This window comes from Geminocystis sp. (assembly GCF_041753295.1).
Lineage (GTDB): Bacteria > Cyanobacteriota > Cyanobacteriia > Cyanobacteriales > Cyanobacteriaceae > Geminocystis.
In genome coordinates, this window is record NZ_JBGSUU010000018.1 from 1 (window position 1) to 56,144 (window position 56,144).

The window sequence follows — 56,144 nt, forward strand, 5'->3', positions numbered from 1 at the left end:
AAAGATGATTTTGCTTTCCTTTTTTAATTCCATTTTTGTGAATATGTTTAGACCCGCACTCTGGACATTGTATCATTTTTTTATTTTTGATAATTTGACCCCTTTATCTAAAAATCATACCTTAATTCAGCAACGCCAAACCGATTTTGCCTTGGAATCGCTATGACTCTGATTGGGATGAAAATGTTAATCAGAATACCGATACAAAAAATAATCAAAATTCTGAAGAAGAATAAAGAATATCCGTCAAAATGGTGAAGATCTTTGTAAGATAGATTAGTAGTTTTCAATAGCTAATGGTTACTTAATGTCTTTTGTTGGTTTACATATTCATACTGATTATAGTCTTCTCGATGGTGCTTCTCAAATTCCAGCGTTGGTTGAACGTGCTATACAACTGAATATGCCGGCCATCGCCGTTACGGATCATGGTGTGATGTATGGTGCGATACAATTAATTAAAAACTGCATGAATAAGAGCATTAAACCCATCATTGGGAATGAAATGTATGTGATTAATGCGGATATTACAGAACAGCATAAAAAAATTAGAAAATATCATCAAATTGTTTTAGCAAAAGATAAACAAGGTTATCAAAATTTAGTCAAATTAACGACTATATCTCACCTTCAGGGAATGCAGGGGAAAGGGCCATTTGGTCGTCCTTGTATTAATAAAGAGTTATTAGAAAAATATCATGAAGGTTTAATTGTTACAAGTGCCTGTTTAGGAGGAGAAATTCCCCAAGCAATTTTACAGGGAGATTATAAAAGAGCGAAAGAAGTTGCTAAGTGGTATAAAGGAGTTTTTGGGGATGATTTTTACTTAGAAATTCAAGATCATGGTTCACAAGAAGATAGAATAGTCAATACTGAAATTGTCAAAATTAGCAATAAATTAGACATAAAAATAGTTGCTACCAATGATTCTCATTTTATTTCTTGTAATGATGTAGAAGCCCATGATGCACTTTTATGTATTAATACGAAAAAGACTATTGATGAGTTAAAAAGACTGCGTTATTCAGGGACAGAATACCTTAAATCAGAAGCAGAAATGCGGTTATTATTTAGGGATCATCTTGAGGAAGAAACCATCGAAAAAGCGATTATAAATACCTTAGAAATAGCGGATAAAATTAAAGTTTATAATCTATTAGGTGAACCTCGCATTCCCAATTATGAAGTACCTGTAGGACATAATGCCGAAAGTTTTTTAGAAGAAGTTACTTGGGAAGGTTTATTAAAAAGATTAAAATGTTATCAAAGAAATGAAGTTCCCCTAGAATATCGAGAGCGTTTAGAGTATGAATTAAAGATGATGGAAAAGATGGGTTTTTGTACCTATTTTTTAGTAGTGTGGGATTATATAAAATATGCAAGAGATCATAATATTCCAGTAGGACCAGGAAGAGGTTCGGCGGCGGGATCTTTAGTCGCTTATGGGTTAGGAATTACCAATATTGATCCTGTTCATCACGGTTTATTATTTGAAAGATTTTTAAATCCTGAACGTAAATCTATGCCTGATATTGATACGGATTTTTGCATAGATAAAAGAGAAGAAATGATTAAATATGTCACAGATAAATACGGAGAAGATAAGGTTGCACAAATTATTACGTTTAACCGTTTAACTTCAAAATCAGTATTAAAAGATGTGGCTAGGGTACTTGCTATACCTTATGCGGAAGCAGATCATATGGCGAAATTAATTCCTGTCTCTAGGGGAAAACCTGCTAAGTTAAAAGTGATGATTTCTGAGGAAACACCATCTCCAGAATTTAAAGAAAAATACGAAAGTGAGCCTCATGTTAAGCGATGGTTAGAAATGGCTATGAGAATTGAAGGTACAAATAAAACATTCGGAGTTCATGCGGCTGGAGTAGTAATTTCTAGTGAAAAATTAGATGAAATTGTACCTTTACAAAAAAATAATGAAGGTTCAGTTATTACTCAATATTTTATGGAAGATTTAGAGTCTTTAGGTTTATTAAAAATGGACTTTTTAGGCTTAAAAAATCTCACGACAATTCAAAAAACGGCGGACTTAATTGAGCAAAATCAAAACATAATAATTGATGTGGATGAGTTGCCATTAGGGGAAAGAAAAGCCTTAGAAATTATCGCTAAAGGTACAAGTAAGAAGTTACCAAATGATGTAGCACAAACTCATAAACTTTTAGAAAGAGGAGATTTAGAAGGAATTTTTCAGCTAGAGTCTGACGGCATGAAAGAAATTGTTAAAGAGTTAAAACCGTCAGGAATTGAGGATATTTCTTCTATTTTAGCCTTATATCGCCCTGGACCTCTTGATGCTGGTTTAATCCCGATTTTTATTAACCGTAAACACGGTAGAGAAGCAATAAAATATGATCATCCGTTACTTGAGCCTATCTTAAAGGAAACTTACGCAGTACTTGTGTATCAAGAGCAGATTATGAAAATGGCTCAAGATTTAGCAGGTTATTCTTTGGGAGAAGCGGATTTGCTACGTCGTGCCATGGGTAAAAAAAAGGCTTCGGAGATGGAAAAACATCGAGAAATTTTTATAGATGGTTCGATGAAAAACGGTGTTAAAAAAGAAATTGCAGAGAGTTTATTTAAACAAATGGTGCAATTTGCGGAATACTGTTTAAGTGGCGATACAGAAATTTTAACAGTGGAATATGGTGCAATTCCTATTAAGAAAATAGTGGAAAAAAATCTGAATTGTCAAGTTTATAGTGTGGATAAAAATGGTTTTATTTATACTCAATTTATTGCTCAATGGCATGATAGAGGAATGCAGGAAGTGTTTGAATATGAATTAGAAGATGGTAGAATTATTAGAGCAACAAAAGATCATAAAATGATGGTAAAAGACGGTAAAATGTTACCTATAGATCAAATTTTTGAAGAAGATTTAGACTTATTTGAATCTCAATTTTAAAGGTATAAAACTCTATTCATTAATTAGTTAATTTATGTTTTTTTTCTTTTCTATGATTATTAATTTGTGCATCAAAAAAGATTAGATTTCTTTTAAATTTACTTATTACTTGTTACTTATTTTTCCTTGCCATGCTTTGACTAATCTGATTTCGTCATAAGTATAATTATCTCCTAATTTATCTTTAATTACTTTTAAGGGTTGATTGCCTAATTTATTAATAATATTAATGATAGTTTTTTGTTTATCGGGGGTAACAAATTTATCTAAATTTATGGGTTGATTTAGTTTGATTAATTCCACAAAATGACTAATAATAGTACTTACTGTTAAACCTCTTTCTTTAGCAATTTCTGTTATGGTTAAATTTTGTTGATATAGCTGTAAAGTTTTCATTTGAGTCTGATTAGGTAAAGCGACGGGTAAAATTTCTTGATGACAAAACGCTAATATTTCTCTTAAAAATTTATCCCCATATTTTTGCAATTTATATTCTGTTACTCCTGATAATTTACTTAAAATATCTATAGTTTTTGGTTGCATTTGTGCCATAACTTTTAAGGTTGAATCACCAAAAATAACGTAAGGTGCAATATTTTCTTTGTCAGCTAATGTTTTTCTTAATTTTTTTAGTCTATTCAATAATAACTCAATTTCTAAGGCTTTAGGATTAAATTCAGTTAGTCTTTTCTCAATGCTATTATTTTCTACTGCAATTTTTACTTGTCTTTTTAGCCGTAATATTTCCCAACTTTCTGTATTTAATTTTAAAATTCGATAGCTATCATTAGTCTGATTTAATAATCCTTGATAAATAAGAGATTTTCCTAAATATTCCCATTGATTAGAAGTTTTATCTTTACCGATACCGTAAGTTGATAATAAATGATGTCCATATTTATAAATTTTTTCTGCCCTTGAACCTCTTAAAATATCTATTATATGTTTAATACCAAATTTTTCATCAACACGAGCAACACAAGATAAAAACTTTTGAGCTTCAATTGTCCAATTTTCAATTTCTTTAGGATTTAAACAGTTATCACAACCATCACAATTACCTTTAAATTTTTCTCCAAAATAACCTAATTGTATAATTCGACGACAATAATTTGTTTCAGCATATTCAATGACTTTTGTTAACTGTTGATAAGCGATTTTTTGCTCTTGTAAAGTACTTTTTTGTTTAATAAAATAATCAATTTTATACTTATCATTAGGATTATATAATAAAATACATTTAGCAGGTTCACTATCTCTTCCAGCCCTTCCTGACTCTTGATAGTAACTTTCAACGTTACGAGGTAAATCATGATGAATCACAAAACGCACGTCTGGTTTATTAATTCCCATGCCAAAAGCCACCGTTGCCACCATGATTCTGACATCATCTCGAATGAAACTATTTTGATATTGCGATCGCATTTCATCACTTAAACCACCATGATAGGGTAAAGCAGAAATACCATCTTCTCGGAGACGAGAGGCTAAATCTTCAGTTGTTTTACGAGCAAAACAATAAATAATACCTGAACCATCTAAACACCGAAGAAGGTTAAAAACTTGTTGATAAGTGCGTTTTTGACGTGGTTGCACCTCATAATAAAGATTGCTACGATTAAAGCTAAAACGGTGAATAGCAGGATTTATTAAGTTAAGCTGACATATAATGTCTTTCTGCACTCTCGTGGTTGCTGTGGCGGTTAAAGCCATGAGGGGAATATCAGGAAAACGAAAACGTAATTGTCGTAATTGACGATATTCTTGACGAAAATCATGCCCCCATTCTGAAATGCAATGAGCTTCATCCATAGCAAAAAAAGAAATAGTGATAGTAGAGGCAATGGTATTTAAAAAATCTTGGAATCTTTCACTAACTAACCTTTCTGGGGCAAGATAAAGTAATTTGATTTTTCCTGATAAAATATCTTGCTCTCGGCGACGCACTTCCTGAAAATCGAGAGTACTATTAAGAAAAGTAGCCCCAATACCATTATCCTGTAAAGCAGTAACTTGATCTTGCATTAAAGAGATAAGAGGAGAAACAACGATGGCAACACCTTTTTTAAGTAAGGCTGGGAGTTGAAAACATAAGGATTTACCGCCTCCTGTGGGCATTATTATCAATAAATCTCTATTTTCTAATGCTTGAGTAATGATTTCTTCTTGTCCATCTCGAAAACTATCATAACCGAAGTATTGCTTTAATGATTGTTGTAAAGAAGCCATTAGCAATGAATAATGAACAATTAATAATTCAATAATATACTGAAATAAGGTAATTAATTATAAACTTGCAGAAAAACTTTTATTGCGTTATGATTAATAAGGTTAATAACGGGATGTAGCGCAGCTTGGTAGCGCGCCTGCTTTGGGAGCAGGATGTCGCAGGTTCAAATCCTGTCATCCCGATTTAAAATGAATACTCTAAGATGTTTTACTTAATTGAAGGATGTCTAAGTTTTAATTGCGAAAAGATGTTAATATTTTGTAACAAACAGTTATGATTTAATTTTCTTTTTACACAAAAATATGTATTATTTACCTGAACCTCCTATCGCACTTTTATTTTTTGGTTTTTTTATCGGTGTTACCTGCGGTTTAGCTTTTGAAGCGGCATTGAAACAACAAGTTAATAAATGGGGCAAACAAGGGAGAAAAGGCATAAAAGTTAATATGGCAGAAATTTCTATCTTAAAATTACCCTTTTTGGGTATTTGTGTCGGTATTTGTGTTTTTCTGGCGGCGGGATTAGAAATTTTTACCTATAATCGTGTTTTGTCCTATACTATTTCTGGTAGTTTAACTATTTTGATTGCTGCGTTAATTTGGACACAGTTGAAAAAATTAATTGTATTATTATTAGAAGGTGGTTCTCAAGCTCTTGATTTAGATGCTTTTTATTAATTAAAATAGCGAAAAAATACCCTTATATTTATTTAATTTTTTTAATTTTTTACTATATATAAAGGATAAAAACATTTAACTATTTTTGTCAAATTATCAGTAAATTAGTTACATATAATAATTTAAAAACATTGAGGATAAGTATAATATTTATTTAATACTTATCCTTCCTTTTTAAGTAGTTAAACTTCCATCATTGCTCTGGAAATTAGACTTCTAGCAATGGATTGTGTGCCTGTATGTTCAAAATAATTAGTTGACATATCAAGGAATGCAGCAACATAATCGAGTTTATCTTCAGAAAATTCGACAAAGTTACTAAGGTTTTTCATAACTTCATTTTGGGTTAAATTATGACTACTAACAAAGCCTATCATCCAACTTTTTACAGCTTCAAAACTATTACTAATAAACTGTAATTTTCCTTCAGAATTGTTGCCCGGAATCAGTTTACTAACACTAGAAAATCCAGCATTATTATTTAATTCTTGGGTAGAAAGGTTGTTTAAAGTTGATTCAACTTTCATAATAAAATCTGCACCAAAAGGCACTAAACCATCGATACAAATTAACGCCGTCATGCGCATTAATGCGTCTGATTGATATTCTCTTAATGCAGCCACAAAATCCCCGATACTATCTCCGGGTAAGCCGTTTATTTGACAAAACGCCACTAATTCTACTACTAATTTTATGGCTAAATCTATGGCTTGAGCTTTTTCGTTGTTAGGAGTTAAACGATTGAGAAAGTTAAGAAAGCCTATTTTTGAGCCTACTTTATTGGCTAACGCTGCTGCACCTAAAGCATAATCACTTTTGTCAACATTTTGATACAACCATAAAGCATTTTGATAGCCTTGAGTTTTATCATTAAACAACCATACCGCGCGATCGCCAATTTTTTGGATCATTTCTTCATCGCTTTCCCCTGTTACTTCCCGAATCATTTGTTCAAAATTTGTGGTATTTTGCCATTTCCCCGGTATTGCGAAATCGAGGGAATTTAATACCATGGTGGTAACATTATTTTTTGGCAAGTTATCGACTAATTCAAAAATTGATTTACTCATTTTTTTAGTGGTTTATAGATATTTAATAAAAGAAATATTCTAACCTTATTTTTATTAATAATTAGGTTTATTTTTAATCTTATTTTACTTTAGAAAGACTATTAAGATCAAATTTACTTAACCATTCTTTTCTTTCTTCAATGCCAAAATCATTATTACTAGATCTTATACTAACTTGATAGCGATCGCCCACTAAAACAGCCGTACTATTAGAACCTTTTTGTACGGCAGGAAAACCATTAATTTTATCTGTAGAATTTTTAAAATCGTCTTTAGCACTGGGGTTACTGATAGTATCAAAAATAGCTAATGTCGCTAAATCTTCTCCATTTTTCTTTAATTTTGCCTGAACAAAACCACCTTTTTCTTGAGTGAAAATTCTTTCATATTCGCCACTATTACTAGGAAAAAATTGATTAAAAGTTGCCCCTTTTACTGCGTTTTTATCAACGGCAGTATTTTTATTTCCTGCTGAAATACTTTCTTGTTGAGCCCCTTCAAAACGAGAAGGTGGTTGAGGAGTACAGGAGGATAAAAGTAATAGAGAGAATAAACAAAAGGAGATAATAAAACTAGAGATTTTTTTATTTTTCATCTTTAATTAAAGATAGAGATTACAAGGTTATTTTAGCTTATTTTTTTTCATTTTCTTGTTAAGATAAGTAACTAAATTAAATTAATATTTCCATGGCGAAAAATAGACTACTCAGAAAATCTTTTTGGTGGCAATGGCGAGGGGTATGGATTACAACTCCTTTAATTTCTCTAATTATTATCATTACTCGTTATTTCGGTTTATTTCAACCCTTAGAATTATTTGCTTTTGATTTATTAGTTAAAATGCGATCGCCACAAATAAGAGATAATAGAGTAGTGATTGTGGGTATAGGAGAGGAAGATGTCGAAAAAATCGGTACAGCACTAATATCTGACGGAATTTACGCAAAATTGCTCGAAAAACTGCTAAAATTTCAACCCGTCGCCATCGGATTAGACGTTTATCGAGATGTACCTATTCCTCTCGGTACTGATGAACTAACAAAAATTTTTGAAAATAATAAAAATATTATTGGCATTGAGAAGATGATAGGGGATAACAGACAATATCGAGTCAAGGCTTCACCCATCCTCAAAGCAAAAAAACAAATAGGTTTCAATGATGTTATTTTAGATCAAGATAATAAAATTCGCCGCGCTTTGTTAGCTTTATATCGAGGAAAAAATATTCAGGTGAGTTTGGGAATGTATTTAGCTTCACTTTATTTAGAGAAAAAAAATATTAATCTTGAAATAACGGAAAAAGATAAGTATTGGAAATTTAGAAATACAGTTTTTATTCCTTTTAAAAGTAACGATGGTGGTTATAGTAATGCTGATAGTGGTGGTTATCAAATTTTACTTAATTATCGAGGCAATGTTAACCATTTTGAAACCGTTAGTTTATTCGATGTTTTAGACAATAAATTACCTGAAAATTGGGGTAAAGATAAAATTATTTTAATTGGTTTTGTAGGAGAAAGTTTCCAAGATATTCACTTAACTCCTTATACAAATTCCCCCGATAAAAGAATGGCGGGAGTGGAAATTCATGCTAATATTGTTAGTCAAATTATTAGTAGTGCCATTGATGATCGATCTTTGATCAAAACATGGTCAAAAACCTATGAGAATGTCTGGATTATAACTTGGACATTTATAGGAGCAATTATAACATGGATATTTAGAAGAAAAAAGCATTTTTTACAAGAAATTATTGTCTTTATTTCCAGTCAAATTATTTTAGTTATTATTGTTTATATCGCTTTTTTAATGAGTTGGTGGATACCTTTAATTCCTCCTTTTATGGGTTTAATTAGTGCAGCAGGAAGTATTACCATATATAATGCTCGTAATGCTGGTAAAATCAGACAAACTTTTGGGCGTTATTTAAGTGCGGAAATCGTGAATACTTTACTAGAAACTCCCGAAGGAGTGAAATTAGGCGGAGAAAGACGACAGATTACTATTCTTACCTCTGATTTACGAGGTTTTACTGCGGTTAGCGAATCTTTACCTCCAGAAGAAGTGGTGAAAATCCTTAACTATTATTTGGGATTTATGGCGAATATTATCACCGAATATCAAGGCACAATTGACGAATTTATGGGAGATGGAATTTTAGTGTTATTTGGTGCACCCGTTAACCGTAAAGACGATGCAGATAGGGCGATAGCTTGTAGTTTAGCCATGCAGTTAGCCATGGAAGAAATTAATCAACAGATGAAATTATGGGGATATTCACCCTTAAAAATGGGCATTGGCATTAACACAGGAGAAGTAGTTGTGGGGAATATTGGCTCGGAAAAAAGGGCTAAATATGGTATTGTTGGTAGTGAAGTTAATCTGACTTATCGTATCGAATCTTATACAAAAGGTAGAGAGATTTTAATATCAGAAAAAACCTTAAATATTCTCAAATCAGAGGTTAATATTGCTGAGGAAAAAAGAGTTTCCCCTAAAGGAGTAAAAGAGGCTATTAATATTTATAAAATAGTGGGAATAGAAGGAAAATTTAAGTTATATTTACCTGAAAAAGAAGAAGAAATAATTAGTTTAAAAAATCATTTTCAGATTAGATATTCTCTTTTAAGTGAAAAAGATGTTACTCAAGTTTATTCCGAAGGAATTATTAAGAAAATTATAATTAAAGATATTGAAAAAGGAGCGGAAATCACCTTAAATATTGATAACTATTTATTCCCAAATCCTTTGGATAATTTAAAACTAAATTTAATAGATTTTCCTGCTTCAGAAGATATATATGGTAAAGTAGTTACTGTTGATTCTAGTAATAATTCTTTTCAAATTTATTTTACTTATTTATCTCTTTCCACAGAAAAAATTATCTTTTCTATCAACTCTTAATCAACAAAATTTTCTTCTACTATTTTAACTAGATAATCTGTCCAATAATTGACTAAATTCTCGTTTTGTGCTTCTACCATTACCCGCATTAAAGGTTCTGTACCCGATGGCCTTACTAACACTCTACCTTCATTTCCCATGGCTTCTTCAGCTTTGGTAATAGCATTTTGTAAGGGAGTACAATCTTGCCAATTAAGACGTTTTTCTCGATTTTCTACTCTGATATTCTTTAATACTTGAGGATACTGAATAAAGCTATCATTTACTAATGAAACTAAACAATCTCCTTGCTGTCTAATAAGAGAAGTTAATTGTAATGCAGTTTGAATACCATCTCCAGAAAAATGATGATGATGACAAAGAATATGCCCTGATTGTTCACCTCCTAGCATAGCACCCGTTTCCCACATAGCGGTTTGAACATATTGATCACCTACAGCAGTACGCAAAAATTTACCGCCTAATTTTTTCCATGCTAATTCAAAACCTAAATTTGCCATAACGGTACTTACTAATAGATTATCAGGTAATAAGTCTCGTTCTTTTAAATATTTACCCCATAGATAAAGAATATAGTCACCGCAAATAATACGCCCTTGGGCATCTACTGCCATAACTCTGTCTGCGTCACCATCGAAAGCAAATCCTAAATCTCCTTGATATTTTTGTACTGCTTCTTGTAATTTGTTTAGATGAGTTGAACCACAATTAACATTTATGCGATCGCCATCACCCCTAGGATGTAAAGCAATAACTTCTGCCCCTAAAGCCTGAAAGATAGATGGTGCAAGTTCTACAGACGCTCCCCAAGCTAAATCTAAAACAATACGCATCCCACTGAAATCTAAATTTGGAGGAAGAGAAGTTTTGAGAAAATGGGCATAATTTTGTACTAAATGATGGTGTTGAAGAATTTTTCCACACTTACCATCTTGATAATTAATATCACCATCAATATTTTTTCGTAGAGTATTTTCGATGGCGCTAGTTAACAATTTATCTAGTTTAGTACCTTCTGAACCAAAAAACTTAATACCGTTATCTTCTGGAGGATTATGACTAGCAGAAATCATGATGCCGCCAATGGCTTCTGTGGTTTTGGTTAAGTAAGCAACACAGGGAGTAGGACATAAACCAATATTCCATACTTCTAACCCTAAAGAAGTCAACCCCGATGTAATAGCCATTGATAACATATCGCTAGAATTACGGGAATCTTGTCCTATAATAACAACACCTTGAGCGGTTTTAAACTCCTGCCAAACACTACCTGCGGCTAACCCTACCTGTAGCGCTAAATTTGGGGTTAATAATTCTCCTACCTTTCCACGAATACCATCTGTACCGAATAGTTTTTCTGGTAAGCGATCGCTTGGTTTTGGGGTATTATAATCTAAGGAGTTTTTAGTCAAAGAAAGTACCATATTTAATTCCTCACACAAAAGTATTTTGTATCAATTAAGGAAAATGCCCTTAACATTCCCAATAATTTTACATTTAAGTGGGATTATAACTTAAAAACATAAAATAAATCTAAGGGAATAATCTAAAGGAATTAGAAATTATGAATTACTCCTGTCTTCTATCCTTGAAGAATTAGGAATTAGGAATTAGGAATTAGAAATTAATTACTCATTACTCATTACTCATTACTACTAGGGTACAAATACATTCAAAGCGTGAGGAATAACTTTGAATTTGGCTGGGGTAATAGTAGTTATTTCGCCATCGGTATTAATATTGTAAGATTTGTGGGTATAAATTTCGATCTCTTTTCCTTCAATACTTCTAACCCAGTCTAATTGATGATGATGCCCTTTTGGTAAACCCCAAATTAAGGGAAAAATCTGCCACCAGTGTTTTAATTCTATACTATATAAATCTAGTCTCTGATCATCAATAGCTGCATCTTCGGCGATCGCCATACCGCCTCCATAATACAGGCCGTTACCGATAGCAATTTGAATAGTTTTGACATTAAAAACTTCACCATCGACTTTAATAGTAGCCCGAAAACGCCTTGTAGAGCTAATAACTTGTAACGCAGTGATACCATAGGCTAAAATTCCCCAACGACGTTTCATACCACGGGATAATTTTTCGGTAATATCAACACTTAATCCCATACTAGCGACGTTAAAAAAGTATTTACCATTAACTCTTCCTAAATCAATAGACTTGAGTTTTCCTTTACCAATCACATCACAAGCCTCTTTCATAGTTAAAGGAATATTTAAAGTACGAGCGAGATCATTTGCAGTACCTAATGGTAAAATACCTAAAGGTAAATTTGTGGCTACTAAACTATCAACAATAGCATTAAGAGTACCATCACCACCGCCAACAATGACAAAATCGATTTGATGTTGATACTCTCTAACCACTATCCCTAATTCATCGGGATGTTTGACAGGCTTAATAATTAACTCTAAATCATGACTATAAAAATATTCTACCGCTAAAGGTAAGGATTTTTCTCCTTTGCGAGAATGACGATTGATTAATAATAAAGCTCTTTTACCCATAAAAATGAATCAAGAATGAAGAATTTAAAGAAAAAAATTTAGCAATTATTAAAAGTTGACAGCAATTAAACCTAAATCTATATAATGTTTTATAATAATTTTCGTATCTTCTACCGTGGCACTAAAAGAGTAAAAATGTTTAAGACTATTATCAGGTATTTTTCCTTCTAATTCTAGTTTAAAAAACTCTACTCTTTTATTCGATAAAGTTTTATTCTTACATATTTTAACAATAACTTTTTGCTCTTTTTTTGAATAATAAAGTACTTCTCCTCGAATAGAAAAATAATTTTTAGGTAAAATATCATCAATATTTTTAGGAAAATAAATACCAGTAATTTGAAAATGTAATTTATTGGTTTCAGGTATTCGATGAGGATAAACTACCCAATTTTGTACTTGATTTAAGTCAATATGATTTTTGACTGCGCTAATAGTTTTACCTAATAAAACAGAATCAAAAATTTGATTATCAGAGATGATAATAACTCCTTTTGTGAGGGTATTTTCTAATGGTTGATATTTACCTTCAACAATACCAATAGCACGATATTGCATTGGATGAGGAAGAATTCCCATAATGGGATGATCCAAGGGATAATTAGAATTAGGAGGAATATTTTGAGGATAAATAGGACGTTTAATTAAATTCACTGTGATAATCTTTCGAGGAAAAGTTTATATTGGTATATATGATACAAATTCTCAATCTTGGCGATTTAATTCATCGCTTTTTTTAAGGATATAGCAACAACAATTAACATAAGCAAAAAAATTAGGGGAAAATCATAGGGGAAATGAATACAGCAGAATTACTAATTAAATGTTTGGAAAATGAGGGAGTGGAATATATTTTTGGCTTACCCGGGGAGGAAAATTTACACATTTTAGAGGCTTTAAAAAACTCTTCTATTCAGTTTATCACTACTCGTCATGAACAGGGTGCGGCTTTTATGGCTGATGTTTATGGGCGTTTGACAGGAAAAGCAGGAGTTTGTCTTTCTACCCTAGGACCAGGTGCTACAAATTTAATGACGGGAGTTGCCGATGCTAATTTAGATGGTGCACCTCTTGTGGCTATAACAGGACAAGTTGGCACGGATAGAATGCACATTGAATCCCATCAATATCTCGATTTAGTCGCTATGTTTGCCCCCGTCACCAAGTGGAATAAACAAATTGTCCGCCCTGGCATTACCCCTGAAGTTGTGCGTAAGGCTTTTAAAGTGGCAGAAAAAGAGAAACCGGGGGCAGTACATATTGACTTACCAGAAAATATTGCAGCGATGCCTGTAGAAGGTAAACCTTTGCGTATTGATAATCGAGAGAAAATCTATGCTTCTTATCGTAGTGTAAATGCTGCATCTTTAGCCATCGCCAAAGCAAAAAACCCTTTAATATTAGCAGGAAATGGTACAATTCGAGCTCATGCCGCCGATATTCTTACAGATTTTGCTACCCGTTTAAATATTCCTGTGGCGAATACTTTTATGGGTAAAGGCGCTATTCCTTACATTCATCCTCTCTCATTATGGACTGTAGGGCTACAACAAAGAGATTTTATTACTTGTGCTTTTGAGGAAACTGATTTAATTATTGCTGTGGGTTATGATTTAATTGAGTATTCCCCTAAACGTTGGAATCCTGACGGCACAACTCCTATTATTCATATTGGCGCTAATTCTGCGGAAATTGATAGTAGTTATATTCCTACGGTGGAGGTAATTGGTGATATTGCTGATTCTTTAGACGAAATTCTCAAAAGATGCGATCGCACGGGTAAAGCAACACCTTTTGCCGTTTCCTTACGCAATGAAATTCGAGAAGATTACGAACAATATGCTCATGATGAAGGCTTCCCCGTCAAACCGCAAAAAATTGTTTATGATTTAAGGCAGGTAATGGGTAGTGAGGATATAGTAATTTCCGATGTTGGAGCTCATAAAATGTGGATGGCGAGACATTATCACTGTGAATCTCCTAATACTTGTATCATTTCCAATGGTTTTGCCGCTATGGGTATTGCAATTCCGGGAGCGTTGGCTGCTAAATTAGTTAATCCTAATAAAAAAGTAGTAGCGGTAACTGGAGATGGAGGTTTCATGATGAATTGTCAAGAATTAGAAACCGCCTTGAGAGTAAAAACCCCTTTTGTAACACTTATTTTTAATGATAACGGTTACGGTTTAATTGGATGGAAGCAAATGAATCAATTTGGCTCTACAAGCTATGTGGACTTTACTAACCCTGATTTTGTCAAATTTGCAGAAAGTATGGGTTTAAAAGGCTATAGAGTTACTTCTGCTGATGATTTAATTCCCACCCTTAAAGAAGCACTAGAACAAGATGTTCCCACCGTAATCGATTGCCCCGTGGATTATCGAGAAAATATCCGTTTCTCCCGTAAATCAGGAGATTTAAGTTGCCCGATTTGGGAATAGAAAAAATAAAAAAAAGTCCCCAATTTTGGGGATTTAGAGGCAAAATAAAGTAGTTTTGGGGATATAAAAGCAAAGTTTTTTGGCTCTGTTACTTCTGTTCGTGATAAATTTTTCCTTGAAAAAGGTGTCAGGTGTCAGGTATCAGGTATCAGGTATCAGGTATCAGGTATCAGGTGTCAGGTTTAATACAAACTGTCAATCTATAACAAATTTAATTGTTAATTCTTATAATCCTTATAGTGCCAACTTTATAACGTTTATTTTATCTGAAATTTATCATAACTACTGTAGAAGAGTCAGTTTTTTTAAAATTTTATGAGGCAAAAAATCCGTCAATTAATACCAATTCTTTTTATCTTAATTTTATTCTCGGTTTCCATTATCGCCATCACCTCCGAGTTGAAAAAATATAGTATAGAGTCAGTATGGTTGTATCTCAACAATATTCCTCGTTGGCATAAAATAACTGCATTACTGATAACAATATTAGGATACGGATTAATGACGGGTTATGATTTACTCGGATTTATTCATATTCGACAAAAATTAGCATCCTTTAAAATTGCTTTTACTGCCTTTATTAGTTATGCGGTAGGAAATACTGTTGGTTTTACTGCTTTTTCAGGTACTGCTATTCGCTATCATTATTATGGTTTATGGGGTATCTCGAAAATAAAAATTGCAGAATTAATCGTTTTTACTCATGTAACTTTTTGGTTAGGATTATTCAGCGTTAGTGGTATTGTTTGTTTATTAGATCCTTTAACTTTACCAGCAGTTATCAAACTTCCCTTTAAATCTATTCATCCTTTAGGATTTATTTTTTTAGGATTCGTCATTCTCTATTTCATTGCTAGTGTCACCATTAAACATTCTTTAAAATTTGGTGATGATGAAATAACTTTTCCTAAACCTATCATCTCCCTAGGAAGTATTCTTGTTACAGCTTTTGATTGGGGATTAGCCGCTAGTGTACTTTATTTGTTGTTACCAATTCATACCCATTTATCTTTTATTGGTTTTTTCGGTGTTTATATTGTTGCCTTAACCGCAGGATTTATTAGTAATGTGCCGGGTGGATTAGGAGTTTTTGAAACCGTTATGTTATACTTACGTCCTGATGCTATTGCCGCCCCCGAAATGTTAGGAGGATTAATTGCTTATCGTCTGGTTTATTTTTTTGTGCCTTTAATTGTGGCTTTAATTTTAGTTGTGATACAAACGTGGAAAAGTAAACATTAGACTTCTTGCAGAAGTGGAGTAATGAGTAATAAGTAATAAGTAATAAGTAATAAGTAATAAGTAATAAGTAATAAGTAATGAGTAATGAGTAATGAGTTAAGAAATTAACGTTTTCCATCCTAAAATAGATTTTACTTTTATTTTGCAAGAGGTCTATTAAAAGATGTGATTAATTAATAGAAATATTTGACTCTAAAAATCAAATCTATAATATAATTCTGTCTAAAAGTTTATTACTAAAAAATAATTAAAACAGTGAAAAAAAATCATTTAATTAACTTATGTATATCTAGTTTTATTTCTAGTAATATTATCGGTTTACCCATCATTGCTAAAGCACAATCTTTCAATAACTCTCAACCCATTATCACCGCACAAAATGTTAATCAATTAACAGAAGAAAATTTAACCGCTATAATGACAACCATTGAAAAGGCGGAAAAAGAAAAAAATCTCCAACCCATTCTCGATTATTTATCACCTTATGTTATCTCAACGGTAACGGTAGAATCAGATAATAGGACGATAATAACTTCTTTACAGGGGAAAAAAAGTCATGAAAATTTCTTAAAAAATAGTTTTGCTACCTTAAAAAACGAAACTGATATTAACTCCTATAGTAATATAAAAATAACTGAAGATGGTCAAATGGCATCGGTGACTAGAGTTCAAGGTACTGATATAGTTACCGAAGATGGTAAAAAATATCTTAGTGTAAGTACCGATAAAATTCATTTTGCCTTAATCGACAATGAGCCTAAAATTATTAATGTCGAAGTAAAAGGCTGGTTACAAGAGCGTCCATAATTATTAACTATAACAAAATTTTTAGTCCTAACCTAAATTCATGAAATCAATCAAACTAACTTTAATCCTTGCCAGTACTATTTTTATGAGTAATTTTAGTACTTTTGTTAAACCCGCTCAAGCTAATTTCGGTAACTTCATGTTAGGAGTCGGTGCAGGAGTCGGCACAAGTGCGATTATTCGTAATAATCAAAGGGCAGCAGAAGAAAGATACCGCCCTGTAAGCCCTGATGCAGAGTTTTTTAGAGGTCGTCAAGATGGTATTAATGGTTTAAGATACGATAATCCTCGTAACTCTATTGATTATGATCGTGGTTTTCAAGAAGGCTTAAGACTCAGACAAGGAGGAAGATAAAAATTAAACTTCTCCAATTCTTCTTGCTTTATTTCTGATTTATTTTAAATAAAATGCAAGATCTGAGTATGATATAATCAACTATTATTATCATTTATGTTAGAAAAAATATCTCAGCTTCCTCGTTGGTTACGTTTAAGTTTTATTTTTCCTTTATTATGTCTTAATGGGGTTTTATTTGCTTTATTAATTAACTATCTCCAACCATTAATTAGTTTTTTAATTATTGCTACTATTATCGCTTTTTTACTTGAACTATTAATTGAATTACTAATTCAAAAAGGTTTAAAAAGAGGATTAGCCATTATTTTAGTTTTATTATCTGCTGTAATTATTTTAGTTAGTATTAGTTTTATTTTAATTCCTATTTTGATTCAACAGCTAGATGATTTATTAATTAATGCACCAACATGGATTGATCAAGCTAATCAATATTTATCTTCAGATTTACCTATTTTTAAGAGATTTTCTATTGATATTCATTCTATTCTTGAAGAAATAACTGGCAAAATTGCTAACATCCTTAAAACTGTTGGAACTCAAACTTTAACGATATTATTAACTACTATTAATAGTGTTTTTAATGTTTTATTTATTCTTATTTTAACCATCTTTTTATTGTTAGGTGGTGATAGATTTTGGCAAGGAATTTTTAGTTGGTTTCCTAAACCTTGGAATCATAAAATACCACATTATTTAAGTCAAACATTTAAGGATTATTTTTTTAGTCGTTTAATTTTAGTGGGATTTGCTAGTATTGCTAGAGGAATTATTTTCGTTTACTTAGGAGTACCATCAGCAATTTTATTCGCTTTTGGCATCGGCATCGCTAGTTTAGTGCCTTTTGTTGGGGGTATTGTGACTATTTTAGGTACTTTATTGTTACTTTTTAAAAATGGTCAATTAGCACTCTTATTTTTTGTTTTTGCTACTATTATTGACCAAATTACTGATAATGTTGTTGCACCTCGTTTTATGGGAGAAGTTATTGGTTTAAATCCTATTTGGTTAATTATTTCCTTGTTTATTGGTGCAAAACTTGGCGGTTTATTAGGTTTATTTTTAGCTGTACCTTTAGCTAGTGTTATTAAAAAACTTTTTGATGATTTACTTGATCAATTAAACCCATCTTTTACTATTTCTAACGAATCGGAAATAGTTTTAGAAAACTCTATTATTTCCCCAGATGAAAATGAATAAATATAGTGATTTTCCCTCAAAATAAAATAACAATTACACTAAATTACTGATTTTTTTTTAGGCATTGTCCACCCTACAAATTAGCTTTAATTATACTTAATATTAAATATTAATTACTTCTAAAATTAGATGTTAGAGTAAGTTGAAGATCTTGCTCTGGATTGATAGAAATTAATTCTTTATTACGATTTCCACCTAATAATAAACCTGCTAATGCTCCAAAACCAGCCCCTCCTAATACTTCTTCTGTGGCGATCGCCTTATCTCCTGTAATACCACCTAAAAGAGTACCAGCGGCCGCTCCTGCTAAAGCACCTTGCCAAATTGCATCGGTATTTTTACCATCGGATATAGTTTCAGTACGAGTGACAATACGAGAAGTTGCATTAAGAGGATACTCATTGCCATTGCGTAAAATTAGAGTTTTAGCGAAAAACCTCGAACCTTGCCCTGCAGGGCGAATTTCGCCGATAATTTGGCTACCTGCTGGAATAATTATTTGATTAGAATTATCTCTAACATCATTTTTTACCACTAAAGCTAAAGCCATGGTTTCTTCTTTGGTAACTAAAATTTTATTAGCAGAAGGTAAAGTAGTCGCAATAACTGTACCACTATTTAAAGCAATGTTTGATGATTGATTCGGATTGTTAGAATTGTTGATATTAGAGTTATTGTTATTATTATTATTCCAGTTAGAATTATTGTTATTATTATTCCAGTTAGAGTTATTGTTATTATTATTCCAGTTAGAGTTATTATTGTTAGAAGGACGATTATAATAATTACGGTTAGGACTTTGATAATTTTGTTTATCTTTATCAGCAATTAAAATGGAAGAGGATTGAGAAGAATTATAACGAGATTCAGGATTAGATTTAGCTAATAAAGGATTAATTGGTGCAAGACTTAAAATAGTAGAAAAAGAAAGAGTTAAAGCAACAATTTTTTTGCTAGTTTTATTTTTTAATTGAGTAGATTTAAACATAAATTTTTCCTTTCAAAATAAATAATTTACTATTTTGACGCAAGAATTTTAAATTTGTTTCCCAAAAAAATAGGCTTTGTGCTGGGGAAAATACCATTAAAAATAAATTATTACCTCCTAACTCCTATCTCCTAATTACTAATTACTAAAGTGTTTCCTGTTTGCACACGCCATAAATTTTCATAAATGCCTTGTTTGTCGATTAACTCTTCATGATTACCAAACTCGACAATTTTACCTTTTTCTACCACATAAATACAATCTGCGTGGCGAATGGTAGAAAGTCGATGGGCTATCATTATAGTTGTACGGTTTTCCGTAATATGTTTTAAAGATTTAGCGATGGCCGCTTCAGTTTCATTATCTACCGCAGAAGTAGCCTCATCGAGAATTAAAATAGGAGGATTTTTAAGAATTGCCCTAGCAATAGAAAGTCTTTGTCGTTGCCCTCCTGAAAGTTTTTGCCCTCTTTCCCCGACAATGGTATCATAACCTTGGGGTAATTCAATAATAAATTCATGAGCTTCTGCCATTTTGGCGGCGTGAATAATATCATCGTCTTTAGCATCAGAATTTCCGTAAGCAATATTTTCTCTGACGCTACCATGAAATAAGAACACATCTTGACTGACTAAACCAATGGCACGTCGTAAGTCATATAAAACAATATCTTTAAGATTAATGCCGTCAAGAATAATATTACCCGACTGAATCTCATAAAAACGCAATAATAACTTAACTATAGTACTTTTTCCTGAACCTGTCGAACCTACAATGGCAACGGTGGAAGTAGCAGGAATTGTCAAGTTAAAATCTTGAAGCACTGGCTCTCTTTCAAAGTAAGCAAAACTAATATGATTAAATTGGATTTCCCCTTTCACCGTATCTAAAGTTAAAGGCAAATCTCCCGAATGAATTGTCATGGGAGTATCTAAAACATCCATAACCCTTGAGGTAGAAGCCATCGCCCGTTGATATAAATCGAGAGTTTGCCCTAATCCTGTTAAAGGCCAAAGTAGTCTTTGAGTCATAAATACTAACACGCTATAAGTACCAACGGCTAAGTTTCCTTTTTCAACTTCTAAACCGCCATAAAGTAAAATTCCCACAAATCCAGCTAAGATAACAATACGAATTAAAGGAATAAATGCGGCACTTAAGGCGATCGCTTTTTGATTACTTTGTAAATATGCTATACTATCTTTTCTTACTCGCTCAATTTCATATTGTTCTGTGGTAAAACTTTTAATAGTGGTAATTCCCGTCAAGTTATTAGCTAGACGACTGTTAAGTAAACTTACTTTTTCCCTAACTTCAGCATAATAGGGAGTTAATAACTTTTGAAATGCGATGGCACCCCAAATAATAATCGGAATAGGTATAACCGTCATCCATGCCGTATTAGGAGTGAGGACAAAAAAGGTTAAACTGATGACAATAACAGTAGTAAGAATCTGTAAAATTTCATTAGCACCAACATCTAAAAATCTTTCTAGCTGGTTAATATCATCATTAAGAATAGCTAAAAGTCGCCCAGTGCTATTATTCTCAAAGTATTCTAACTCCAAATTTTGAATATGACGATAAGCATTAAGTCGTAAATCATGTTGGATATTTTGGGCTAAATTACGCCATAATCGCTGATAAGCGTACTCAAAAACTGATTCTAAACTCCAAACTATGGCCGAATAAATAGTTAAAACTAATAATTGTCCAAATACGCTAGTTACACCACCAAATTTAGCAATTACTGAATCTTGACGATTTACCACTACATCTACCGCCGCACCAATTAATACTGGAGGTGCTAAATCGAATAACTTATTTAAAACTGAACAGGTTACAGCTTGATAAATAGAGGTTTGATATTTATGAGAATATTTCAGTAAACGGGATAAAGGAGACATTTAATGAGGAGTTAGGAGTTAGAAAAGAAATGGGGAGATAGAAAGGAAATCGGGAGTTAGAAGAATCTTTAATTATTAATTATGAATTAATTATCCTAGCTTGATTTAAGCTGATAACTGACTCCCCCCCTTATAAAAATACGATGAAAAAGAAAAAACTTCTAATTATTTACCGAGAAAATTACTTAAAAAACTAGAAACAATAGAGACTAAAATTGAGCCTAAAAGGGCATCAATAAAATTATTAACGGAAAAATTAGGGGTGAAATAAGCTACTAAATAAAAGCAAATAGCATTAATAACGAATAAGAATAAGCCTAGGGTAAGAATTGTAGCAGGAAGGGTAAATAAGATTAAAATTGGCTTAATAATAGCGTTTACTAATCCAAAAACAAAAGCACCAATAAAAGCGGCAGAAGTAGTGCTAATAACAATACCGGGTATTATTCTTGAAGCGACAATCATGGAGATAGCAGTAACAATTAGCGTAACCAGAAATTGCATCATAACTATATTTATTTTTCTATCTAAAAGTGATAATAATAAGTTAACAGAAATTTCTTTTCCTTTGATAAATCAATTATAATTTTTAATTAATTTGTTTCATCAGAGTAGCCATTTCTAAAGCATTCATAGCATAACCCCAACCGTGATTACTTTTTATTCCCGCTCTTTCTAAGGCTTGTTGCATGGTATCAGTAGTTAAAATACCAAAAATAATCGGCACTCCTGTTTGTAAACCGACGGTGGCAATGCCTTTAGCTGCTTCATTACATACATAATCAAAATGAGGAGTATCCCCTTTAATTACTGCACCTAAACAGATAATAGCGTCATAACGAGCGGTTAAAGCCAATTTACGAGCAACTAATGGTATTTCAAAACTACCGGGTACCCAAGCATAGTCAACTTGATTACCTTCAGGATTCACATCAACACCGTGTCTTTTTAAACAATCTTGACAACCTGCTAATATTTTATTCGTAATTAAATCATTAAAACGCCCAATAACTAAGGCAAAACGCAAACTTGATATATCTTGATTAAAATTTCCTTCAAAAACTGTCATGGATTCTCCTAATAATTTGGTGAGCAAAAATACTTATTATCTATGATTCACTTTTGCCCACCTAGTAAATCTCAAAATAGAGTCTTAATATTTGTTAACAAAAAGTTCTTTTAAACCACGAAAAAATTTAATACAGCCACAGCTATTACTAAAACAATCCATAAGCCAGAACCTAAATAGAGTAATGGTTTAGACTGTTCCCAGTTTTGAGGAGACGCATAAGCAACAGGTACATATACGATCATCACAAAAGAGAAAAATACTAAGGCGGTTAAAAGTAATTGAAATAATATTGACATTGTTTTAAATCTCCTGATATATATATATTGTTTTATTGACGCTCTTATACTTTTTTATAGTACAGATATGAGCTTTTTACTAAACTTTATTAAATAAGTTTATGCTAATTTGTCCCACTTTGATTAATAAATTGTTGGTTTAAATATTCACTAATTTTTTGACAACACTTAGATATTTGTCAGTATTTCTCCTATCTCCCTATCTCCCTATCTCCCTATCTCCCTATCTCCCTATCTCCCTATCTCCCTATCTCCCTATCTCCCTATCTCCCTATCTCCCTATCTCCCTAACTCCCTATCTCCCTATCTCCCTAACTCCCTAACTCCCTAACTCCCTAACTCCCTATCTCCCTAACTCCTAACTCCTAACTCCCTAACTCCTAACTCCCTAACTCCTAACTCCTATTTACTTAATTATTTACACCTTTACCGAAAAATTTGGGTGGTTTGGTGGTGGTATAAACTTCTGTTTCTTTTTCAATACATTGTCTGACATAACCCGGAGTTTGTAACATTCCTAAGAGGCTAATACCATCAAAAGAGCGAAAATCATTACTGGTTTTTTGTTCTAATAAACGATCAGTTTTTTCTGGGTTGGGTATGGTGTCAAATGTTGATTCAGAGGCGATGGCAAAGCCCCATGCTGAACCATAAGTACAAGTTGGGGCAAAATAAGCATGAACATTACTAAACACCGCTTTAAGGGTATTTACTAAACGTCCATGAATATGAAGATTTGCGGGAGCGATAGGACCTGCTTGTATTACAACAATGCCGTTTTCTCTTAAAACCTGCTTTAACTGAGAGAAATATTCTTTGGTGAAAAGTTGAAAAGAAGGGCCTTCTTCGATAGGATCAGATAAATCAGAAATGATAATATCCCATTTAGGTTCAGTGGTATCTAAAACATTGAAAGCATCACCGATAATTAATTCTAAACGAGGATCATCAAAAGAACCTTGGTGCATTTCTGGTAAATGTTCACGACAGGCTTCGACTACGTCGCCATCAATGTCCACCATCATGGCTTTTTTAACACCATTCCAACGGAAAACTTCTCTAGTGGTTGCACCTTCTCCACCGCCTAAAATCAAAACATTTTCGGGATTGGGGTGATTAACCATAGCTGGATGTACTAATGCTTCATGGTATAAAAATTCATCCCCAGTGCAAGATTGCCATTTACCATCTAAGACTAATGCTTTACCATAAGCGCCACTTTCCACAATATACATTTCTTGATAAGGTGTTTTTTTGTGGGCGAGAATGCTAGTTACACCGTGAACATACATATCATAAGGGGTAATGTATTCGCTAATCCATACATCTGCATTTAATTGAGATCCAGCCATATCTTATTATTCTCCTGATTTTAGAGCAAACTTTTATAGTAACACAAAACTATCTTTTTAGTCAATTTATTATTAGATTTCAGATTTAATCCCCTTGCCCCTTGTGCCATCGATAATTTTATAGTTTACTCAGGTTACTATGGATGTTAGATATTAAATTTAAGATTGTTAACTCTTCAAAATTTTATATTTATGTTATAACAAACTTATTCCTGTTTATATAACTGAATAAAATGACTTCTTTATCTTCTCCAAAAGACATTTTTCATATTTCTAACCGACTTAGTTTTGGTATGAGTGAAAAAGATATTGATAAAATTAATAAAATGGGTATTAATTCTTATATTAAAGAACAGTTAAACCCTAAAAATATTGATATAAATACTTCTCAAACTTTTAAAGTGAGTAAATATCAAAAGTTAAATATGAATGTTGCGGAACTTTTTAAAAATTATAATAGTCAATATATTCTTTTTCAAAATGGCAAAAAAAAATCTTTCTCTGAGGAGGAAAAAAAGCAATTAAATCAAAAAAGAAGAAAATTTTTTACGGATACATTAGAATTTAAAATTGATAAGTCAATCAATAATCCTCATCAATTAGAAGAAGTAATGACGGATTTTTGGTTTAATCACTTCAATGTTTTTGTCTATAAAATGCGTGATTTGCAACAAATTTTAATTACTAATTACGAACAAAAAGCAATACAACCTCATGTTTTAGGAAAATTTAGAGATTTATTAGCGGCAACGGCTCAACATCCTTCTATGTTGTATTATTTAGACAACTGGCAAAATGTTAATCCCCGCAGTAATAAGCAAAAGTCAAAGAAAGGTTTAAATGAAAATTACGCTAGAGAACTAATGGAACTTCATACCCTCGGCGTTGACGGCGGTTATACTCAAAATGATGTTATTAGTTTAGCCCGTATTTTGACAGGATGGGGCATAATGAATGTCAACACACCTCAAAGTGATAATGGATTTTATTTCAATGAAAAACTCCATGATTATGATGATAAAAAGTTTTTAGGTCATACTATAAAAGGATCAGGCATAGAAGAAGTTAGTCAAGCATTAGATATTTTAGCTTATCATCCTGCCACTGCCAATCATATTAGTTATAAACTTGCACAATTTTTTGTTAGTGATACACCACCAAATAGCCTGATAAAAAAATTAGCTAAAACCTTTGTGGATAGTGAAGGAAATATCAAAATTGTCTTAGGGAAATTATTTGAAAGTGAGGAATTTTGGGATACTAAATATTACGGTAATAAATTTAAAACCCCTTATCAATATGTAATTTCTGTTTTGCGTATGGCAAATATCTCACAACCACCGACTAATATGATGATTAGACAATTAAGAGATTTACAGATGCTTCCTTATAATTATATTTCTCCTGATGGCTATAAAAATACTAAAGAAGTTTGGTTAAGTCCAGATGCCATGATTAAAAGATTAAATTTTGCCACCACTGTTGCGCAAGGAAAATTGAATAATAATGAGCAAATTAATTCTAGGGAATTACTCAAAACGTTTACTAATTTTTTCACCCCAAAAACTATACAAACTGTAAAAAATAGTGATCAAAAATGGCAATCTGCCTTAATTTTTGGAAGTCCTGAAATGATGTTTAAATAATAAATTTATAATTTAATAATAGTAATAAAAAATAATAAAACCATGAAAAGAAGAACAGTTTTACAACAAATAGCTTTATTTACTGGCGGATTAATTATTCCTTTAAGTAGTAATAGTTGGGTAAGTAAAGGTTTAAGTAAAAATCCATCACAAAAAAAATTAATTGTGGTATTTTTAAGAGGTGCAATTGATGGTTTAAATGTGGTTATTCCTTATCAAGAAGATGAATATTATAATAATCGTCCAAATATTGCTATATTACCTCCTAATGAACCTAACGGAGTATTAGATTTAGATGGTTATTTTGGCTTAAATCCAGCCTTAAAAGATTTGATGCCATTATGGAAGAAAAAACAACTTACTTTTATTCATGGTTGTGGATTAGAAAACGAAAATCGTTCACATTTTGAAGTTCAACACTACATGGAAAATGGTACTCCGGGTAATTTGAAAAACGATGAAGGTTGGATGAATCGTTTATTAGGTATATTATCCTCAAAAAATCCAACTCAAGCCGTTAATATTGGTTCTGTAACACCTGAAATTTTAAGAGGTTCAATTCCTGTGGCTAATTTACCACGAGAAAAAGATAATCTGCAAAAATTATCAACGGATATTCCTATAGTAAATAAACTTTTTAATGAGCTTTATAATGGTAATGATTCCTTAAGTTTAGCGTATCAAGAAGGACAAAAAGCTAGAAAAATATTTATCAAAGAATTTGAGAATGAAATGGTAGAATCATCAAAAAATGCGCCCTCAACTTCTAATTTTGTTCAAGAAGTCAAAAAGATGGCAAAATTAATGTCAGGAGAAGCTAATACTCAATTAGGTTTTATTGATTTAGGGCAATGGGATACTCATATTAATCAATCTGCCCAATTAAATCGATTATTAATGCCTTTAGGAGAAGGATTAGCTACTTTAGCGCTAGAATTAGGTAATTTGTTTAATGATACGACTATTCTTGTTATGTCTGAATTTGGACGTACTGTTAAAGAAAATGGTAATAAAGGTACAGATCATGGTAGTGGTAATTTAATGTGGATTTTAGGAGGAAATATTAAAGGTGGAAAATTTTATGGGCAATGGAATACTTTAGAAAAAAAAGCATTATTTGAAGGTAGAGATATACCAATTACAACAGATTTTAGACAACCAATTAGTAACATTTTATCCACAAATTTTGACTTATCACCACAATTAATTAATCAAGTTTTTCCTAATTTTAATTCTAAAAATAGTTTAAACTTTATCTCAGTTTAGGTTTTATCAAAAACATTAATTGAAAGTAAGTAATATATAAACAAATTTTCTTAGTTTAATATCTCGTAAAATTTAGTAAAAATAAAAGCGTTTTAAACTATTAATCGTGATAAATTAGCAAAAATTTTTTATTCTAGGTTAAATCAATGATAGGATTATGGAAATTTAAGTGTAAAAACTTGTATTGTTTAAGACAATTATTTATCAATTAATTATGTTGATTACTAACCAAGAGACAAAAATAAATATTAAGTATCTGGAAAATCTTTCTTTTACTAAGGATGAAGTTAAGGAAGTTATGGAAGGATTAACCAGCATACCTAAAAGTTTACCACCAAAATATTTTTATGATGCCCTTGGTTCAGAATTATTTGAAAAAATTTGCAACTTACCTGAATATTATCCTACTCGTACCGAAACTGCCATACTAACCAATGCCAGTAAAGAAATTGTGGAGATAACGGGAATTTGTGAATTAGTAGAATTAGGTAGCGGTAGTTCAACTAAAACTCGTCTGTTATTATCTGCTTATGATAGTTTAGGCAAACCTTGGCAATATATACCCATTGATGTTAGTGGTGAAATTCTGAAAAATTCTGCTTTACAATTACATCAACAATATAATAATCTCTCTATTTTAGGTTTAGTGGGAACTTATGAACAGGCTTTATGGCAACTTCCTCCCTCTTGTTTACCCCAACGAATGATTATTTTTTTAGGTAGTACATTAGGTAATTTTACTTATGAACAAAGCGATGACCTTTTTAATGAAGTTAGAGATATATTAACAGTGGGGGATTATTTTTTATTAGGCATCGATTTGCAAAAACCAGCGGATATTTTAGAAAATGCTTATAACGATAGTCAAGGGGTAACGGCGGCTTTTAATCTTAATATGTTGTCTCATCTTAACCGTTGTTTTGACGGTAATTTTGACATTAATCTATTTAAACATCAAGCTATTTATAATCAAGAAAAAACACAAATTGAGATGTATTTATATGCTCAAAAAAGTCATAATGTTAGGTTAAATAAGTTAGATTTAGATGTATCTTTTCAAGAAAATGAACCTATTTTAACAGAGATTTCTCGTAAATTTAATTTAACTCAAATGCAAGACTTTTTAGCTAGTCATAAATTAAAAAGTGTTAAATATTGGACTGATGAAAATAAATATTTTGCTTTGATTTTAACTCAATTAATTTAGTTTTCTTTAAAAATTTAAGTAAATATTCGTTATTAAATAATTTAGAATTATGGTACAGTATTTATGATAAATTCAGATAAAATAAACGTTATAAAGTTGGCACTATAAGAATTAACCATTAAATTTGTTACATATTGAATTGACACTTTGCATTTTACCTGACATATTTTTTACGGAAAAATTTATCCCTAACAAAAAGTAAAAGAGTCATAATTATCATAAAATATTGAAGAAGAAAGAGATAAAAAAATATTTTATAAAGTATATTAAAATAAAAAAATGTTAACTTTAAATGACTGTAATAAACAAGATATTATTAATTATTTAACTAACTCTTGGGAAACAGAAGATTTATTATTTAAAAGTATTATTAACTCTGAAACTTTTTATCTCAATCCAGATTCTTTACGCAATCCTCTTATTTTTTATTTAGGACATTCTGCGGTATTTTATATTAATAAATTAGTTATTCTTCGTTTACTCAAAGAAAGTCAAAGAATTAATCCAGACTATGAAAAATTATATGAAATAGGAGTAGATCCTGAAACACCAAATGAGTTACAAAAGGCGATCGCATTCATAAAATGGGCAAAAGTAGAGGAATTATGGCAATATCGACATCAAGCCTATAAAATGGTTATTAACGTTATCGAAAAAACTCCCCTGACTTTACCAATAACTCCTGATAGCCTTTGGTGGGGAATAATAATGAGCATTGAACATCAAAGAATACATATAGAAACTTCATCGATGTTAATTCGACAATTACCCCTAGAGTTAGTCAGAAAACCAAGTCAATGGCATTATGCAAAATCTCAAGGAAAACCTCCTACAAATGAGATGATAAAAATAAAAGGTGGTAAAGTTATTTTAGGTAAGAAAAAAGACGATAATCTTTACGGTTGGGATGTTGATTTTGGCGAAAAAGAAGTAATAATAAGCCCTTTTCAAGTGAGTAAATACCTGATTACTAACGGTGAATTTTTAGAATTTGTTAACAATAAAGGTTATGATAATAAAAACTATTGGGATGAAATATCATGGCAATGGAAGCTAGAAAATAAAGCTAGTTATCCTAAGTTTTGGCGTAAATTATCACACAATTATTCTTATCGATTAATGTTTGATGAAATTGATTTACCTTTAGATTTTCCTGTGGAAGTAAACCATCATGAAGCGAATGCTTATTGTCGTTATTTATCGCAAAAATTAGGTAATAAATATCAGTTAATGAGTGAGGCACAATGGCAATTTCTTCAACAAAAAAGCGATGATAATATTAATAACTATAACCTTAATTTTAAATTTATTTCCCCTCATTCTGTGGGGAGTTTAGAAACCTCTAAAAATGATCAAAATATTTATGATTTAAGAGGTAATGTATGGGAATGGTTAGGAGATATTTTTACACCTTTATCTAGTTTTAAACCTCATTATTTATATCAAGATTATTCTGCACCTTTTTTTGATAATCGTCATTATATGCTTATGGGTGGATCTTGGGCAACAAATGGTTATGAAGCAACACCTTATTATCGTAATTGGTTTCGTCCTTATTTTTATCAACACGCAGGATTCAGAATTATTTTAAGTGATAACTCTCATTAAAACTACTCAATATTTTTTATTTTATTGTATAACTATTAAAGTATTTAGAAATTATACATTTTAAAATTAATCAAAATAACTAATAATTAATTTTGTTTACTTACTTAATAATTGACAATAAATAATTGATAATCTTGAACAATATTCAATTAATTTTATTTAAGGCTTTGAAATTTCTTTATCGCTGGTGGCAAAAATACGGGAATCAATTATTTTGGGGAATTCTTAGTATTCTCGTGGCATGGCAAATATATCTTACCCAAGGCAGTCTTATTTCTGAAACTTTATATCACATTTATCCTTCTTGGTTATTCAATCCACAAATAGATCGTGAAGCACTTTATCAACAAAGTACAATTCAAGAATTAAGTAATAAAATTGTTATCCTCGAAACTCAAAATCAAAATCTCAAAAAAATAGCAAATTATATAGATAAATCTTCCAATAAATTAGTACCAGCGAGAATCATTGGCAGAAGTCCAGATGCTTGGTGGCAAGTTATAACTATTGATATTGGTAGTAATAAAGGCATTAAACCAAATTTGGTGGTGATGAGTGTAGGAGGTTTAGTAGGTAGAGTTACAGACGTAACTCCTAATACTAGCCGAGTATTATTAATTAGTGATTACAATAGTCGTGTGGGTGCAACCCTAACTAGAACAGGCTATCAAGGATTTATTAAAGGGCAATCAACCCACATCGGTTTAATGGAATTTTATGCAAAAGTGGGAGATGTGAAAATTGGTGATGTAGTGAAAACTTCTAATATTAGTACTATATTTCCTCCCGATATTCCTATCGGTAAAGTTATCGCTATCGATATTAATAAAAGTCCAGCACCTGAAGCACAAATAGAATTCACTGCACCAATAGATTTTTTAGATTGGGTAATCGTAGATTTAGTCGAAAAATCTCCTTTAATATCGTAATTTTTTGTTATTTAGCGGTTGCTTCATGGTTTCAGTGGAATGGGGAAATAATATTAATCACCATTAAACCATTGCACAATTTTATTTTTGAAAAAGGATTTAAAAATTGCTAAATAAAGAAATATTCAAAAAATAAGGCGATAAATCTTATAATAAAACTTACGATAAATTTTATGACTATGATATTTAATTAAACTAAAAATTATGAGTAATAATTCTTCTTTTCAAATATTAATTATTGGTGGAGGTGCGGCGGGAATAACTGTTGCTGCCCAGCTAAAAGAAAAAAATTCTAATCTAAAAATGGCTATTATTGAACCCAGTGAAAACCATTACTATCAACCAGCTTGGACATTAGTCGGCGGGGGGGAATATTTATTAGAAGATACCGTAAAACATCAACAAAATTTAATTCCTTATGCGGTAACATGGATCAAAGATTATGCAGAAAATATCGATCCTGATCATAATCAAGTAACCACAAAAACAGGTAATATTTATAATTATGAATATTTAGTTATATGCCCTGGTATTCAAATTGATTGGGATAAAATTAAAGGTTTAAAAGAATCTTTAGGAAAAGAAGGAGTTACTACTAATTATCGCAAAGAAAATGCTCCTTATACATGGGAAACTATCCAAAACTTTAAAGGTGGTACAGCAATTTTTACTTTTCCTGCTGGAGCGATAAAATGTCCGGGGGCACCTCAAAAGATTATGTATTTAGCAGAAGAAGCCTTTACTCGTCAAGGGGTTAGAGAAAAAACTAACATTATTTACGCCAACGCCACAGGTAAAATGTTTGGTGTACCTGCTTATTGTAAACCTTTAGAAGAAATTGTCCATCGCAAAAATATTGACGTTAAATATGCTCATAACCTCATCGAAATAAAACCAGAGACGAAAGAAGCCATTTTCGCTACAGGAGAAGGAAATACTGTCACTATAAAATATGACATGATTCATGTCTCGCCACCCATGACAACTTATGATTTTATCAAACAAAGTCCCGTCGCTAACGAACAAGGTTGGGTTGATGTAGATCAATATACTTGTCAACATACAAAGTATAACAATGTTTTCGGTTTAGGAGATTCATCAAGTTTACCCACATCTAAAACCGCCGCCGCTATTCGTAAAGAAGCCCCCGTAGTGGTAGCAAATATTTTGGCATTAATGAATCAAAAAACTCCCCAAAATAAATATAACGGTTATGCTTGTTGTCCTCTCATTACTGGTTATGGTAAAACTATCATGGCAGAATTTGACTATGATAAAAATCCTTTACCAAGTTTCCCCTTAGATCCTACCAAAGAACGAGAAAGTATGTGGTTAGTTAAAAAATATATTTTGCCTTGGTTATACTGGAATAGAATGCTTAAAGGTAAATCATTTGAGCCTGATAGTTGGAGATTTTTACTACCTAAAACCATTAAATAATTTCTCTGGGGTGGGTAATGCCCACCAATTATTATAAAATTTTAAAATTAGATTATCAAAATATAAAAGTTATTATTTTTTATTGTTTGCCCTTTCTTCCCAACGAAACAAAAATATCATCAAAGCAACTACTGTAATTTGAATTAATAAATTAGGGATATTATTAGCCACATTTTTTCCTGCAATTAACTGTATAGAAAAAATAAACGCACCAATAGCACCCGATGCACCAATACCGAAATAAATAAATTTTCTAAATCCTTTATAAGGTGCTTCAGCTTCTGCTTTTAAATAAGCATATTTTTCTGCATTTAAGTTATTTTTATTAGTTTTCTTATCTTCATTTTTAAAGTTATTATTCATTATTAATAATGGTCAATATTTTATAAGTTATATGATTTGATATAGAATTATTTAAAGATAAAATGTTGTTTAATCATGTCTAAAAAAGGGCGATCCCAATAATCATAATGACCAATAATTAAGTTATCTTTTAACTTTAACTCACTTCTACCAGAAACAGAAATAAAAGGTTGCCAAGGTAAAGGACTATTCCAAGACATTGTCCAACGAGTATCTATTTGATTTTCAGTTTGATTAATTTCATGTAATTCTAAGGTTAAATTCTTGAACCATTTTTGCAAAAAATCAATCATTTCTTGATACTTTTTAATACCATAAAAATTGTAAACTGGATCTTTAAAATGAACGTTTTGGGCATAGATAGAATAAGTTTGATTTTTGGGAAAGTTACGATAATCTTCTTTAATTATTTCTGTTAAATTCATAGTTTTAATAATAGTTTTTTATATAAAAATTAACCATGTATTTCTTGAGTATGACTTTTTTCTATTTCTAAAATTATTTTAGGTTTTAATTCCTCTAAATCTTGTTTCAATTTTCTCCTGCTAACAATGGCTTCTTCATTATGCTTAACACTTAACATATTACCAACAGAAGACCATTTTTTCAAACTTGTTCTTTGTTTTAACATAATTTTAAAGGATAATAAATCGTGACATTTATGAGGTTTTTCAAGGGGAAAAAATAATAAAAAATATTCTTTAGAATCACTTAAAGTATTAACAACTTGTTGCCCAATTTTAGTTTTTAAATCTAAATAACAAGGTAGCCAACAAGCACCATCTTCAAGACTATATAAAACAGTTAACCAAAGAATCATCGGATGAGGATAACTTTGAAATAAAAATTGATTATAGCGAATATTATTTTTTCTATTGTTAATATCTTCTTCTTCTAACATTGTACAAATAGTAGGTATAACTTGCTCTTCATGGGTGATTATTCGAGGAAAAACTATTTTTTGAATAGGTTTATTAATAGGCCATTTATTCGTTAATAAAAATTTTTCTAAAGAGGATGTTTTATTTTCTTCAATTTCATGGACATTAAAAGGTGTTTTATTCTCAACTTGATTATTATTTTTTACAGATATTTTACGAGCAATATTTTCTAATTTTTGGATAATTTCTCCTACGCTTTGAGGGCGATTAAAGGGAGATTTTTCCAAACAACATAAAATTAATTTTTCTAACTCTAAAGGTATATTTAATTCAGGAGAAAATTTAGCTGGTAATAACTCTGTATGGGCTTTATACCAAGCACCTACGGAATTAATTTCTAAATCCCAAGGATATTTTTTACTCAACATAAGATACATCACCATACCTAAACTATAAATATCAGAGCGATTATCTAAGTCATTTCCCTGTAACTGTTCTGGAGAACAATATCTAGGAGTGCCCATGAATTTTTCTGCATCTCCTTCATCATTTTTCATTAATTTTGCAATACCAAAATCTAAAACCTTAATGGCTTGTTTCCCAGTAGCATCTTCTGTAACATAAATATTATTTGGTTTGAGATCTCGATGAATGACAGGGCACATTTGCCCTTCAAAAAAGATACCATTATGAGCAGTTTCCATTGCACGACAAATTTGATTAGCAAACTCGAAAAATTGTGTTAAAGAAATGTCATGAATATCTATCATGTCACCAAGATTTTCGCCGTTGAGAAATTCCATCACATAAAAAGGTACTTTATTTTCATCAACACCGTAATCACTCACTTTGACAATATTTTCGCTTCTTTCAGAAAGTAAGGCACTAATAGTAGCTTCCCTTTGAAACCGTTGTATCATCTTCATGTCATCTAAAGCTCGAGAAAGAATTTTTACAGCAACATTTTGCTTTTTTGATACCGTATCTTCCGCTCGATACACTATACCCATTGCACCTTCACCGATTACCTCTTTTAATTGGTAACGTTGCACTAATAATTTTTCTCTTGATAAATCACCCTTATTCATGTTCGATTTAGATGGTTTTGTTTTTTTATTATATAGTTTCCTTAACTTTTCCCTTTTAAATTGTTATTTATGTCATTATTTTAAAAATTTTTGATTCGTCTAAATCCTTCAAACTGTAATTAACTCTAATTTTAACCATCTAAAAAAGTTGATTCGGATAGTTTTAAACTTAAAATATTTATCGTCACTTTTTGTACTTTTCTTTCTGATTTCTTTTTTTCTATCATCACATCTTTTCTTCTTTCTTTCATTTCTGATATTTTTTAATTTTATAACCTAAATAAATCTTTGACATTTTAAACTTTGGCTCTCCTACAGTAGTTATAACAAATTAATAGAAAATAATTAATGTAAACTTTAATCAGTATGGCTTTGAGTATTTTAAAAATGCAAAAATTATAAATTAACAGTTTGAATTTAACCTAATACCTGCTACCTGATACTTGACACCTTTTTTTAGACATAATCTATCATATTCAAAGTAGTAGAGCCTAAACTTTTTCATCAGGAAAATCACGGGATTTAACATCTTCGGAAAAATGAGTTACAGAATCGAGGATAACTGTACGTAAATTAGCGTAAGGAATGGCAAAAGGTGGTAATTTTTCCGATAAACCTAATAAATCCGCCGTGACTAAAACTTGCCCATCACATCTATTTCCTGCACCAATGCCTATTGTCGGAATCGATAAATTTTCCGTAATACGAGTAGCTAAATCTTGAGTAATATGTTCTAACACAATAGCAAATGCACCAGCTTTTTCTAAGGCCATAGCTTGATTAAATATTTTTTCCGCTTTATCAGGGGTTTTTCCTTGTTGTTTATAGCCTAAAATTTTTACCGACTGCGGAGTTAAGCCAACATGAGCCATTACGGGGATACCAATTTCCGTTAAACGGCTTACCGTCTCAATCATAGCAGGATAACCGCCCTCTAATTTTACCGCTCCAGCCTTTGTTTCTTTCATCACTTTTCCTGCGGATTCGATGGCTTGAGTAATATTCGTTTGATAAGTCAAAAAAGGTAAATCACACACCACAAAAGCGTTATTAACTCCTCTACACACCGCTTTTGTATGGTGGATCATCTCATCTAAAGTTACGGGTAAAGTATTCTCATACCCTAATGCTACCATTCCCAAAGAATCCCCCACTAAAATTAAGTCAATACCTGCTATGTCTAATAATTTTGCGATGGCATAATCCCAAGCGGTTAAACTGACGATAGGGCGTTTTTCTTTTTTCCACTGTTGTAATTTTTGAATCGTAACTTTCATGGGATTATAAAAATAAAGAGCAAACAAAATATTATGGCACAATGGATTAAATGATAAGTATTTTATTGCTCATTCACCATCTCTGTTAATTATAATTACTAAATTAATGTCCAAAATAATTATCTCTACTAGCTTTTTAATTATAGGTGTTACTTTTGGTGTATGGGCAAGTCGAGAGTTTACCACTTCTAAATTTTCCTTAAAATCCTCTTCCCCTTCTCAAACATCTTTACTGCCTATTACCAATAATCAGTATGGGGTTAAAAAATCCACAAATTCAGCAAAAAATATTACTTTTATTACCCAAGTTGCCGATAAAGTAGGTCCTGCCGTGGTTAGAATTGATGCCACCCGTGAAGTTTCTTTAAATATTCCTGACAATTTTAATCACCCTTTATTTCGTCATTTTTTTACCCCAGAAATTCCACCAGAAAACATTGAAAAAGGTACTGGATCTGGTTTTATTATTAATCAAAATGGTTTAATTATGACCAATGCCCATGTAGTCGAAGGTACAAATATTGTCTCTGTTACCCTCAAAAACGGTCAAAATTATGAAGGTAAAGTCTTAGGGGTTGATCCTATCACCGATATGGCTATGGTTAAAATTTCTGCTCAAAATTTACCTACTGTTACCCTAGGTAATACTCGTCAATTAAAATCAGGACAATGGGCGATCGCCATAGGAAACCCTTTAGGATTAAATAATACCGTTACTTTAGGGATCATAAGTGCTTTAGGAAGATCTAGTACAGAAGTAGGCATACCAGATAAACGAGTAAAATTTATTCAAACCGATGCAGCCATAAACCCCGGTAATTCAGGAGGCCCACTTTTGAACGCTCAAGGAGAAGTCATAGGTATAAATACAGCTATTCGTCAAGATGCTCAAGGATTGGGTTTTGCCATTCCCATTGAAACCGCTTCTCGAATTGGCAATCAACTTGTAACTATGGGTAAAGCATCACATCCTTACTTAGGAATACAAATGATCACTTTAAACGAAGACACTCTTAAAAATGGTCATATTACAGAAAATTTAGGATTGAAAACACCAGAAAAACAAGGAGTATTAATTGTCAAAGTGATGGCAAATTCCCCCGCCGCTAATGGTGGTTTACGAGCGGGAGATGTAATTCTCAAAGTCGGGGATCAAGCTGTAGTAAGCTCTCAAGACGTTCAAGAACAAGTGGACTTAAGTATTGTCGGCGAAATATTGATAATAGAAATTAATCGAAATAATCAATTTTTGCAGTTACAAATTCGCCCTGATAATTTTCCAGATAACTTTTAACTTTATACTTTGTTCATGGTTTTTTGTGATATGTTAATTTATGACTAAGTGCGTAAGATTAACTATTATTAAGAAATCCTATCTTTTTCAAAATTTTTAAACATTTTACAGTTATAAAATTAATAGCTTTTCTGTTCTTGATGAGCTTAATTGAGACAAAAACCTTAAGAAAATATAGAAAATAACATTAATTAATGGTCAAAAACGACTTTTATTAGCTACATTAGAATTTATAGATTTTTATTGCTACCGACAAAATATTTTTGGTATTAATGATCACAAAATCTTAGGAAATAAGGTGATTTAGTTAACACCAAACTCATCAAAAATTAAAATGTGCAAAAAAAGAGGAGTGAAAAAATGGGTAAATTAACCAATACAATGGATTATCATAATGACATAATCAAAGCTGAAATTGACGAAGAATTAAATCAGGTAGTAGCTCAATTTTCTATCACAGAAGATAACGCCAAAAAAAATCGTGGAAATAAACCAAAATTAGATGATTCCGTAGGTGCTTTTTTTAAAGAAATGGCCCGTTATCCCTTATTAAGCGCAGAGGAAGAAATTGATTTAGCTTACGCTGTTAAATTTTTGAGTGATTGTGATGAAAAACAACAACAATTACATCGTGAATTAGAAAAAACTCCCACTAAGATACAATTAGCCCATGCTATGGGTTTAGAAAATGAGCGACAATTAGATAATCGTTTATATAAAGGAAGAATTGCCAAAGTCAAAATGATTCGCTCTAATTTGCGTTTAGTGGTATCTATTGCTAAACGTTATCTTAATCGAGGAGTACCATTTTTAGATTTAATTCAAGAAGGCGCTATCGGCTTAAATCGTGCCGCTGAAAAATTTGATCCCAATAAAGGTTATAAATTCTCTACTTATGCTTATTGGTGGATTAGACAAGCTATTACTCGCACCATTGCTAACGATTCTCGCACCATTCGTCTTCCCATACATATCGTTGAAAAACTTAATAAACTGAAAAAAGCTCAACGAGTCTTAAAACAAGATTTGCAACGTCATCCCACGGAAATGGAATTAGCCGAAGAGATGGGCATTAATACACAAGGGTTACATCAACTATTACAGTTAAAAAAACAATCTTTATCTCTGAATCATCGTGTCGGTAAAGGCGAAGATACAGAGTTAATGGAATTACTCGAAGATAGTAATTTACTTTTACCTGAAGAAAAAATGAATGAGACAATGATGCACCAAGAAATTGTTTCTGTTTTGAGTGATGTATTAAGTGAAAGAGAAAAAGAAGTTATCGTTTTGCGTTATGGTTTAGCTTGTTCTAAAGCTCATACTCTCGAAGAAGTAGGTAAAATTTTTGAATTATCCAGAGAAAGAGTTAGACAAATTCAAACTAAAGCTATGCGTAAACTAAGAAGACCACAAGTTGCAAGACGCTTAAAAGGTTGGTTAATTTAACTGATGTTAGGGAAAACAACATATTTGACATTGAAGGTATCAGGTGTCAGGTGTCAGGTATCAGGTATCGGGTATCAGGTATCAGGTATCAGGTGTCGGGTGTCAGGTATCAGGTATCAGTTATCAGGTTTTAAACAATGAATTTATAGACTATTTAACATTCTTCCTAACTCCTAACTACTATTTCTTACCTCTTACCTCCTACCTCCTACCTCCTACCCTCCTATCTCCTAACTATTTATGAGTAGTCAAGAAAATTCTCCATCTTTTACCCGTATTCAACTCTTGGGATTTATGGGAGTAACAGCGATTATTCTCTCGATTATTGCCCAAATTTGGCGTAAATTAGGTTCTATTCAGATTATACCCTTAAATTTCACGGTTCAAGCTCTTTTATTTGCTACTGTTATCGCCATAGGTATTTTTATCGCCAGTTTGATTGTCGCTCAAATATGGCAAGATTATCATCGTAGTGCCGAGCAATATTTAGAATTAATTATCACTCCTCTTGTTATTCCTGATTTAATTTGGGTGGCAATTTTACCCGCATTAAGTGAAGAATTGTTATTTCGAGGAGTAATGATTCCCGCTTTTGGTTATGATTTATTCGCCGTGATTGTGTCAAGTATCTTATTTGGTGTTTTACACTTAAGTGATATACAAAATTGGCCTTATGTAGTTTGGGCAATTATTGTTGGTTTTATTTTAGGTTATAGTGCTTATATAACAGGTAATCTATTAATTCCTATCGTAGCACATGGTTTAACGAACCTTTTTTCTAGCCTAACTTGGAAATTAAGGAAAATTAGTACTTAAGTAAAATTATCCAAGAATAAATACATTAATAATTCTCAATCAATAATTATCAATACTTGATTTTCACAGAGTTTAAACTTATTTAGCTAACCCGAATTATTTATTATTTATTATGTTTAAAGATTGGAATTTTGACGATTGGATGAATCATTTTTTATTCATATTCACGATTTTATTATTATTATATTCATTTATTTTTATTTAATTTTTGAGAGGATTTATTAAAATGAATTTAAAGGCAATGATATTCTCTGGGTTAATGAATGCAATGATTTTAGCTATGATCGCCCTTGCTGTAAATCATATTTCTGGGAGAACACATAGAAGAACAATAGTAGTAACAGGAGGTGCAATTTTAGGGTTTGTAATTGGTTGTGCTTTTCAAGGAATTGCAGAGGAAAAAAATAACCGTCAGGAAGAAGAAAATATTTTAGAATTACCCCCAGTTGATGAAAAAAAATGATCATTAAGGATTGGTGAATTAACTGTTAATTATCAATTTAATATCTAAATCTTGATAAAATTCCTCTTGATGTAATTCCACTTTAGATTGCGATGATAATAATAATAATGCCCAAAATATTCCCACTTTATCCTTTATCTTCTCCTGTTGATGGTTTTGCCAATGACTAACTAAATCATCTAAAGTCATATTACTATGATGATTATTTTTAAGTAAATTTGTCGTCAAAAATTCATTGATTTGTTGAGCTAATTCCGTTAAATTTTCATTATGGGCTAACTCGGTAATAGTTTTTAAAGCCTGTTTACGGGTATAACCTCTTTTGGTTTTATTCAATGGCAAGTCATGACTAATTTGTTTGTCTTTCAACTCACTTTCCATTGCTTGTAATTGAGTGATTAACTCCCCTAAAGTTACTTTTCTGGTTTTTGGGGGTGGTGCGCAAGTACGTCTTTTAATATATTTATCTAAATCACTATCTCGAAAATTACGTCTAATAGCTTCTAATTCCTCATCTTCGATCAAATCTTCTAAATTTTCCTTATCATCATCTTGCTGACTTAATTTTTCCAGAGTTTCTGCTTTAAATAACACTAACATAGAAGCCCATAACATCACTTGTCCCGATTGGGATAAATCTGCTGTTTGTAAAGGGTGATTATTTTGGTCATTTATGCCCAATTCCGCTAAAAAACGATCAATAACTTCGATTACTTGCACATCCCAAGGATCTATCTCTCCTTTTTGCGATAATTCTATTAATAACTCTATGGCTTGACTAGCTGGACTTTTATTCACAATCATGAAAAATAGTAATGGATAAGTTAATTTCCTCCAAAATTGAGGGTTAGGGAGACAAAATTCTTACAAATGATTTAAGAATACTATAGATAATTGATAATGAAAAATGAATAGTGAATAGTAAATAATGAATAGTGAATAAATTTCTCCAAAATTCCTCCCTCCTCCATTGCCAATTATCGAAGATAATGTCTGTTGATACATTGCGTAATCGCCAATTCAATAGCCGAAATCATACTATTATGGTGAGCAATACCTTGTCCTGCAATATCAAATGCAGTACCATGATCAGGAGAAGTACGAATAAAAGGTAAACCAATGGTAGTATTAATTGCTTGTTCAAAAGCCATAGATTTTACGGGTATTAAACCTTGATCATGATAGAGAGCGAAAAAAGCATCAGCTACGGCAATATTAGAGTTATGATACCACGCCTGAGCAGGTTTAATCCACATGATGTCAGGAGGAATTAACCCCATTAATTGTGCCTGTGGATAGCGTTTCCTTGCATTTTCTAACCAATCATTTAACCATTCTTTTTCTTCATTGCCTAGTTTTCCATCTTCACCACTATGGGGATTTAATCCAGCTATAGCAATATGGGGAGAAGTTAGGTTAAAATCCTCTTTCAGAGTATGAATAAGTAAATCTAACTTTGAGTCAAGTAAATCAGGGTTTATGGTATCAGCAACAGCTTTTAAAGGAATATGAGTTGTAGCTAAAAGGGTGCGTAACATCCAACCAGTATAAGGAGATTTACCCACAAACATCATGGCAAATTTATCAACTCCTGATTTTTGTGCTAATACTTCTGTTTGCCCCAGGTAATTATAACCTGCTTTTTGCCATAAAGACTTTGCAATAGGCGCTGTGACGATACCATCAAATTTACCCTCTAAAGTCAATGCGATCGCCTTTTCTAAATATAAAAAACTAGCTTTTCCCGTGTCAGCATTACCCTTACCCCAAATAAAATCACAAGATGTATTTATATCAACTAAATTTAATTTATCAGGATGTGCTAGATTAACATTAGTTTTAGTTTGTAAGTCATAATATGCCTTTTCTAAACAAATTCGAGAACCAATAATAGTGATATTTACTTCAGGAGAAAAAATAAAATTATTTAAGGCTTTTAAGATAATTTCTGAACCAATACTAGCAGGATCTCCTAAAGTAATTGCCAAGTTAATTTTCTGATTATGATTCATTTTTCACTAAGATATTTTTAATAAAAATAATTAATTTATAAGTAGATTATTTTGTTAATAAAAGTATTGTTAAACTTAATTTTTAATTCTTTTACTTGTGATTATAGAACATTTATCCATCATTCAAATTTTGGCGATACTATCAGCATCGGCGGCCGGAGGTATGAGAATAGGATTACCGTTATTGATTATTGGCATGGTACGTCTTGATCAATTATGGAGCAATATTCCTCTTTTGTCCTCTTTAAATCCGCAAATAATTATTGGAGTGTTAACAAGTTGGTCACTTTTTGAATTATTAGGCACAAAAAAAATTATCGGTTTACGCATTGTACAAATTATACAGTTAATATTTAGTCCTTTAGTGGGCGGATTAATGTCCGTGGGAGTTGCTAATGTAATTGGCGTAAAAATTACACCATTATGGTTATTAGGATTAGTGGGAGGTTTATTAGCTTTAGTTTTAAAATTGGTACAAGTAGGATGGTTTTTTCGCTTAGGTAAAATTCCGATTATTTTTATCTTTTTAGAAGATTTTTTATCCGCAATTTTAGTAATTTTTGCCTTACAAGCTCCCGAAAATGGAGGTTTAATTGCTATGATTTTATTATGGATTGCTTTGCGTAGTTCTACTGAATGGAAATATCGATTTCAAGGAAAAAAGAAAGACGGATAGGAGTTAGGAAGAATGTTGAATAGTCTATAAATTCATTCTTTAAAACCTGACACCTAATACCTGATACCTTAAACTTGCCATCATCCACACCCTAATTAAACTAATAATTGACGACGTTTTTGCTCAAATTCATACTCTGAAATTAAACCTTCTTGACGCAATTTTTCTAATTCTCTTAATGCCGTGCCAATTTCCGCTACTTGTTGAGGATTTGTGATTATATTCTCTGTTTCGGTAATATCATTAGAGTTAAAACGTAAATTAAATTTTTCAACATCTTGCACCAAGTATAATACCATATCGATGGCACAAGCAATACGAGCAATAGGACTTTGCCAACTAAGAAGAAAATAAATTACTCCCCATAAAGGTTGTTTTAAATAAAATTTATGTAAGCCAACTACGGGGGTTACTGTACCAACAAACGCTAAAATAATCGTCAATATTCTGTTTTTTGGTTGATTTAAAAAATTAATAGATTTAGATAACATAGTTATTTTAGGTTACGGAAATCCGTATTTTCAGATAATGTAGATAATTTTATAATTAATAAAAGATAAAATTTATTTTATATAATAAACATATACTGTGAAAATGAGGGCAAAATGGGATTTTTTGATTCAGAAGTAGTTCAACAAGAAGCTAAACAGTTATTTGAAGATTATCAGTCATTAACTCAATTAGGCACTGAATTTGGTAAATTTGATCGGGAAGGAAAAAAAATCTTTATTGAAAGAATGGAAAATATGATGGATCGTTATCGTATTTTTATGAAAAGATTTGAGTTATCTGAAGATTTTATGGCTAAAATGACTATTGAACAACTTAAGACTCAATTAAATCAATTTGGGACAACTCCTGAACAAATGTTCCAACAAATGAACTTAACTTTAGAGAGAATGAAACGAGAAATTGTTTAACTTTAAATGACGAAAAAACTGTCTTAAAAATTCGGTTTTACTCAAAGAAAATAATGAGTTAATTTGATAAATTAATCTATATGAGATTTTCACAAAGAAGAAATAATGATAATAAACATAGAAAAGATTATTGCTGTTATTAAAAACGCTATAATCATCAGTCTAAATTTTCAGAAAATCTTTTTTAAACCTTTATGATACGTCAACTTAATACTTTTTAGATGAAATAATATTTTAAGGAGAAAAAACTATGAATTATAAAAAAAATCCCCAGAATAAATTTTTTAATCCATCGGAAGATAATAATAATTTTTTAGATTATCTACAGTCTTTAAATCCAGAAACCATCAATCAGCTTTCTAAACCTCAATCTCAAGAAGTATTTCAGGTTATGGAACGCAATATTATGGGAATGTTAGGCACTTTACCTTCAGAACATTTTGGCGTGATGATTAACACTAACAGAGAAAATTTAGGAAGACTATTAGCTTCGGCAATGATGAGTGGTTATTTTTTGAGAAATGCTGAACAAAGAATGGATTTTGAAAAGTCTTTAACCAATAATGAAGAATAAAGAATTAATCATTCCTCATTCCTCATTCATGATCAATAATTAGTAACTATTAATTAATTCATAACGATTAGTTAGTTTGTCTAATTGTTGTACTAATAAACTTAAGAATAAGCCAACATCAGTAACAATTCCCACGGATTCTACCGAACCACGATCACTTAATTTGGTTACTACTGCTGGGTTTATGTCCACACAGATCATTTTTACCCCTGCTGGTGTCATATTTCCTACGCCGATGGAATGCAACATAGTAGAAAGCATGATAATCATATCAGTACCTTTCAATAGACGAGAATAATCTTCTTGTGCTTTAATTAAATCCATTTGGGTATCAGGCAACGGACCATCATCACGAATTGAACCTGCTAAACTAAAAGGTACGTCATTTTTTACACATTCATACATAATACCTTTGGTTACGATACCTTGGTTTACTGCTTCAGCAATACTTCCCACCCGACGAACTGAATTGATTACATTTAGGTGATGACGATGACCGCCTCTAACGGGAGTACCTTTACGCATATCTACCCCTAAAGAAGTTCCCATGATAGATTGTTCCATATCATGAACAGCGATGGCATTTCCTCCTAATAAACATTGAACATAACCTTCACGAATTAAACGAGAAAGATGCTCAGAACCTCCAGTATGAATAACTACAGGTCCAGCTACTACAGCTACTTTTCCTCCTTGATCACGAATATGACGTATTTCCCAAGCAATTTGTTCAACTAATAATTCTACTCGTCTTTCACTAGAAACACCGCCACTCATAAAGCTAAATTCTTGAGGTTGGTTTCTTTGTTCTCTTGATTGAGGAGATCTGATGGTGCGAATGCCATCAATACCAACAACAACTTTTTCTCCTACTTCCAAGTCACGGAGTAATTTACAAGTAGCCGTAATACCTTCTTCACTTTCTTTAATCACGATAGCACCATCCATGCGTTGATTCGTGACTTTTTCCCAATAACCGTTGATTCTTACTTCTGTGGGGTAAATATTCGTAATATAAAAATCATCGGGAGAAACCCCTGATTTGACAACGGTTTGAAGATTTGCATCGGATTCTTTTTCAGGAATAGAAACCGCACCTAAATCAATTAAAAGACTAACAATATCTTCCATGACAGTCATAGAAGGTGCAGAGATACGAACTTCCGCAGTGGAGGGGCTTTGTCTTTCCACTCCTAAGTCAAAATTAAGAACTTTAAAACTTCCGCCTTCTTTAATAACTACATCTAAAGCACGATTCATTAAGCCGCTATCGAGTAAATGTCCTTCCAATTTAATAACACGACTGGTGACGCTGACGTTAGCATGAACGTCCTCCATAATGGGTTCAGTTACTCTTAAAGTCAGACATTTTGCTGCCCCCCCTGCTTTCAAAAATTCCGTTAAAGGAGTTTGAATAACCGTAAAGCCTTTTTCCGTAATCCGTTTTTCTAAATCAGGGGTGATTTTATTCATGATCACCACATCATTAATGTTAACAGTATTACAAGCAAAGTTCACGGCATCGGCTTCTTCTACAATAATGCGTTTTTCTTCAGGTACACGCATTTCGATAAGTGCATTAGAATAACTATCAAAAGCGGGAGGATAATAGAGTAAGTAACCGTTAGTTAAAGGGCAAAAACAAGTATCTAAATGATAAAAACGATTATCCATTAACCGTAAAGATAAAACTTCTGTATCTAACCATTTAGCGATATATGGGTGAGAATCTAATTCTGAGCGGAAACCATAACCTGCCCACAACCAACGTCCTTCTCTATCAAATAAAGCGTCTCCTGCTCCTTCAAAGGGTAAATCCTTGGGCAATTCATAGACATTAAAACCATTTTCTTCAAACCATTTTTTAAAAAAAGGCTCTTCTCCTTGTCTTTCAGGATGATAAAATCGACTTAAGACAACATTATCTCCTAAGACTAAACCAGCATTAGCGGTAAATACCATGTCAGGAACGCCTTTTTGAGGGGCAACTAAATCAACAATAGCGTATTCTTTAATGATGTGATAAAGTTTTTCCCATTGTTCTACTGCACGTTCTCGACTAGATTTATGTATATTACCTTCCATCCAAGGATTGATCACATAATCAACATCGTAGTGATCGGGGGCGCACATTAAAATGCGAATATCTTGAGTCATAACCAGAATTTTAAATTTACTATTTACTATAAAAATTAATTGGCTAATAGCTAATATTTTTTTGCCAACATTCCATTATAACTTTATGTCGTAGGTATTTTTTCTGTCATGGTTAAGATGTCTCGAAATCATAACTTATCAGAGACAAGAGTTGATGAAATATAGGGTAATAATATGTATCTACAAAATCCTAGCAAAAAAAAACAAAAAATGGGTATGAAATTGTACAATCTTTACGATATGATTAGGCACATTAGAAAAATTTACTTTATTTAGTTTAAATTAACAGAGGAAATAAACTGTGGTTAGAGTAGCTATTAATGGCTTCGGGCGTATTGGTCGTAACTTTTTGCGTTGTTTGTTAGGCCGTGAGAATAGTGGTTTAGAATTAGTAGGTATTAATGACACTTCAGATCCTAAAACTAATGCACATTTATTAAAATATGATTCAATGTTAGGAAGATTAGATGCTGATATTAAAGCAGACGAAAATTCCTTAATTGTCAACGGTAAAACTATTAAATGTGTTTCTGATCGTAACCCTCTTAACTTACCTTGGGCTGATTGGGGTGTGGACTTAATTATTGAATCCACTGGTGTTTTTATTACCGATGAAGGTGCATCTAAACATATTCAAGCAGGAGCAAAAAAAGTCTTAATTACCGCTCCGGGTAAAGGTGCTAATATAGGAACTTATGTTGTTGGTGTTAACCACAAAGATTATAGTCACGATAAATATAATGTTATTAGTAATGCTAGTTGTACTACCAACTGTTTAGCTCCTATCGCTAAAGTACTTCATGAAAGTTTCGGTATCATTAAAGGTACAATGACAACTACTCATAGTTACACAGGAGATCAACGTTTATTAGATGCTAGTCACCGTGATTTACGTCGCGCTCGTGCAGCAGCAATTAACATTGTACCTACAAGCACAGGGGCAGCTCAAGCAGTGGCTTTAGTATTACCTGAATTGAAAGGAAAATTAAACGGTATCGCTTTAAGAGTACCTACTCCTAACGTCTCCATTGTGGATTTAGTTGTACAAGTGGAAAAAAGCACCATTGCCGAACAAGTTAATGATGTACTTAGAGAAGCGGCTGAAGGAGAATTAAAAGGTATTTTAGGTTATAACGAATTACCTTTAGTTTCCTCTGATTATCGTGGTAGTGATGTATCCTCTGTGGTTGATGCTAATTTAACTATGGTAATGGCTGGAGATATGATTAAAGTTGTCGCTTGGTATGATAACGAATGGGGTTATTCTCAGAGAGTTGTGGACTTGGCTGAAGTCGTTGCGGCTAACTGGAAAGGTTAATTTTTGACTTTTTTTTGTATATAATAAACTCCCCAACTTCTCTTTTTTGATGAGATGCTTAACGCAATTAGTTGGGGATTTTTTTATGAATAAAAGCGGTTTGATATATTTTAATAACGTTATTTCGGTTTTTGATCTTTAAAATTTGATTCTCTTTATATTTAATGATCGTGAAAGGAAACATAGAAGATATGATAATAGTAACTTGTTGTTTTAATTAAAACTTAACCTTCCCATTGAATCTCAAAATCTGAATTATGACTAAAACGACTTCAAAAATCAGATGTGTTAATAAAAGATGTAAAACATTGAATCTTTTAGAAGATACTTTTTGTTCTCGTTGTCATATTCCAGTGGTTAAACGTTATCTGCGAATTCACGGAACTTTAGCTAAAGAATATCATATCGGTGAATTAATCGAAGATCGTTTTTTGTTATGTCATCCTGATATTGTCATTGATACTAAACCAGATTTATTACCGATTTTGCCCGATAGTGTATCGGAAGAAATTACTTGCTATTTAAAACTTTTTTCTCATCGTCTCCATATACCTCAAATTTATGGTTATGTTGATCAACAATACTCTGCTTTACTTTTAGAATATGAAAGTGTACCCATAGATGACAAAGGTCATTTAATTTATCCTAATTTATTCGCTACCATTGAATCGAGTTTTGAAAAAGCCTCTACTTTAAGGCAGGTAAATTGGTTATGGCAAATGGTGATATTGTGGAAACCCTTAGCAAAACAAAAAGTTTTATCTAGTTTCTTTAAACCTAATAATATTCGAGTTAGTGGTGGCATCGTCAAATTAATAGAGTTAACCAGTGACGATAATGAAAATAATCCTAATTTAAAAGATTTAGCTGATTTATGGTCTCATTGGATTCCTTACTTAAATCCTTTAATTCAAGATATTATTAGTAACATTATTTTATCTTTACAAGAAAATTTAATTAAAACTCCTACTAAAATATTAGCAATTCTTGATCAAGTTTTATATCTTTTAGGTAATAATTTTTATCGGCGAAAATATCAAATAATTACTGCTACAGATGCAGGAAAAAAAAGAGGTAATAATGAAGATGCTTGTTATCCTGAGACTAATATTTTAAAAGAAACAAGATCTGGTATTGATACTCTGGCAATAGTTTGTGATGGTTTAGGTGGCCAAGAAGCAGGTGAAGTTGCTTCTAATTTAGCTATTGAAATTATCCAAAAAGAATTAGAAAATGATTATAAAAAAACTCTCAAGGAAACTCTCCAAAATAAACATTGGACTCCTTTAATTGATGCTGAAAAAATCCATAATGCTGTCAAAAAAGCTAATGATAAAATTAATCAAATTAATAACACTGAAAAACGTCATGAAAGGCAACGCATGGGAACTACGGTTGTTATTACTATGGCGATCGCTCATGAAGTATATCTTTCTCATGTGGGAGACTCTCGAATTTACTGGATAACATCGGATAGTTGCCATCAAGTAACAGTAGATGATGATTTAGCCACTAGAGAAACACGATTAGGCTATGGTTTTTATCGTGAAGTAGTGAAAAATCCCCAAACAGGGGCATTATTACAAGCATTGGGGATGAATTCTTCTCAAAAACTAAAAGTACATATAAGGCGATTTGTACTAGATGAAGATTGTGTATTCTTATTATGTTCAGATGGATTATCTGATTTTGATCGAGTTGAACAGTATTGGACTTCAGAAATAATACCAATAATCAAAGGAGAAATTACCATAGAAGATGCCGCTAAAAAAATATTGAATATCGGTATCAATAAAAATGGTCATGATAACGTTACTATTGGTTTAGTTTATTGTCAGTTAGAAGAAAAAAAGCCAGAAGAATATGAAAGTCCATTATCTTGGGAATACTTACAGGAAATAATCCCAAATTTACCAAAACCCCAAGGAAAAATTAACATCGAAAAACCCGATAATATTAGCAATGAGAATAAAGTAAATTTTGCCCTTGATAAATCAAAAATTATCATAATTGCATTTATAATCTGCTTAGGTTTAGGATTTTTTTTCTGGTATCAAAATAAATCTTCTCAAAATAAATCTTCTCGAATCTCGATTATTTTTTCCAAAAACCTAACTTCACCAAAGACTTAATTTATAGTAATGTAGAAAGAGAAACAAAATTTGAATGAAAAACCAGCAATTATGGAAAACTTATTAAACATTGAAAATATAGACTTAGAAACTATTATTACCGCTTTATTATATTTAAGTCTTAGTGGTTTGTATTTATTAATACTTCCTGCTATGGTTTATTTTTATCTCAATAAGCGTTGGTATGTAGCTAGTTCTTTTGAACGTGGTTTTATGTATTTTATGGTATTCTTTTCTTTTCCGGGTATGTTATTATTAAGTCCATTTCTCAATTTTCGTCCTCATCGTCGTCAATTAAGCTAATTATAAAAAAGCTGAAATAATCCTATAACATTGATTTAATTATGAGAAGAATAGATGCAATTTTAATCGCTTTGGTGGTATTTTTGATTGGTGGTTTAGCTTATATTATTTTTCAATTTTTAGGTATAGAAGCAGCTACTGCTGGAATTTGGAGTCAAGTATTATTAGTCGTGGGTTTAATTGGCTGGATAACAACTTATTTATTCCGAGTTTTTACTAATGATATGACTTATCATAAACAAGTGAAAGATTATGAAGACGCTTTTTTTGCGAAACAATTAGAGAAAATGTCTCCCGAAGAAATTGAACAATTAATGGCTGAAAAAGAATAAGAAAAAATCCAACTATTTAAACATTAATTATCGATTATCCATTACTATTTATACATCAAAAATGACCTCAATTTCTCAACGTTTTGCACAACTTAAAAAACACTCTCAATGTGCCTTAATTCCTTTTATTACTGCTGGAGATCCCGATTTAGAAACAACTATTAAGGCCATCAAAATCCTAGCAGATAACGGGGCGGATATGATTGAATTAGGTGTACCTTATTCCGATCCTTTAGCGGATGGTCCTGTAATTCAAGCGGCCGCTACTCGTGCTTTAAAACATGGCGTATCTTTAGATGATGTTCTTAATATAGTTAAAACTGTTCCATCTGATCTTGATATTCCCATTATTTTATTCACTTATTACAATCCGATTTTTTATCGAGGAATGGAAAATTTCCTTACCACTATTGCCGATGCTGGGGTTAAAGGTTTAGTTGTGCCCGATTTACCCTTAGAAGAAGCAGAAAATTTTTTAAATATTGCTCAAGACAAAGGTATAGAAGTAACTTTATTAGTTGCACCCACTAGCCCCATAGAAAGAATCAAACAAATTGCCGCAAAATCTCAGGGTTTTATCTATTTAGTTAGTGTTACTGGAGTTACTGGTATGCGATCGCAAGTAGAAAGTCGGGTAGAAGATTTAATTAGTAAATTAAAAACTGTGACAGATAAACCGATTGGCGTTGGCTTTGGAATTTCTGAACCATTACAGGCTACTCAGATGAAACAATGGGGAGCAGATGGAGTAATTGTCGGGAGTGCTTTTGTAAAAAAACTCAATAACAATAATCATCAACAAGGTTTAGAAGATGTTGCTAGTTTATGCGCAAGTCTCAAAAAAGCCATTGAATAATTAGAGGTTGCTCAAAAAGTATCAGGTATTTGGTATTTGGTATCAGGTATTTGGTTAAAGCTGACGACTCATAACTACCTCAGTTCGACATAAAATTATCATTTAAGATAAGATTTCGGAAAGGGTGTTAGGTATCAAGTAAAGAATTAGTAAACAAGTTGTTCAAATTGATTTTATCAAAATTAAATTAAGTAATTAATTGATCTAAACAAAGAAATTGTTAACCTGCAACCTGCAACCTGCAACCTGTCAGCTGAAACCTATTTAGCGGATTGAATTAATAACCATGTACCTATACCGAAGCCTAAGAAATTAGGCAACCATGCCGCCATAAAAGGGGTAACAATACCCCAAACTCCTAAAGATTCGCTGACAAAAGATAGTAAATAATAGGAAAAGATTAAACCTACACAAATACCAAAACTGGTGGCTTTATTGGTATTTTGGGGACGAATGCCTAATGAAGCACCAACAATACCAAAAACAACACAAACAAAAGGCAAGGAAATTTTACCTTGAATTGCTACTAAAAGTTTGCGAATTTCTTTCTCATTAGCTTCTAATTTGACGATGGTTAAATGTTCTCTAGCTTGAGCAATACTCATTTCATTATAACTAAGAGGGCGTTGTGCTAAGTCCAGAGGTGCGCGAGATAATGCCAATTGCTGATGTTCAAAACGAACAATATTACGATAGCCACCGTCAGGAGAAATAAGATAAATTGTACCATTGAAAAAATCCCAGACATTTTCTGACATATTCCAAGTAGCGGTTTGAGAGGTAAGAATCTGATTTACACCTTTACGAGAAAGATCTAAAATCGTTAAATCCTTCATTTGTTCTCCGTTAAATTCTTCTGCATAAAATAACCTGACTAAAACCGAGTGAGTACTGCCATCTTCATAGGTAACGGTTTTGTATTCAGGATAAAGAATATTGCGATCTTTAAAAGTGGGTCGGACTCGATTGAGAGCTTTTTGTAGCGTCAAAGTAGCTTGTCTATTAGCGTTAGGGGTGACGACATCATTAATAAAAAAAGTACATCCAGTGACAATTAAACTCAAAATAATCGCTGGTATGATTAACCGATAAATATTAATACCGATACTGCGCAAAGCAATAATTTCACTGTCACTAGAAAGACGGCTATAAGCCATTAAAGTTGCTAATAATACGGACATAGGAAAAGCTAAAGCGATAAACTCAGGCATCCTTAAGAGTAAAATTTTGATGGCAACGCTAAATAATAAACCTGATTCTGTGACTTTGCGAATTAATTCAAATAAAGTACCGATGGATAAACCTAAAGAGGTAAATAAACCAATACCAAACAAGAAAGGTAATAACAACTCCGTCATAATATACCGATCCATGACCGATATTTGTGGTAAAGATAGTTGAAATTTTGGTTCTTTTTCCATGGTTTTAGGCTTGAAAATTATCTCCTAAATAGTATTGTCTAACGAGGGGGTTATTGTAAAGTTCTTCTCCTGTACCTGAGGCTAATATTTGCCCTTCTCTCATAATATAAGATCTGCTCGTAATTGCTAATGTTTCTCGAACATTATGATCTGTGATTAAGATACCCATTCCTTGATTTTTTAATCCTCCAATGATTTCTTGTATTTCAGATACGGCAATGGGATCTACTCCTGCAAAAGGTTCATCTAATAAGAGAAATTTAGGTCCTTCTTTGCCCACCGCTAAAGCCCTTGCTAACTCGGTTCTGCGTCTTTCACCTCCAGAAACTTGAGAGCCTTGGGTATCAATTACTTTTTCTAAGCGAAACTCCCCAATTAACTGATCTAAACGCATTTTTTGAAAACGACTAGATAAATTAGTTTGCTCTAAAACCAACCTTATATTATCTTTAACACTCAAATTTCTAAAAATACTAGCTTGTTGGGTTAAATAACCGATACCTAATTTTGCTCTTTCATTAAGTTGTAATTTCGTAATATCTTGTTCATCGAGATAAACATTACCTTCATTGGGTTTAACTAATCCCGTAGCAATATAAAATGTTGTGGTTTTTCCTGCTCCATTAGGACCTAATAAACCGACTATTTCTCCTTGAGAAACTTTAACATTAACTCGATTAACAATACATCTTTTGCCGTAAAATTTATGGACATTCTCTAACAGTAACTTCATTTAACAATTAGCATATAGGCATTAGCAATTAATCATTATAAACTATTCACTATTTTCTATAGGATTTATTTATTTTCTGTTTCATCTACTAAATAAACGGATTCTACTTGTTGTTTTGTTTCGGGAGTAGCAATAAAACGTCCTTCATCAATTAAATAAGTCATGGTTTCTGCTCTCATGGTGTTACCTTCTTGTAACACATAAACATTTCCATTTAACACTAATCTTCTTTCTCTACTAAAATATTGTGCTTGAGCAGAGGTTGCTTGAAGATCCCTTGCTGGATAATTAATATAAACATTTCCCCTAGCGGTAATAACTCCCGTTTCGGAATTAGCTTCTTGTACATCTGAACGTACTGTTAAGGGTTGTTTTGGTATAGCGGATTGCGCTTTTGCTTGGTTAAAATCAAAATTGGTCAATATATTGATCATAACTGGAGAAAATAAAGATATTGCTATTAATGACGAGTAAAAAATTTTTCTAGGTTTTAACATAGTTTTAACGGCTTTCATACTTGTAAAATGGGTCATAAATAATCAATTCTAATCTTTATTTTAACGGATGATCGTAATATCTCTCTCTGACGATCAACTATCACTAAAAGTTGCTTGTTATAAAGAACTTGAGGGGAAAATTCCCAATGATGAAGAAATGTAACCAACTTTGACAAGCTGTCATTTGACAATAAAAAACAAATTGAGGAAGATCAAATATGAGAATCATTAAAAAAATTAGAACATGAAAAAAATTATTAGTTTGGTATTGTTATTAATTACTGTTGCTACTTTCAGTTTTAGTACACCCGCATGGGCTGGAGATGCTGTAAAAGGAGCTGCGGTTTTTAGTGCTAATTGTGCGTCTTGCCATATGGGAGGAAGAAATGTTGTTAATGCAGCGAAAACTTTACAAAAAGCTGATTTAGAAAAATACGAAATGTATGACATCGAAAAAATCAAAACTCAAATAATGAAAGGTAAAGCAGCAATGCCAGCATTTAAAAACATTACGGCAGAGCAAGTTGAAGATGTAGCTACTTATGTTCTTTCTCAAGCGGATAAAGGCTGGAAATAATTTTTAGCCATTAACAAAGCAATTAGCAATTAACAATTTTTGACTTTTTATTTTCCCTTTCGATACAATAAGTGAGAGTAAAATAAATATCAGATCATCTAATGTCAGACTTAAAAACACAGTTAAAAGAGCAAATTGCGCCAATGGATTGGCAAGATTTAGTTACTCACGCTCAAAGAGATGTCTTAATTGTAGTTGATAGTAATTTAGATTTAATCGAAGTGGGATGCGCCATCGCTAAAGATAAAACAAGTTTAGTGCAAAATTGGATTAGTGAACAACTTATTCAAAAACCTTCCCCTCAACAACTAAGTTTGTGGAATCAAAATCAAAATTATAAATTTAATACAATTATTGTCCAACCCTATGTATTAATTTCTCCTTGTTTTGAGGAATAAAAATTTTGTCTTTATTACTTCTGTTCGTGATAAATTATTCCTTGAAAAAGTGTCAGGGTACAAGTGAAATGCAAATGATGAGTCTATAGAATCCATTTGGTATCTATGATGTACTTATCATCGATATATGAGATGTCAATCTTTTTAAGATTAGTCGAATAAAACAAAGATTGATTTTTTGTTTTGAATTAAATAAGGACAACGTTCCCATGAGACGTAATACGGCTCATTATATGCTCAAGAGGTTGGCGGTAATTATATTAATTTTTGAAGATATAATGAAATGTATAGTATTTTTTTGCTTTTCTTGCATAAATGATGAGAATTGAACTGATAAATATATGTCTAGTCTATCTTTCTTCACTCTCTACTAATTTTAAGGTCAAAAATGCTCAACTCCGTTTTTAAAACTTGCTACCCCAGACAAGAAATTTTGTCAGGAGATTTACAGTTAGACCTTTTTGCCGCTAAATTAAAATCAGTGGTAGAAGGAAAAGCACCTCAAGTATATCAAAATCCAGACTTATTTTTTGCCAATACTTTTCCCACCGATGGCATTAAAACCCTTATTCGAGAAGTGTTTACCCGTTTGAGTGCGTATAGTAGCGGTTCACCCATTTTACGGTTAGAAACCAGTTTTGGCGGTGGTAAAACCCATGATGAAATCGCTATCTGGCATATTGCTAAATCTGGGCGTAACATTGAGGGTTTAGAGAGATTTACTGATTTAGATATTATACCCACTCAAGCCATACAAGTCGCCGCCATCGATGGGCGGGATTTAGATGCCCAGAATGGAGTTATTCATCAAGATACTGGAGTAACAACTTATAGTCTTTGGGGGGAAATTGCTTATCAAATTGGCGGTGTGGAAGGTTATCAATTATTGCAAAAAAGCGATCTTACTTTTTTAAGCCCTGGCACTTCGGTAATGGAAGTCTTAATCAAAGATAAACCCACCGTCATTATCTTAGATGAAATTGCCCGTTATTTGAGTATGGCAAGGGGTAAAAAAGTCGAAGACAGTAACCTCGCTAAACAGGTGGTTAACTTTTTATTCTCTTTAATGGATTTGGCTTCGGCGACTAATAACCTTGTGTTAGTCTATTCTTTAGCTTCTAGTAGCGATACTTTTGCCGATGAAACCAATGAGTTAAAAGAGTTACTTAGTGCTTCTGCCCGTCAGGAACGGATTTTAACCACTAGTACCGATGTCGAAATTTATAATATTGTTAAACAGCGTCTCTTTGATTCTGTGGATGTAGAAGCTGGAAAGGCGATCGCCTCGGCTTACCTACAAACTTATAAAACTTCTTCTCTTAATTTACCCGATAGTTGCAAAGATGCCACCTATGCAGAAGCAATTTCACAAAGTGGCGTTGCTGAATTAAAGTATGATTTTTAGATAAGGTGATGCCGAAGGCACGCTACGCGCACGTATCTTTATTACTCTCTTAAATTATCACAGAGGCGTGCTGTGTACCAGAGCCGACGAGCGATCGCTCGTAACTTG

Annotated in this window: 52 protein-coding genes and 1 tRNA gene; 30 read left to right on the top strand and 23 right to left on the bottom strand. The window is 32.0% G+C overall.

The window, feature by feature from the left end:
• The first annotated feature begins 307 nt into the window (after positions 1–307).
• On the top strand, positions 308–2,932 hold the full coding sequence (locus tag ACEW8E_RS01265) for a DNA polymerase III subunit alpha (RefSeq protein ID WP_373478527.1): 2,625 nt from the start codon (positions 308–310) through the stop codon (positions 2,930–2,932).
• Positions 2,933–3,037: 105 nt separating this feature from the next.
• Here ACEW8E_RS01265 and recQ read toward each other — a convergent pair whose 3' ends face one another.
• On the bottom strand, positions 3,038–5,161 hold the full coding sequence (gene recQ, locus ACEW8E_RS01270) for a DNA helicase RecQ (RefSeq protein WP_373478528.1): 2,124 nt from the start codon (positions 5,159–5,161) through the stop codon (positions 3,038–3,040).
• 109 nt (positions 5,162–5,270) lie between these two features.
• On the opposite strand from recQ, the gene ACEW8E_RS01275 reads away from it, so the two are divergent.
• Positions 5,271–5,344: transfer RNA gene (locus tag ACEW8E_RS01275), tRNA-Pro, on the top strand.
• A 120-nt stretch (positions 5,345–5,464) separates the two neighbouring features.
• On the top strand, positions 5,465–5,839 hold the full coding sequence (locus tag ACEW8E_RS01280) for a hypothetical protein (RefSeq protein ID WP_373478529.1): 375 nt from the start codon (positions 5,465–5,467) through the stop codon (positions 5,837–5,839).
• 182 nt (positions 5,840–6,021) lie between these two features.
• On the opposite strand, the gene ACEW8E_RS01285 is transcribed toward ACEW8E_RS01280, so the two are convergent.
• Both ACEW8E_RS01285 and ACEW8E_RS01290 read right to left on the bottom strand, forming a co-directional pair.
• Entirely contained in the window at positions 6,022–6,909 is an 888-nt protein-coding gene (locus tag ACEW8E_RS01285) for a hypothetical protein (protein WP_373478530.1), read from the bottom strand.
• A gap of 79 nt (positions 6,910–6,988) precedes the next feature.
• Positions 6,989–7,504, bottom strand: coding sequence for a hypothetical protein (locus tag ACEW8E_RS01290; protein WP_373478531.1), 516 nt, complete (start codon positions 7,502–7,504; stop codon positions 6,989–6,991).
• 92 nt (positions 7,505–7,596) lie between these two features.
• On the opposite strand from ACEW8E_RS01290, the gene ACEW8E_RS01295 reads away from it, so the two are divergent.
• Entirely contained in the window at positions 7,597–9,813 is a 2,217-nt protein-coding gene (locus ACEW8E_RS01295; RefSeq protein WP_373478532.1) for a CHASE2 domain-containing protein, read from the top strand.
• On the opposite strand, the gene glmM is transcribed toward ACEW8E_RS01295, so the two are convergent.
• From glmM to ACEW8E_RS01310, 3 genes are all read right to left on the bottom strand, one after another.
• On the bottom strand, positions 9,810–11,237 hold the full coding sequence (gene glmM / locus ACEW8E_RS01300; RefSeq protein ID WP_373478533.1) for a phosphoglucosamine mutase: 1,428 nt from the start codon (positions 11,235–11,237) through the stop codon (positions 9,810–9,812). The two genes, ACEW8E_RS01295 and glmM, sit on opposite strands and share 4 nt — an antisense overlap.
• A 231-nt stretch (positions 11,238–11,468) precedes the next feature.
• Positions 11,469–12,338: a lipid kinase gene (locus ACEW8E_RS01305; RefSeq protein WP_373478534.1), complete on the bottom strand. Its 870-nt coding sequence runs from the start codon at positions 12,336–12,338 to the stop codon at positions 11,469–11,471.
• 48 nt (positions 12,339–12,386) lie between these two features.
• On the bottom strand, positions 12,387–12,992 hold the full coding sequence (locus ACEW8E_RS01310) for a 2-dehydropantoate 2-reductase (RefSeq protein WP_373478535.1): 606 nt from the start codon (positions 12,990–12,992) through the stop codon (positions 12,387–12,389).
• A gap of 134 nt (positions 12,993–13,126) precedes the next feature.
• Between ACEW8E_RS01310 and ACEW8E_RS01315 the strand changes: the two genes are divergently transcribed.
• From ACEW8E_RS01315 to ACEW8E_RS01335, 5 genes are all read left to right on the top strand, one after another.
• Entirely contained in the window at positions 13,127–14,779 is a 1,653-nt protein-coding gene (locus ACEW8E_RS01315; RefSeq protein ID WP_373478575.1) for an acetolactate synthase large subunit, read from the top strand.
• Positions 14,780–15,094: 315 nt separating this feature from the next.
• Positions 15,095–16,021 (top strand): hypothetical protein, encoded by a 927-nt coding sequence (locus ACEW8E_RS01320; RefSeq protein WP_373478536.1) that lies wholly within the window; start codon positions 15,095–15,097, stop codon positions 16,019–16,021.
• A 255-nt stretch (positions 16,022–16,276) separates the two neighbouring features.
• Complete coding sequence (locus ACEW8E_RS01325; protein WP_373478537.1) at positions 16,277–16,828, top strand: hypothetical protein; 552 nt, start codon at positions 16,277–16,279, stop codon at positions 16,826–16,828.
• Positions 16,829–16,868: 40 nt separating this feature from the next.
• Positions 16,869–17,183 carry a hypothetical protein gene (locus ACEW8E_RS01330; protein WP_373478538.1) on the top strand — a complete coding sequence of 105 codons (315 nt, stop codon included), beginning with the start codon at positions 16,869–16,871 and terminating at the stop codon, positions 17,181–17,183.
• Positions 17,184–17,279: 96 nt separating this feature from the next.
• Positions 17,280–18,383 (top strand): AI-2E family transporter, encoded by a 1,104-nt coding sequence (locus ACEW8E_RS01335; RefSeq protein WP_373478539.1) that lies wholly within the window; start codon positions 17,280–17,282, stop codon positions 18,381–18,383.
• 109 nt (positions 18,384–18,492) lie between these two features.
• Here ACEW8E_RS01335 and ACEW8E_RS01340 read toward each other — a convergent pair whose 3' ends face one another.
• From ACEW8E_RS01340 to ACEW8E_RS01365, 6 genes are all read right to left on the bottom strand, one after another.
• Positions 18,493–19,371, bottom strand: a complete 879-nt coding sequence (locus tag ACEW8E_RS01340; protein ID WP_373478540.1) for a hypothetical protein — start codon at positions 19,369–19,371, stop codon at positions 18,493–18,495.
• Between the two features lie 131 nt (positions 19,372–19,502).
• Positions 19,503–21,278, bottom strand: a complete 1,776-nt coding sequence (locus ACEW8E_RS01345) for an ABC transporter ATP-binding protein (protein ID WP_373478541.1) — start codon at positions 21,276–21,278, stop codon at positions 19,503–19,505.
• A 165-nt stretch (positions 21,279–21,443) separates the two neighbouring features.
• Positions 21,444–21,785, bottom strand: a complete 342-nt coding sequence (locus ACEW8E_RS01350; protein WP_373478542.1) for a phage holin family protein — start codon at positions 21,783–21,785, stop codon at positions 21,444–21,446.
• 82 nt (positions 21,786–21,867) lie between these two features.
• Positions 21,868–22,347 carry a 6,7-dimethyl-8-ribityllumazine synthase gene (gene ribH, locus ACEW8E_RS01355; protein ID WP_373478543.1) on the bottom strand — a complete coding sequence of 160 codons (480 nt, stop codon included), beginning with the start codon at positions 22,345–22,347 and terminating at the stop codon, positions 21,868–21,870.
• A 110-nt stretch (positions 22,348–22,457) separates the two neighbouring features.
• The gene (gene psbZ / locus ACEW8E_RS01360) at positions 22,458–22,646 is read right to left on the bottom strand and encodes a photosystem II reaction center protein PsbZ (RefSeq protein WP_373478544.1); all 189 of its coding nucleotides are present in this window, start codon (positions 22,644–22,646) and stop codon (positions 22,458–22,460) included.
• Positions 22,647–23,056: 410 nt separating this feature from the next.
• Positions 23,057–23,998, bottom strand: coding sequence for a spermidine synthase (locus ACEW8E_RS01365; protein ID WP_373478545.1), 942 nt, complete (start codon positions 23,996–23,998; stop codon positions 23,057–23,059).
• A 233-nt stretch (positions 23,999–24,231) separates the two neighbouring features.
• Between ACEW8E_RS01365 and ACEW8E_RS01370 the strand changes: the two genes are divergently transcribed.
• From ACEW8E_RS01370 to ACEW8E_RS01395, 6 genes are all read left to right on the top strand, one after another.
• The gene (locus tag ACEW8E_RS01370; protein ID WP_373478546.1) at positions 24,232–25,644 is read left to right on the top strand and encodes a DUF1800 domain-containing protein; all 1,413 of its coding nucleotides are present in this window, start codon (positions 24,232–24,234) and stop codon (positions 25,642–25,644) included.
• Between the two features lie 42 nt (positions 25,645–25,686).
• Positions 25,687–26,910: a DUF1501 domain-containing protein gene (locus tag ACEW8E_RS01375; RefSeq protein ID WP_373478547.1), complete on the top strand. Its 1,224-nt coding sequence runs from the start codon at positions 25,687–25,689 to the stop codon at positions 26,908–26,910.
• Positions 26,911–27,121: 211 nt separating this feature from the next.
• On the top strand, positions 27,122–28,117 hold the full coding sequence (gene egtD, locus ACEW8E_RS01380; protein WP_373478576.1) for an L-histidine N(alpha)-methyltransferase: 996 nt from the start codon (positions 27,122–27,124) through the stop codon (positions 28,115–28,117).
• A 279-nt stretch (positions 28,118–28,396) separates the two neighbouring features.
• Entirely contained in the window at positions 28,397–29,725 is a 1,329-nt protein-coding gene (ovoA, locus tag ACEW8E_RS01385; protein WP_373478548.1) for a 5-histidylcysteine sulfoxide synthase, read from the top strand.
• A 134-nt stretch (positions 29,726–29,859) separates the two neighbouring features.
• Complete coding sequence (mreC, locus tag ACEW8E_RS01390) at positions 29,860–30,654, top strand: rod shape-determining protein MreC (RefSeq protein ID WP_373478549.1); 795 nt, start codon at positions 29,860–29,862, stop codon at positions 30,652–30,654.
• Between the two features lie 204 nt (positions 30,655–30,858).
• Positions 30,859–32,094 carry an FAD-dependent oxidoreductase gene (locus tag ACEW8E_RS01395; RefSeq protein ID WP_373478550.1) on the top strand — a complete coding sequence of 412 codons (1,236 nt, stop codon included), beginning with the start codon at positions 30,859–30,861 and terminating at the stop codon, positions 32,092–32,094.
• 72 nt (positions 32,095–32,166) lie between these two features.
• Here ACEW8E_RS01395 and ACEW8E_RS01400 read toward each other — a convergent pair whose 3' ends face one another.
• The 4 genes from ACEW8E_RS01400 to panB form a co-directional block, all read right to left on the bottom strand.
• Positions 32,167–32,457 carry a DUF3493 domain-containing protein gene (locus ACEW8E_RS01400; RefSeq protein WP_373478551.1) on the bottom strand — a complete coding sequence of 97 codons (291 nt, stop codon included), beginning with the start codon at positions 32,455–32,457 and terminating at the stop codon, positions 32,167–32,169.
• A gap of 47 nt (positions 32,458–32,504) precedes the next feature.
• Positions 32,505–32,882: a DUF2358 domain-containing protein gene (locus ACEW8E_RS01405; RefSeq protein ID WP_373478552.1), complete on the bottom strand. Its 378-nt coding sequence runs from the start codon at positions 32,880–32,882 to the stop codon at positions 32,505–32,507.
• Between the two features lie 29 nt (positions 32,883–32,911).
• Positions 32,912–34,426: a serine/threonine protein kinase gene (locus tag ACEW8E_RS01410; RefSeq protein WP_373478553.1), complete on the bottom strand. Its 1,515-nt coding sequence runs from the start codon at positions 34,424–34,426 to the stop codon at positions 32,912–32,914.
• A 491-nt stretch (positions 34,427–34,917) separates the two neighbouring features.
• Positions 34,918–35,703 carry a 3-methyl-2-oxobutanoate hydroxymethyltransferase gene (gene panB, locus ACEW8E_RS01415; RefSeq protein ID WP_373478554.1) on the bottom strand — a complete coding sequence of 262 codons (786 nt, stop codon included), beginning with the start codon at positions 35,701–35,703 and terminating at the stop codon, positions 34,918–34,920.
• 106 nt (positions 35,704–35,809) lie between these two features.
• On the opposite strand from panB, the gene ACEW8E_RS01420 reads away from it, so the two are divergent.
• The 4 genes from ACEW8E_RS01420 (at position 35,810) to ACEW8E_RS01435 (ending at position 39,725) form a co-directional block, all read left to right on the top strand.
• On the top strand, positions 35,810–36,997 hold the full coding sequence (locus ACEW8E_RS01420; protein ID WP_373478555.1) for an HhoA/HhoB/HtrA family serine endopeptidase: 1,188 nt from the start codon (positions 35,810–35,812) through the stop codon (positions 36,995–36,997).
• A gap of 360 nt (positions 36,998–37,357) precedes the next feature.
• Positions 37,358–38,446, top strand: coding sequence for an RNA polymerase sigma factor, RpoD/SigA family (locus ACEW8E_RS01425; RefSeq protein ID WP_373478556.1), 1,089 nt, complete (start codon positions 37,358–37,360; stop codon positions 38,444–38,446).
• Between the two features lie 240 nt (positions 38,447–38,686).
• A complete protein-coding gene (locus ACEW8E_RS01430) occupies positions 38,687–39,262 on the top strand; it encodes a CPBP family intramembrane glutamic endopeptidase (protein ID WP_373478557.1) in 576 nt (191 codons plus the stop codon).
• Between the two features lie 226 nt (positions 39,263–39,488).
• Positions 39,489–39,725: a hypothetical protein gene (locus ACEW8E_RS01435; RefSeq protein WP_373478558.1), complete on the top strand. Its 237-nt coding sequence runs from the start codon at positions 39,489–39,491 to the stop codon at positions 39,723–39,725.
• 18 nt (positions 39,726–39,743) lie between these two features.
• On the opposite strand, the gene ACEW8E_RS01440 is transcribed toward ACEW8E_RS01435, so the two are convergent.
• A complete protein-coding gene (locus ACEW8E_RS01440; protein WP_373478559.1) occupies positions 39,744–40,529 on the bottom strand; it encodes a segregation/condensation protein A in 786 nt (261 codons plus the stop codon).
• Between the two features lie 173 nt (positions 40,530–40,702).
• Positions 40,703–41,737 carry a 4-hydroxythreonine-4-phosphate dehydrogenase PdxA gene (gene pdxA / locus ACEW8E_RS01445; RefSeq protein WP_373478560.1) on the bottom strand — a complete coding sequence of 345 codons (1,035 nt, stop codon included), beginning with the start codon at positions 41,735–41,737 and terminating at the stop codon, positions 40,703–40,705.
• 97 nt (positions 41,738–41,834) lie between these two features.
• Here pdxA and ACEW8E_RS01450 point away from each other — a divergent pair, with 97 nt between their 5' ends.
• Entirely contained in the window at positions 41,835–42,413 is a 579-nt protein-coding gene (locus ACEW8E_RS01450; RefSeq protein ID WP_373478561.1) for a DUF4126 domain-containing protein, read from the top strand.
• A 95-nt stretch (positions 42,414–42,508) separates the two neighbouring features.
• Here ACEW8E_RS01450 and ACEW8E_RS01455 read toward each other — a convergent pair whose 3' ends face one another.
• On the bottom strand, positions 42,509–42,904 hold the full coding sequence (locus tag ACEW8E_RS01455; RefSeq protein ID WP_373478562.1) for an NINE protein: 396 nt from the start codon (positions 42,902–42,904) through the stop codon (positions 42,509–42,511).
• 114 nt (positions 42,905–43,018) lie between these two features.
• Between ACEW8E_RS01455 and ACEW8E_RS01460 the strand changes: the two genes are divergently transcribed.
• Complete coding sequence (locus ACEW8E_RS01460) at positions 43,019–43,333, top strand: DUF1825 family protein (protein ID WP_373478563.1); 315 nt, start codon at positions 43,019–43,021, stop codon at positions 43,331–43,333.
• Positions 43,334–43,583: 250 nt separating this feature from the next.
• Positions 43,584–43,907, top strand: coding sequence for a DUF760 domain-containing protein (locus tag ACEW8E_RS01465; protein ID WP_373478564.1), 324 nt, complete (start codon positions 43,584–43,586; stop codon positions 43,905–43,907).
• Between the two features lie 39 nt (positions 43,908–43,946).
• On the opposite strand, the gene ACEW8E_RS01470 is transcribed toward ACEW8E_RS01465, so the two are convergent.
• Complete coding sequence (locus ACEW8E_RS01470) at positions 43,947–46,064, bottom strand: TIGR00300 family protein (RefSeq protein ID WP_373478565.1); 2,118 nt, start codon at positions 46,062–46,064, stop codon at positions 43,947–43,949.
• Between the two features lie 301 nt (positions 46,065–46,365).
• On the opposite strand from ACEW8E_RS01470, the gene ACEW8E_RS01475 reads away from it, so the two are divergent.
• From ACEW8E_RS01475 to trpA, 5 genes are all read left to right on the top strand, one after another.
• On the top strand, positions 46,366–47,382 hold the full coding sequence (locus ACEW8E_RS01475; RefSeq protein ID WP_373478566.1) for a type I glyceraldehyde-3-phosphate dehydrogenase: 1,017 nt from the start codon (positions 46,366–46,368) through the stop codon (positions 47,380–47,382).
• Between the two features lie 257 nt (positions 47,383–47,639).
• Entirely contained in the window at positions 47,640–49,514 is a 1,875-nt protein-coding gene (locus tag ACEW8E_RS01480; protein WP_373478567.1) for a PP2C family serine/threonine-protein phosphatase, read from the top strand.
• Positions 49,515–49,565: 51 nt separating this feature from the next.
• On the top strand, positions 49,566–49,817 hold the full coding sequence (gene ndhL / locus ACEW8E_RS01485) for an NAD(P)H-quinone oxidoreductase subunit L (RefSeq protein WP_373478577.1): 252 nt from the start codon (positions 49,566–49,568) through the stop codon (positions 49,815–49,817).
• A gap of 41 nt (positions 49,818–49,858) precedes the next feature.
• Entirely contained in the window at positions 49,859–50,149 is a 291-nt protein-coding gene (locus ACEW8E_RS01490; RefSeq protein WP_373478568.1) for a DUF3007 family protein, read from the top strand.
• 61 nt (positions 50,150–50,210) lie between these two features.
• Positions 50,211–51,005 carry a tryptophan synthase subunit alpha gene (gene trpA, locus ACEW8E_RS01495; RefSeq protein ID WP_373478569.1) on the top strand — a complete coding sequence of 265 codons (795 nt, stop codon included), beginning with the start codon at positions 50,211–50,213 and terminating at the stop codon, positions 51,003–51,005.
• Positions 51,006–51,265: 260 nt separating this feature from the next.
• Here the strand turns inward: trpA and ACEW8E_RS01500 are convergent, their stop codons facing one another.
• From ACEW8E_RS01500 to ACEW8E_RS01510, 3 genes are all read right to left on the bottom strand, one after another.
• Positions 51,266–52,426 (bottom strand): LptF/LptG family permease, encoded by a 1,161-nt coding sequence (locus ACEW8E_RS01500; RefSeq protein ID WP_373478570.1) that lies wholly within the window; start codon positions 52,424–52,426, stop codon positions 51,266–51,268.
• Between the two features lie 4 nt (positions 52,427–52,430).
• Complete coding sequence (gene lptB, locus ACEW8E_RS01505; RefSeq protein ID WP_373478571.1) at positions 52,431–53,159, bottom strand: LPS export ABC transporter ATP-binding protein; 729 nt, start codon at positions 53,157–53,159, stop codon at positions 52,431–52,433.
• A gap of 65 nt (positions 53,160–53,224) precedes the next feature.
• Entirely contained in the window at positions 53,225–53,593 is a 369-nt protein-coding gene (locus tag ACEW8E_RS01510) for an LptA/OstA family protein (RefSeq protein ID WP_373478578.1), read from the bottom strand.
• Between the two features lie 307 nt (positions 53,594–53,900).
• Here ACEW8E_RS01510 and petJ point away from each other — a divergent pair, with 307 nt between their 5' ends.
• From petJ to ACEW8E_RS01525, 3 genes are all read left to right on the top strand, one after another.
• Entirely contained in the window at positions 53,901–54,233 is a 333-nt protein-coding gene (gene petJ, locus ACEW8E_RS01515; protein ID WP_373478572.1) for a cytochrome c6 PetJ, read from the top strand.
• A 101-nt stretch (positions 54,234–54,334) separates the two neighbouring features.
• Positions 54,335–54,631 carry a DUF2288 domain-containing protein gene (locus ACEW8E_RS01520; protein WP_373478573.1) on the top strand — a complete coding sequence of 99 codons (297 nt, stop codon included), beginning with the start codon at positions 54,335–54,337 and terminating at the stop codon, positions 54,629–54,631.
• Between the two features lie 388 nt (positions 54,632–55,019).
• The gene (locus ACEW8E_RS01525; protein ID WP_373478574.1) at positions 55,020–56,036 is read left to right on the top strand and encodes a DUF499 domain-containing protein; all 1,017 of its coding nucleotides are present in this window, start codon (positions 55,020–55,022) and stop codon (positions 56,034–56,036) included.
• The last annotated feature ends 108 nt before the right edge of the window (positions 56,037–56,144 follow it).

Coding starts and splice junctions, on each gene's coding strand:
- ACEW8E_RS01430 (WP_373478557.1), top strand. CDS start 38,687: ATGAGTAGTCAAGAAAATTCTCCATCTTTTACCCGTATTCAACTCTTG.
- ovoA (WP_373478548.1), top strand. CDS start 28,397: ATGTTAACTTTAAATGACTGTAATAAACAAGATATTATTAATTATTTA.
- ACEW8E_RS01480 (WP_373478567.1), top strand. CDS start 47,640: ATGACTAAAACGACTTCAAAAATCAGATGTGTTAATAAAAGATGTAAA.
- ACEW8E_RS01330 (WP_373478538.1), top strand. CDS start 16,869: ATGAAATCAATCAAACTAACTTTAATCCTTGCCAGTACTATTTTTATG.
- ACEW8E_RS01350 (WP_373478542.1), bottom strand. CDS start 21,785: ATGATGCAATTTCTGGTTACGCTAATTGTTACTGCTATCTCCATGATT.
- ACEW8E_RS01525 (WP_373478574.1), top strand. CDS start 55,020: ATGCTCAACTCCGTTTTTAAAACTTGCTACCCCAGACAAGAAATTTTG.
- ACEW8E_RS01285 (WP_373478530.1), bottom strand. CDS start 6,909: ATGAGTAAATCAATTTTTGAATTAGTCGATAACTTGCCAAAAAATAAT.
- ACEW8E_RS01265 (WP_373478527.1), top strand. CDS start 308: ATGTCTTTTGTTGGTTTACATATTCATACTGATTATAGTCTTCTCGAT.
- ACEW8E_RS01490 (WP_373478568.1), top strand. CDS start 49,859: ATGAGAAGAATAGATGCAATTTTAATCGCTTTGGTGGTATTTTTGATT.
- ACEW8E_RS01460 (WP_373478563.1), top strand. CDS start 43,019: ATGGGATTTTTTGATTCAGAAGTAGTTCAACAAGAAGCTAAACAGTTA.
- petJ (WP_373478572.1), top strand. CDS start 53,901: ATGAAAAAAATTATTAGTTTGGTATTGTTATTAATTACTGTTGCTACT.
- ACEW8E_RS01365 (WP_373478545.1), bottom strand. CDS start 23,998: ATGGCTGGATCTCAATTAAATGCAGATGTATGGATTAGCGAATACATT.
- pdxA (WP_373478560.1), bottom strand. CDS start 41,737: ATGAATCATAATCAGAAAATTAACTTGGCAATTACTTTAGGAGATCCT.
- ACEW8E_RS01335 (WP_373478539.1), top strand. CDS start 17,280: ATGTTAGAAAAAATATCTCAGCTTCCTCGTTGGTTACGTTTAAGTTTT.
- ACEW8E_RS01280 (WP_373478529.1), top strand. CDS start 5,465: ATGTATTATTTACCTGAACCTCCTATCGCACTTTTATTTTTTGGTTTT.
- ACEW8E_RS01435 (WP_373478558.1), top strand. CDS start 39,489: ATGAATTTAAAGGCAATGATATTCTCTGGGTTAATGAATGCAATGATT.
- trpA (WP_373478569.1), top strand. CDS start 50,211: ATGACCTCAATTTCTCAACGTTTTGCACAACTTAAAAAACACTCTCAA.
- ndhL (WP_373478577.1), top strand. CDS start 49,566: ATGGAAAACTTATTAAACATTGAAAATATAGACTTAGAAACTATTATT.
- lptB (WP_373478571.1), bottom strand. CDS start 53,159: ATGAAGTTACTGTTAGAGAATGTCCATAAATTTTACGGCAAAAGATGT.
- panB (WP_373478554.1), bottom strand. CDS start 35,703: ATGAAAGTTACGATTCAAAAATTACAACAGTGGAAAAAAGAAAAACGC.
- ACEW8E_RS01510 (WP_373478578.1), bottom strand. CDS start 53,593: ATGATCAATATATTGACCAATTTTGATTTTAACCAAGCAAAAGCGCAA.
- ACEW8E_RS01295 (WP_373478532.1), top strand. CDS start 7,597: ATGGCGAAAAATAGACTACTCAGAAAATCTTTTTGGTGGCAATGGCGA.
- ACEW8E_RS01425 (WP_373478556.1), top strand. CDS start 37,358: ATGGGTAAATTAACCAATACAATGGATTATCATAATGACATAATCAAA.
- ACEW8E_RS01340 (WP_373478540.1), bottom strand. CDS start 19,371: ATGTTTAAATCTACTCAATTAAAAAATAAAACTAGCAAAAAAATTGTT.
- ACEW8E_RS01290 (WP_373478531.1), bottom strand. CDS start 7,504: ATGAAAAATAAAAAAATCTCTAGTTTTATTATCTCCTTTTGTTTATTC.
- ACEW8E_RS01440 (WP_373478559.1), bottom strand. CDS start 40,529: ATGATTGTGAATAAAAGTCCAGCTAGTCAAGCCATAGAGTTATTAATA.
- ACEW8E_RS01420 (WP_373478555.1), top strand. CDS start 35,810: ATGTCCAAAATAATTATCTCTACTAGCTTTTTAATTATAGGTGTTACT.
- psbZ (WP_373478544.1), bottom strand. CDS start 22,646: ATGTCAATATTATTTCAATTACTTTTAACCGCCTTAGTATTTTTCTCT.
- ACEW8E_RS01405 (WP_373478552.1), bottom strand. CDS start 32,882: ATGAATTTAACAGAAATAATTAAAGAAGATTATCGTAACTTTCCCAAA.
- ACEW8E_RS01370 (WP_373478546.1), top strand. CDS start 24,232: ATGACTTCTTTATCTTCTCCAAAAGACATTTTTCATATTTCTAACCGA.
- ACEW8E_RS01400 (WP_373478551.1), bottom strand. CDS start 32,457: ATGAATAATAACTTTAAAAATGAAGATAAGAAAACTAATAAAAATAAC.
- ACEW8E_RS01500 (WP_373478570.1), bottom strand. CDS start 52,426: ATGGAAAAAGAACCAAAATTTCAACTATCTTTACCACAAATATCGGTC.
- ACEW8E_RS01465 (WP_373478564.1), top strand. CDS start 43,584: ATGAATTATAAAAAAAATCCCCAGAATAAATTTTTTAATCCATCGGAA.
- ACEW8E_RS01320 (WP_373478536.1), top strand. CDS start 15,095: ATGAGGCAAAAAATCCGTCAATTAATACCAATTCTTTTTATCTTAATT.
- ACEW8E_RS01410 (WP_373478553.1), bottom strand. CDS start 34,426: ATGAATAAGGGTGATTTATCAAGAGAAAAATTATTAGTGCAACGTTAC.
- ACEW8E_RS01305 (WP_373478534.1), bottom strand. CDS start 12,338: ATGGGTAAAAGAGCTTTATTATTAATCAATCGTCATTCTCGCAAAGGA.
- ACEW8E_RS01345 (WP_373478541.1), bottom strand. CDS start 21,278: ATGTCTCCTTTATCCCGTTTACTGAAATATTCTCATAAATATCAAACC.
- ACEW8E_RS01470 (WP_373478565.1), bottom strand. CDS start 46,064: ATGACTCAAGATATTCGCATTTTAATGTGCGCCCCCGATCACTACGAT.
- ribH (WP_373478543.1), bottom strand. CDS start 22,347: ATGACAGTTTTTGAAGGAAATTTTAATCAAGATATATCAAGTTTGCGT.
- ACEW8E_RS01455 (WP_373478562.1), bottom strand. CDS start 42,904: ATGTTATCTAAATCTATTAATTTTTTAAATCAACCAAAAAACAGAATA.
- ACEW8E_RS01395 (WP_373478550.1), top strand. CDS start 30,859: ATGAGTAATAATTCTTCTTTTCAAATATTAATTATTGGTGGAGGTGCG.
- ACEW8E_RS01520 (WP_373478573.1), top strand. CDS start 54,335: ATGTCAGACTTAAAAACACAGTTAAAAGAGCAAATTGCGCCAATGGAT.
- recQ (WP_373478528.1), bottom strand. CDS start 5,161: ATGGCTTCTTTACAACAATCATTAAAGCAATACTTCGGTTATGATAGT.
- ACEW8E_RS01375 (WP_373478547.1), top strand. CDS start 25,687: ATGAAAAGAAGAACAGTTTTACAACAAATAGCTTTATTTACTGGCGGA.
- glmM (WP_373478533.1), bottom strand. CDS start 11,237: ATGGTACTTTCTTTGACTAAAAACTCCTTAGATTATAATACCCCAAAA.